Raw genomic sequence first — 57,671 nt, forward strand, 5'->3', positions numbered from 1 at the left:
TGGTACTGCACCCGGGAGGGTGTGGGAGAGTAGGACACCGCCGGACATCTTCTCGATTTAGGGCCACCCCCACGGGGGTGGCCCTAAACGCATTTATGGACCGATCGCCGTAGCCCGACCGCTAAACCCGATCGTGGCAGCCTGAACCGAGACAGCCAGAACCGGGACAGCGCATCGGCCCGCCGGCCGCTAGCGTCACGCGAGTGACGGCGCCCACCGATGGCCCCGCCCCACCAGCACACGACCGGACGATGCCGGGCCCAGTGCCGGCATCTGAGGAGACGGCGCACGCCGGAAGAACGAGGTCGGGGCTGTGGCGTAACCGGGACTTCGGCGTGTTCTGGGCGGCGCAGACGGTGTCGGTGGTCGGCGACGGGTTCGCGTCGGTGGCCGTACCGCTGCTGGTGCTCCAGGTCACCGGGTCGGTGGCGCTGATGGGCCTGCTCACCGCCGTCGCGGGGGTGGCGTCGGTGGTCACGGCCGTCTTCGCGGGAGTGCTGGCCGACCGGGTGGACCGGCGACGCCTGCTGATCGGTGGTGACCTCGCGCGGGCCGTGCTCTTCGCCGCCGTACCGGTGGCGTGGCTCTGGGGGCCGCAGCTCTGGCTGCTCTACCTCGTACTGCCGGCCGGTGCCGCCGTGGGGATGGTGTTCCGGGTGGCGTACGTGGCGGCGGTGCCGGGGCTCGTCGACGTCGGGCGGATCACCGAGGCCAACGGCAAGCTGTCGGCGAGCTACGCGGTCGCCGGGATCGGGGGACCGCTGCTGGCCGGTCTGGTGGCGGCGCGCTTCGGGTACACCACGGCGGTGGCGGTGAACGCCGCGAGCTTCGCCGTGTCGGCGGTCGGGCTGACCGCCGTTCGGCTGCGGCAGGCCCGCCGGGAGCGGACCGCGACGACCCTGGCCGGGCTGCGTGACGAGCTGCTGGTCGGGGCCCGGTTCCTCTGGCGGCATCCGGTGCTGCGGAGCCTGACACTGCTGCTGTCGGCGTTCCTGTTCCTCACCTACGGGCTCGACGACGTGCTGATCTATCACGTCGGGCACGGCCTCGGCGGGTCGGAGCGTACCGTCGGGGTGGTGTTGGGGCTGGCCGCGCTCGGCACGGTCCTCGGCTCGCTGGTGGTGGCGCCGCTGCGACGACGCATCGGCTTCGGGCCCACCTGGTCGGGCAGTGTGGTGACGGCCGGCGTGGCGGTCGCGGCGGTCGGGTCGGCGGGTACGGTGCCGGCGGTGGCGGCCCTGGCGGCGGTGTACCTCGGCGGGGTGGCGGTCGGCGCGATCGGCTCCCTGTCGCTACGGCAGGAGGTGACGCCGAACCACCTGCTGGGCCGGGTCACCTCGGTGTTCTGGGCGACCCACTACGCGCTCGGCCCGATCGGCGCCGCCGTGGTGACGTGGGGCGCGCAGGGGTACGGCGTACCCCTGGTCTGTCTGCTGGCGGGTGGTGGGTGCGTCCTGGTCGGGCTCGCGGCGCTCGCCACGCCGGTGGCGCGGGTCGGCGGGCGGTGACCCGGCGGCGCTCGTCAGTGCCGGGTCTGCACGGTCTCGCGGATCTGTCGCAGCAGCCCGGCGGACTCGTCGACCGAGCGGGACGGGAACATGGCGAGCACCACGCTGCCGTGGTCGGCCCAGCCGCAGACCGCGAAGTCACCGCCGTCGCCGCTGGTGCTGCCGCACTTCATCGTCCCGCCGAGACCGCCCGGGGAGACGTTGCGCAGGTCGCTGATCGCGCCGGTCTCGTCGCCCATCAGCGTGAACAGGCTCTCCAGGTCCCGCTCCGGCTGCCACAGCAGGGTCGTGCCGCCGAAGAGGAGCACCGAGCGGCGGGTGTCGGCCGGATCCTGGTAGACCGCGCCGAAGCTGCTGTCCAGCCGGATGTCGGCCGCGAGGCCGCTGCGCAGGTAGTCGGCGGTGCTCACCGCGCGGTCGCTGGTGTCCTGGCGCAGGCCGGCGACCTCGCCCGGAGTGCTGATCCGGGCGTCCTTCTGCTGCATGATCCGCCAACCCCAGGAGCCGAGCGTGCCGACGCCCGCGAACACCAGGACCGCGATCAACGCCACCGCGATCCGCCAGCGCCGGGACCGGACGGCGCGGCGGTCGGGGCCGGTCGCCGCCTCGGGCTGGTCCAGCTCGATCGGCTCGGCGGTCAGGTCGACCAGCGGGGTGCCGTCGTCGAGGTGGTGGAGGCTGCGGCGCGCGTCGGACATAGCCGACACCGTACGCGAACCACCGGTGGCGCACGTCGGGTCCGCCGAAGCGCTCCGTAGACTTCCAGGGTGACCGAGAACCTGGATGCCCGACGCCTCGACGCCCCGACCCTTGCCGGCCAGTACCTGCCCGGCGAGGTAGAGCAGCGACGGTACGAGCAGTGGGTAGCCGACGGTCGGTTCCGGGCATCGGCGGAGAGCGAGCGGCAGCCCTTCACCATCGTCATCCCGCCGCCGAACGTGACCGGCTCGCTGCACATGGGCCACGCGCTGGACCACACCGTGCAGGACGCCCTGGTGCGGCGCAAGCGTATGCAGGGCTTCGAGGCGCTCTGGCTGCCCGGCATGGACCACGCCGGCATCGCCACCCAGAACGTGGTCGAGCGGCAGCTCGCCGCGCAGGGCCTGTCCCGCCACGATCTGGGCCGGGAGAAGTTCGTCGAGCGGGTGTGGCAGTGGAAGGCGGAGTCCGGCGGGACCATCCTCGGCCAGATGCGCCGCCTCGGTGACTCGGTGGACTGGGAGCGCGAGCGCTTCACCATGGACGAGGGCCTGTCCCGCGCCGTGCAGACCATGTTCAAGAAGCTGTACGACGACGGGCTGATCTATCGCGCGAACCGGATCATCAACTGGTGTCCGCGCTGTCTGACCGCCCTCTCCGACATCGAGGTGGAGCACTCCGACGACGACGGTGAGCTGGTCTCGATCCGGTACAGCGACGACGTGGTGGTGGCCACCACCCGGGCGGAGACGATGCTCGGCGACACGGCGGTGGCGGTGCACCCGGACGACGAGCGGTACCGGCACCTGATCGGCACCGAGGTCGAGCTGCCGTTGACCGGGCGGCGGATCCCGATCGTGGGGGACGCCCACGTCGACCCGTCCTTCGGCACCGGCATGGTGAAGGTCACCCCGGCGCACGACCCGAACGACTTCGAGATCGGGCAGCGGCACGACCTGCCCGCGCTCACCGTGATGGACGAGCGGGGTGTGATCACCGCGCCTGGTCCGTTCCAGGGGCTGGACCGGTTCGAGGCCCGGCCCGCGATCGTCGCGGCGCTGCGCGAGCAGGGCCGCATCGTCGCCGAGAAGCGGCCGTACGTGCATGCCGTCGGGCACTGCTCGCGGTGCCGCACCACGGTGGAACCCCGGCTGTCGTTGCAGTGGTTCGTCAACACCTCGCCGCTGGCGAAGGCGGCCGGTGACGCGGTGCGCGACGGGCGGGTCCGGATCGAGCCGGCGGAGCTGGCCAAGCGCTACTTCGCCTGGGTCGACAACATGCACGACTGGTGCATCTCCCGCCAGCTCTGGTGGGGCCACCGGATCCCGGTCTGGTACGGCCCGGCCGGCGAGGTGGTCTGCGTCGGACCCGACGAGGAGCCGCCGACCGGGACGGGCTGGCACCAGGACGAGGACGTGCTGGACACCTGGTTCTCCAGCGGCCTGTGGCCGTTCTCCACGCTCGGTTGGCCGGAGCAGACCCCGGACCTGGCCAAGTTCTATCCGACCAGCGTGCTGGTGACCGGTTACGACATCCTCTTCTTCTGGGTCGCCCGGATGATGATGTTCGGCCTGTACGCGATGGACGGCAGGCAGCCGTTCGACGTGATCGCCCTGCACGGCATGGTCCGTGACGAGCACGGCAAGAAGATGTCGAAGTCGTTCGGGAACGTGGTCGACCCGCTGGACTGGATCGACCGGTACGGTGCCGACGCGACCCGCTTCACGCTGGCCCGGGGCGCCAACCCGGGCGGCGACGTGCCGGTCAGCGAGGAGTGGTGCCAGGGCTCCCGGAACTTCTGCAACAAGCTCTGGAACGCCACCCGGTTCGCGTTGATCAACGGCGCGCACACCGGCGGTCCGATGCCGACCGCCGACAAGCTGTCGACCGTCGACCGGTGGATCCTGTCCCGGCTGGCGCACGTCACCGCCGAGGTCGACGAGCAGTTCGAGGCGTACGAGTTCGCCAAGGTGTGTGACCTGCTCTACCACTTCGCCTGGGACGACGTCTGTGACTGGTACGTCGAGCTGAGCAAGCCGGTGCTGGCCGGCGGGGGCGAGTCGGCCGAGGTCACTCGCCGGGTCCTCGGTCATGTGCTGGACCACCTCCTGCGGCTGCTGCACCCGGTGATCCCGTTCGTCACCGAGGAGTTGTGGACCGCGCTGACCGGCGGCGAGACGCTGCTCACCGCGGCCTGGCCGGCTGCCGACCGGGCGCTCGTCGACGACGCCGCCGAGGCGGAGGTCGCCACCCTGCAACGGGTGGTCACCGAGGTCCGCCGGTTCCGCTCGGACCAGGGCCTGCGCCCGACCCAGCGGGTCGCCGCCCGGCTCGACGGCCTGGCCGGCGCCGGCGTGGCGGCGCACGAACCGCTGATCCGGTCGCTCGCGCGGCTCGACGCGCCCGCCGACGACTTCCAGGCCAGCGCCACGCTGGCCATGGCGGGCGAGGTCAACGTCGCGCTGGACACCCGGGGCTCGATCGACGTGGCCGCCGAGCGGGCGCGACTGACCAAGGACCGGACGGCGGCCGAGAAGGAGGCCGGGCAGGCCCGGGCGAAGCTGGACAATCCGGCGTTCGTCGGCAAGGCCCCCGAACCGGTCGTCGCCAAGATCCGTCAACGACTGGCCGTCGCCGAGGCCGACCTGGCCCGGATCGACGCCGCCCTGGAGGCCCTGCCCTCGTGAGCGACGACCGTACCGAGAACACCGATCGTGGTCGGCCGCGCGGCGACCGCGCCGCGCACGCCGCCTTCGCCCAGGCGGAGGCGGAGCTGGCCGGGCGCGGTTTCACCCGGATGGTGTTCGAGCTGGACCGCATCTCGTCCCTGCTCGACCTGCTGGGCAGCCCGCAGCGGGCGTACCCGTCGATCCACCTGACCGGCACCAACGGCAAGACCTCCACGGCCCGGATGATCGACTCGCTGTTGCGGGCGTTCGGGCTGCACACCGGCCGGTACACCAGCCCGCACCTGGAGAGCGTCCGGGAGCGGATCAGCCTGGACGGCGAGCCGGTGGACGAGACCCGGTTCGCCGCGGTCTATCAGGAGATCAAGCCGCTGGCCGAGCTGGTGGACGACCGGTCGGCGGAGCCGCTGACCTACTTCGACATGACCACCGCGCTGGCGTTCGCCACGTTCGCCGACGCTCCCGTCGACATCGCCGTGGTCGAGGTGGGCCTCGGTGGCGCCGAGGACGCCACGAACGTGATCCAGGCCGGGGTGTGCGTACTCACGCCGATCGGGTTGGACCACACCGAGTGGCTCGGTGACACGCTCCAGGACATCGCGGTCGCCAAGTCCGGCATCATCCACCCCGGCGCCACGGTGATCTGCGCGGCGCAGGAGGAGGAGGCCGCCGAGCCGATCCTGCAACGCTGCGCCGAGGTGGGCGCGACCATCGCCCGCGAGGGCGCCGAGTTCGGCGTGCTGCGTCGGGCGGTCGCCGTCGGCGGGCAGGTGCTCACCCTGCAAGGACTCGGCGGGGTGTACGAAGAGGTGTTCGTCCCGCTGCACGGCGCGCACCAGGCGCAGAACGCGGCGCTGGCGCTCGCCGCCGTGGAGGCGTTCCTCGGCGCCGGCGCGCGGCGGCAGTTGGACGTGGAGGCGGTCCGGGAGGGCTTCGCCACGGCCAGCTCGCCGGGCCGCCTGGAGCGGGTCCGGAACGCCCCGACGATCCTGCTGGACGGTGCGCACAACCCGCAGGGGATGGCCGCCACGGTCACCGCCCTGCAGGAGGAGTTCGCGTTCAGCAAGCTGGTCGCGGTGGTGGGCACACTGGCCGACAAGGACGCGCCGAGCCTGCTGGAGCTGCTCGAACCGGTGGTCGACCAGGTGGTGGTGACCCGTAACAGCTCGCCCCGGGCGCTGCCGGCCAAGGAGTTGGCCGCGCTCGCCGCCGAAGTGTTCGGGCCGGACCGGGTCGAGGTCGCCGAGGAGATGCCGGACGCGATCGAGGCGGCGGTGGCGCTGGCCGAGGAGGACGTACCGGGTGAACTGGCCGGGGTCGGGGTGCTGATCACCGGCTCGGTGGTGACCGTGGCCGACGCCCGCCGCCTGCTGAAGCGATGAGCGAGCCCACGGGCGCGGCCCGGCCGGACGAGACCCCCGAAACCATCACCGGTGGCGGTGCCGGATCGGGGCAGCCCGAGGGCGTTCCCGGGACGGACGGTGACGGTCCGCCGGGACAGCGCCGGTCCGGGCTGCGTGATCCGCAGCGGGCGGTACGCGGACTCGGCGCAGGCACCCTCGCGCTGGAGGCGCTGGTGCTGCTGCTGGCGATCCAACCGATCCGGGTCGTCGGCGGTGACCTCGGCGGTCCGGCGCTCGCGGCGGTGGTGACGCTGGCCGTGCTGGCGGCGCTGCTGGCCGGGCTGATGCGCCGACCCTGGGCGTGGCAGGCCGGCACCGTGTTGCAGGGTCTGCTGCTGCTGTCCGGCCTGCTGCACTGGGCGCTGTTCGCGCTGGGCGTCATCTTCGCGCTGGTGTGGGCGTACGCGTTGCACGTCCGTCGGGTGATCCTGGGCTGACCGGCGTCCGTGCCGGTCGGCGGGTCACGCCTCGGCGCGTTCCCGCCACTGGGTCAGGGCGATGCCGTGCCCGTCCGGGTCGCGGAACGCCGCCGCCCACACCTCCAGCTTGGTGCCCCGGTTGACCACCCGGGGCGCGTAGGTGAACCGGACGCCCGAGTCACGCATCCGCTCGTAGGCCGACTGGATGTCGTCGACGTCGAGGTTGACGTGCACCAGCCGCCGGTTCATCGGCTGGGCGCCGGTCACCTCGCGCAGCACCAGCCGGGTGGCCCCGGAGGAGAGGACCGCGTTGCCGTTGCCCCGGTCGACCTCGCGGAAGCCGAGCCGGTCCCGATAGAACTCCAGCGATCGGGACAGCTCGGTGACGAGCAGGGTGATGCCCACACCGCTGATCGGGGCGGCCAGGTCGGCGGTGTCCGGGTCGAAACCGAAGATCGCCTCGTCCAGTTCCCGGTCGTCCACCTGCGGATCGTCGGGGTCCGGGGCGCCGGTCGCCGCCGCGTGCACCGGCTCGTCCTCGTGCGGTGCCGACCGGGTGTGCCCGGCGGTCGTCGGGTACGGGTCGTCCAGCGGCAGGTCCAGCGGGTCGAGGGGGCCCGTCGGGGCGGAGGGCGGATCGGCCGGTCGTCCGGCGGCCGGTGCCGTGCTCGGCGTACCGGTGACCGGCGCGCCGGCCGGGTGGTCGTCGCGCGGCAGGTCGGCGAAGAGGTCGGTCTCGTCCGGGGCGGCGGCCGTCGCGGCGAACCGCTCCTCGGCGGGGGTACGTGGCGCGGGCGTGGCGCGGCGGGGCAACGGGGCGTCGCTACTCTGCTCGACCACGGTGCCCTCCAGCACCACGGGTCCACCCGGGCGCTGGCGTACCCGGACCGGGTCCCGGGACTCGACCGGCTCGACCGGGTCGTCGCGGAGCGGGGTGCCGAGCGGGTCACCCAGCGGGTCGTGGAAGTCGTCCTCCGGCGGCCGGTCGGCCCACGGCGGGGCCTGCTGCCCGATCAGCACCTCGTCCGGCGGGCCCTGCCCGACGAACTCGTCGGCGAACTCGGGCGGCAGGTCGGCGGTGCCGGCCTCGGCGTGGGTGGGCACCTCGTCCCAGAGCACCCGGACGTGTCGCGGGTCGTCCAGCGCCACCCGGATCGGCAGTGTCTGGCCCAGCGACGGCCACTTGGCGACCGGCACCCGCGGCTCGATGATCTTCTTGGACCGGGGCGGCAGCCCGGGCGCGTCGATCACGAGCTGGAGTTCGCAGCGGCCGAAGGCGTACTGGGTGGGTGGTTCGGAGGCGCTGTGCACGTGCCCGGCGCCGACGACCCAGGTGCGACCGCCGCCGCGTACGGTGGCCAGCGCGATCGCCAGCACCAGCAGGGCCACACCGAGCGCCACGATGGCCCAGCTCGTCATGCCCAGCCCGAACAGCACGACGAAACTGGCCACGGTGCCGAGCACCGCCGCGATCAGTTTGCGTACCGGTGCGATGGGTCGGTTCCCGCCGTTCGCCACAGTGGACCTCCCGGGTGGTCAGGCCCAGGCTAGGCCGGATCGGGGGCCGGGGGAAGGACCGACCACCGCGCCGGGGCCGGGACCGGGTCGCTAGGCTGACCGTACCCAGCCCGACCGACTTACGCCCTCAGGAGGAACCCAGCGTGTCCAGCAGCAGCCCGGACGAGCGCACGCTCGTACTGATCAAGCCCGACGCGGTCCGCCGCGGCCTGGTCGGCGAGATCGTCTCCCGCTTCGAGCGGAAGGGGCTGCGGATCGACGCGATGGCGTCCCGGACGATGGACGCCGCGCTGGCCGACGAGCACTACGCCGAGCACGTGGACAAGGCGTTCTACCCGCCGCTGAAGACGTTCATGACCAGCGGCCCGTTGGTCGCGCTGGTGCTCTCCGGCGACCAGGTGATCGACGTGGTGCGGGGTCTGATCGGCGCCACCGACGGACGCAAGGCCGTCGCCGGCACCATCCGGGGCGACCTCGCCCTGTCCAACCGGGAGAACCTGGTGCACGCCTCCGACTCCCCGGACAGCGCCAAGCGCGAGCTGGCGCTCTGGTTCCCCGAGCTGGGCTGACGACCGCCTCCCCGAGTTGGGCTCACGACAGCGGCGAGCCGGCCCGTCGACGGGCCGGCTCAGGTCGCCCAGGGCAACTTGTCCGGGTTGGCGACCAGGAAGATGTCGGTGATCCGACCGTCGGCGGTGCCGAGCATGACCGCATACCGGGAGCCGCCGGCGGTGATCACCACGGCGGCCGGCTGACCGTTGAGTTCGGTGCGGTGCACGGTGAGCGGCCAGCCCTTCTCGCGGACGCCCAGCAGGAACCGGACCACCCGGTCCGCGCCGGTGATCGGGTTGCGGGCGGCACTCACCCGACCGCCGCCGTCACTCCAGGCGATCGCGTCGGCGGCCACCAGCTCGGTCAGCCTCCGCAGGTCACCCTCGCCGGCGGCGGCGATGAACGCCTCCAGCAGTCGCTCCTGCTCCGCCCGGTCGGCGGTGAACCGGCGCTGCTCGCGCCCGATCCGGGCGGCGGCCCGGTGGTGCAACTGACGGCAGTCCTCGACGGAACGGTCGAGCAGCTCGGCGATCTCGGCGTACGGCAGCTCGAACGCGGTGTGCAGGACGTAGACCGCGCGCTCCGGCGGGGTGAGCCGCTCCAGCAGGTGCAGCAGCGCGGTGGAGAGCGAGTCGCGCAGTTCGGCGCGTTCCAACGGGCCGAACGGTGACGGTGCCGTCGGTACCGGCTCCGGCAGCCACTGCCCGACGTACGCCTCCCGGGTGGCCTGCCGGGCCCGCAGCCGGTCCATGGACAGGTGGGTCACCACCCGGGACAGGTAGCGGCGTGGCTCGGTCACCCGGCTCCGGTCGACGCGGGCCCAGCGCAGGTAGGTCTCCTGGAGCACGTCCTCGGCGTCGTGCCGGCTGCCGAGCAGCCGGTACGCCAGACCGAGCAGCATCGGCCGGTGCGCGTCGAGCGCACCGGCCGCCTCCGCCGCCTCCGCCGGGTTCAGTCGTCCGACGGGAGATCGTTGCGGAAGGTCACCGCGATCCGGTTCCACACGTTGATTGTGGCAATCGCCAGGACCAGGTCGGCGAGCGCCTTCTCCGGCCAGACCTTCGCCGCGTCCTCCCACACGTCGTCGGGTACCCCGTGTTCGCCGAGCCGGGTCACCGCGTCGGTCAACGCCAGCGCGGCGCGTTCCCGCTGGTCGAAGAAGGGCGCCTCGCGCCAGGCGGCCACCGCGAACAGCCGCCGGCTCGACTCACCCGCGCCGAGCGCCTCCTGGCTGTGCATGTCGACGCAGTACGCGCAGCCGTTCAGGATCGAGGCGCGCAGCTTCACCAGCTCCAGCACGGTGTGGTCCACGTTCGCCCGGACGTACTTCTCCAGCCCCATCACGGCGCTGAACGCCCCTGGCGCCACCTCCGCCACGTTCATCCGCTGCATGACAACCCTCCCGCTAGATCGCTCCGACACCCCCACGACGGGCGCACCCCACAGGGCGTGACAGGTACACCCTGTGACGCCGGTCATGGAGGCTCGTCGTGGAGGTGCGCGTCGATCATGGACTCGTGGTCGGTGATTCGCCCCGTGCGGCCCGGTTTGCGACTGCCGGGACTCCATGATCGGCGGGGTGGGGTTATCGGGAGGAGGGGGACGGGTGGGATGGGTATCATGGGTGGGTATGGCGATGATCCGGCAATCACCGGTGAGCCTCCGGAAGAACGGCCGGGTGACCGGCTCAGTAGAACCGGACGGGTCGGCCCGTCACAGCCGGTCAACGAGCGGGTGGTCGTACTCCGGCCACCAAGCGGGGTGGTACCGCGGGCCCGGCCCGGGGCGCCGGTGACGGCGTACCGGTGACGGCTCGTCCTCGCAGACCCACACGACAGTGAGCGTCAGCGAGGAGAGCGACCCCCGATGGGCTATCCGTTGCACGACCCGACCGCCACCGGCGTCCCGGCCAGCCCGGACCTGCCCGCGGTCGAGCGCCGGGTGCTGGAGCACTGGACGGCCGACAAGACCTTCGAGGCCAGCGTCGAGCAGCGTCCCGCCTCCGGCCGGCAGCCGGAGACGGCGACCGGTGCCTCGGCCGGTGACGCCGACAACGAGTACGTCTTCTACGACGGCCCGCCGTTCGCCAACGGCCTGCCGCACTACGGTCACCTCTTCACCGGGTACGTCAAGGACGTGGTGCCGCGCTACCAGACCATGCGCGGCCGGCGGGTGGAGCGGCGCTTCGGCTGGGACTGCCACGGCCTGCCCGCCGAGGTGGTGGCCGAGAAGCAGCTCGGCATCACCAGCAAGGCGGAGATCCTCGACCTCGGCGTGGCCCGGTTCAACGACGCCTGCCGCTCCTCCGTGCTGGAGTTCACCCAGGACTGGGAGCGGTACGTCACCCGGCAGGCCCGCTGGGTCGACTTCGCCAACGACTACAAGACCCTCGACCTGGACTACATGGAAAGCGTCATGTGGGCCTTCAAGACCCTGCACGACAAGGGTCTGATCTACGAGGGTTTCCGGGTGCTGGCGTACTGCTGGCGGTGTGAGACGCCGCTGTCGAACACCGAGACCCGGATGGACGACGTCTACCGGGACCGGCACGACCCCACGTTGACCGTGTGGTTCGGGCTGACCGCCGACGAGTCCGCGCCGGAACTGCTCCGGGGGCCGGTCCGGCTGGGCGTCTGGACCACCACGCCGTGGACGCTGCCGTCGAACCTGGCGCTGGCCGTCGGGCCGGACATCGAGTACGCGGTGCTGGACCGCGACGGCGAGCGCTACGTCGTCGGCGCCGGTCGCCTCGGGGCGTACGCCAAGGAACTGGAGGGGTACGAGCAGGTCGGCACGGTACGCGGCGCCGACCTGGTGGGGCGGCGGTACACCCCGCTGTTCGACTTCCTCACCGCGCAGGCCGGACCGCAGGCGTACCAGGTGCTCGGCGCCGAGTTCGTCACCACCGAGGACGGCACCGGGATCGTGCACCTCGCCCCGGCCTTCGGCGAGGACGACCAGAACGTCTGCAACGCGGCCGGCATCCCGACCATCGTCACCGTGGACGACCACACCCGGTTCACCGGGCTGGTCCCGCCCTACGAGGGCGAGCAGGTCTTCGACGTCAACAAGCCGGTGATCCGGGAGCTCAAGGAGCGGGGGGTGGTGCTGCGGCAGGACACCTACACCCACTCGTATCCGCACTGCTGGCGCTGTGACACCCCGCTGGTCTACAAGGCGGTGTCGTCGTGGTTCGTCGCGGTGACGACGTTCAAGGACCGCATGGTCGAGCTGAACCAGCAGATCAACTGGACGCCCGGACACATCAAGGACGGCTCGTTCGGCAAGTGGCTGGCCAACGCCCGGGACTGGTCCATCAGCCGGAACCGGTTCTGGGGCTCGCCCATCCCGGTGTGGCGCTCGGACGACCCGAACCACCCGCGCGTCGACGTGTACGGGTCGCTGGAGGAGATCGAGCGCGACTTCGGCGTACGCCTGACCGACCTGCACCGGCCGGCGGTGGACGACCTGGTCCGCCCCAACCCGGACGACCCGACGGGCCGGTCGATGATGCGCCGCGTGCCGGAGGTGCTGGACTGCTGGTTCGAGTCCGGCTCGATGCCCTTCGCCCAGGTGCACTACCCGTTCGAGAACCGCGACTGGTTCGAGAGCCACTACCCGGGTGACTTCATCGTCGAGTACATCGGGCAGACCCGGGGCTGGTTCTACACCATGCACGTGCTGGCCACCGCGCTGTTCGACCGGCCGGCGTTCCGCAACTGCCTCAGCCACGGCATCCTGCTCGGCTCCGACGGGCGCAAGATGTCCAAGAGCCTGCGCAACTACCCGGACGTCTACCACGTCTTCGACTCGTACGGGTCGGACGCGATGCGGTGGATGCTGATGTCGTCGCCGGTGCTGCGGGGCGGGGACATGCCGGTCACCGAGTCGAGCGTCCGGGACGCCGTGCGGCAGGTGCTGTTGCCGCTCTGGAACGTCTGGTACTTCTTCTCGCTCTACGCCAACGCCGACGGCTACCAGGCGAAACGGAAGACCGACGCGGTGGCGACCGGTGCCGGCAGCCTGCTCGACCGGTACGTGCTGGCCAAGACCAACGAGCTGGTCGAGACGGCCGGCGCGCAGATGGACGCGTACGACATCTCGGGGGCCTGCGCCACCGTCCGGTCCTACCTGGACGCGCTGACCAACTGGTATGTGCGTCGCTCGCGGGACCGGTTCTGGGCGGGCGACACGGAGGCGTTCGACACGCTCTGGACGGTGCTGGAGACGCTGTGCCGGGTGGTGGCGCCGTTGGCACCGCTGACCGCCGAGGAGATCTGGCGCGGGCTGACCGGTGAGCGGTCGGTGCACCTGACCGACTGGCCGCGTGCCGAGGACTTCCCGGTCGACCACGAGCTGGTGGCCGCGATGGACGCCACCCGGGCGGTCGCCTCGGCGGCGCTGTCGCTGCGCAAGGCCAAGGGTCTGCGGGTCCGGCTGCCGCTGGCGAAGCTGACCGTGGCCAGCCCGGCGGCCGAGCAGCTGCGGCCCTTCGCCGACCTGGTCGCCGACGAGGTCAACGTGAAGGAGGTCGTCTTCACCGACGAGGTGTCGGCGTACTGCCAGCAGGTGCTCACCGTGGTGCCCCGGGCGCTCGGACCTCGGGTCGGCAAGCAGGTGCAGCAGGTGATCAAGGCGGTCAAGGCGGGGGAGTGGGAGTTGGTCGACGGCGCCCCGGTCGCCGCCGGGGTCACGCTGGCCGAGGGCGAGTACGAGCTGCGGCTGGTCGCGGCCGACGCCGAGCACTCCGCCCCGCTGCCGGGTGGTGAGGGGGTGGTGGTGCTGGACACCGTGGTCACCCCCGAACTGGCCGCCGAGGGGCTGGCCCGGGACGTCGTCCGGGTGGTCCAGCAGGCCCGCCGCGACGCCGACCTGGACGTCTCGGACCGGATCGCGGTGACGGTGTCGGCCTCGGCGGAGGTGCGCGCGGCGGTGTCCGGGTACGCCGAGTTCGTGGCCCGTGAGGTGCTGGCGGACCGCGTCGACTTCGCCGACGAGCTGGACGGCTTCGCCGGTGAGGTCGGCGAGGGCGAGCAGGTGACGGTCGAGGTGCGTCGCGTGTGAGCTGACGTGTGTTGATGTGTAAGGAAGGGCCCCCTACTAACGCCTGCGGTAGTACCGGGGGCCCTTCCTAACATCCGGCACCCAGCTTGCGGACCTGCCCGACCTCGCTCCGGTCGAAGTGCGACGGTCCGCTACGGTGACACCGCCCCTACCTCACTCGATCCGCCGGAGGACCAGTGCCGCTGCTCTACACCATCGGCAGGTACACCGTGGCCCCGGCACTGCGGCTGGCCTTTCAGCCGAACGTGGAGGGGCTGGAGCACATCCCGGCGACCGGCGGCGCGATCTTCGCGGGCAACCATCTGTCCGTGGCCGACGAGTTGTTCCTCGGCACGGTGGTGCCTCGGCACCTGGCGTTCTGGGCCAAGTCGGACTATTACAAGGGTACCGGGGCGAAGGGCGCGTTCCATCGGTTCGTGCTCAACGGCCTGGGCGCCATCCCGGTCGAGCGGGCCGGCGGGCGGGCGGCGTTGACCGCCTTCGACGCGGCGATCCCCGCACTCCAGGGCGGCGACCTGGTCGCCATCTATCCCGAGGGGACCCGTTCGCCGGACGGCCGGCTCTACCGGGGACGCACCGGCACCGCCCGGCTGGCGCTGGCCGCCGGTGTCCCGATCATCCCGGTGGGCATGATCGGCACCGACAAGGTGCAGCCGATCGGCGCCCGGATGCCGCGACCCGGGGGCGCGAAGATCACCGTGCGGTTCGGCAAGCCGCTGGACTTCACCGGCCGCTCGGCGGACCGGACGTCGCTGCGGGAGATGACCGACGAGCTGATGGCCGAGATCCAGAAACTGACCGGCCAGGAGTACGTCCCGCGCTACGCCCCGCCCCGCGCGAAGCCGCCCGCCCCGGGCGAGCCGACGCCGGGTAGCACGACGCCGGGCAGCCCGACCACGGGTGGGCCCGCCACGGGCGAGTCGCACCCGGGTCAGTCGACGCCGGGGGAGTCGGCTCCGGGCCGGTAGACCCCCGGGTCGGTCGACCCCGGGCGGGCCGACCACAGGCTGAGCGCAGGCCGCGGACGGCCCCGCTCAGCCGCCCTTCGTCGAGACGATCTGTCGCCGCATGGTGGCGAGCAGCTCGGCACTGTCGTCCACCGAGAGCCCGGTGAAGACCGCGCTGGTGATGCTGCCGTGGTCGACCGAGGTGCAGACCACCACCCCGACGCCGTCGACGTTGCCCACCGCGCACCGCTCGTGCCGCCCCCGCACGCCGGTCTCCACGACCTGCGCCTCACCGAGCGAGTACTGCTGGGTGAGGCGTTCGATCTCGCCGTCGGCGTCGGCCGAGGGGGCGAAGCGGAAGCCGGTGCCGCCGAAGACGGTGACCTGCTTGCCGGCTCCGGTGGTGTAGATGCCGGCGAAGGTGTCGTCGGCGAGCAGGTGCGCCTGGCGCATCTGCGTCTCCAGCCGTCGGGCGGCCTGCGTACTGCGGTCGTCCTGGCGGAGTTCCAGATCGGCCACCTGGCTCGGCAGCGAGGCGTTCGCCGGGTACTGGCTGGCCATCGGGACGCCGTAGTAGGCCGGGCAGCCGCAGCAGCAGGCGATGGTCAGCAGCAGCATCCACGGCCAGCGGCGACGCTTACGGGGACGGGCGTACCCCGGAGGCGCCTGCCAGCCCGGCGGCGGTGCGGGTGGCCCGGTCTTCCGACCCCGCCAGCCCCGGATCGGCGGTGCCGGTGCGGCCGGCGGTGCCGGTGGCGGGGCGTGCCGCACCGGTGGCGGCGCGACCTGCTGCGGACGCCCCGGCGCGGCCGGCGGTCGCATCGGCGCGGCCGGCGCCGGCGGGGTGGGTCGCGCGGCCGGTGGCGGGTACGCGGGCGGCTGGTGTGCCGGTGGGGCCGAGGAGACCGGTGGTGGGTACGCGGGCGGCTGGTGCGCCGGTGGCGCGGACGACACCGGTGGTGGGTACCCGGCCGGTTGGTGCGCCGGTGGGGCCGAGGACACCGGCGGTGGGTACCCGGGCGGTTGGTGTGCCGGTGGCGCGGGCGAGACCGGCGGCGGCACGGGGGTGTAGGACCGGGTCGCCGGCGGTGCGGGGTAGGACAACGTGGGCGGCGGCACGGCGGGCATGTCCGCCGAGGGCAGGTGCCAGCCACTGGTGTCGGCGCCGGCCCACGGGTCCACCGGGGTCTGGTGCTCCGGCGCGTCGGCCGGTGCCACCGGCGGCAGCGGGGTGGGCTCGGCGGACATGCCCCAGATGCGGCGGCGCGGCGGGGGCGGCGGTACGGCGGCCGACCCGCTCCAGCGCGGCGCGGGCTTCTCCACGGCCGTCGCATCGGGCACGGCGGTCGCGTCGGGCCCGGCCGCCGCCTCGGGCATCACCCGGGTGCCCTGCGGGCCGACCTCGGGAGGCGGCGCCACGGTGGTACGCGCGTCGTCCTCGGACGGTGTCGACCCGCTCCGCCCGGCGGCCTCGTCGACCGGACGGGTCGCGTCGACCTCGTCCACGGACCGGGTCGGATCGACCTCATCCGCACGTCGAGTCGGATCGGCCTCGTCCACGCGTCGGGTCGCGTCGGCCTCGTGTGCGTCGGGTGTCGGATCGGTCCCGGCCCGTGTCTGGTCGGGCGCGTTCGCGGCTCGGGTCTGGTCGATCTCGGCTCGGGTCGGGTCGAGCGGTACGGCTGGTGGGGCGGGGTGGGTCGGTCCTGCGGGACTGGTCGGGTCGGCGTCGCCGACCGGCTGGGTCTCGTCCGCCGCCGAGGTGGTGGCTGGCGGTGCGGGGTCGAGGGTCTGCTCCTGGGTGACCGCTGACTCCCCGTTCCGGTGTGTGTCCGGACGGTTCCCGTCGACCGGCCGGTCTGCTCCCGGCTGCGGCTCCGGCATCGCGGCAATCTCCTCTCACGCCGACCCGAGGCTAGTACCGGTGTGCCACCGGGGCAGAACCAGGCTGGTCCCCATGCCCGCTTGTTAGGAAGGGACCCTTCCTATGCACCAGGCGTTAGTAAGGGTCCCTTCCTTACATCAGTGGCGGTCGCCGGTGTGGTGGAGGGTCGATTCCGCTGGTGCCCTTCTCGGCCAGGTGTGGCGTGGTGGCCGATGGGTGGGCGCGTACCCTTGGGCATCATGAGCGTCCCGTCCACCACTCCGCGTCCTGTCGCGGCCAACTCCGTCTGGCCCCGCCTGGAGCCGCTGCTGCCCCAGGTGACCAAGCCCATCCAGTACGTCGGTGGCGAACTGGGTGCGGTGGTCAAGGAGTGGGACTCCGCGACCGTGCGCTGGGCGCTGATGTATCCGGACGCGTACGAGGTGGGCCTACCCAATCAGGGCGTGCAGATTCTCTACGAGGTGCTCAACGAGCTCCCCGACACGCTCGCCGAGCGGACGTACGCGGTCTGGCCGGACCTGGAGAAGCTGATGCGCGCCCACGAGGTGCCGCAGTTCACCGTCGACGCGCACCGTCCGGTCGGTGACTTCGACCTGTTCGGCGTCTCGTTCGCCACCGAGCTGGGCTACACCAACCTGCTCACCGCCGTCGACCTGGCCGGCATCCCGCTGCTCGCGGTCGACCGTACCGACGCCGACCCGGTGATCGTGGCCGGCGGGCACGCCGCGTTCAACCCGGAGCCCATCGCCGACTTCGTCGACGCCGCCGTGCTCGGTGACGGCGAGGAGGCGGTCCTGGAGATCACCGCGATCGTCCGGGAGTGGAAGGCGGAGGGCTCGCCCGGTGGCCGGGACGAGCTGCTGCTGCGGCTGGCCCGCACCGAGAGCGTCTACGTACCGCGCTTCTACGACGTGGACTACCTGCCCGACGGCCGGATCCAGCGGGTCGTGCCGAACCGGGCGGACGTGCCGTTCCGGGTGCACAAGCGCACCACGATGGATCTGGACGCGTGGCCGTACCCGCGTAAGCCGCTGGTCCCGCTCGCCGAGACGGTGCACGAGCGGTACGCGGTGGAGATCTTCCGGGGTTGCACCCGGGGCTGCCGGTTCTGCCAGGCGGGCATGATCACCCGCCCGGTGCGGGAGCGGTCCATCACCACGGTCGGGCAGATGGTGCAGCAGGGGCTGGAGTTCTCCGGCTTCCACGAGGTGGGTCTGCTGTCGCTCTCCTCCGCCGACCACTCCGAGATCGGTGACATGTGCTCCGGCCTCGCCGAGCAGTACCAGGGCACCAACGTGTCGCTGTCGCTGCCGTCGACCCGGGTGGACGCGTTCAACATCGATCTCGCCCAGGAGCTGTCCCGCAACGGCCGCCGGACCGGGCTGACCTTCGCCCCGGAGGGCGGGTCGGAGCGCATCCGCAAGGTGATCAACAAGATGGTGTCGAAGGACGACCTCATCCGCACCGTGGTCACCGCGTACACCAACGGCTGGCGGCAGGTGAAGCTCTACTTCATGTGCGGCCTGCCCACCGAGACCGACGAGGACGTCCTCGAGATCGCCGACATGGCCCACGAGGTCATCCGGGCCGGTCGCGCCGCCACCGGCTCGAAGGACATCCGCTGCACCGTGTCCATCGGCGGGTTCGTGCCGAAGCCGCACACCCCGTTCCAGTGGGCGTCGATGCAGCGCCCGGAGGTCATCGACCACCGGCTCAAGCTGCTCAAGCAGGCGATCAACTCGGATCGTTCGCTGGGGCGGGCGATCGGTTTCCGCTACCACGACGGTGAGCCCTCGTTGATCGAGGGACTGCTGTCCCGGGGTGACCGCCGCGTCGGCGCGGTGATCCGCCGGGTGTGGGAGAACGGCGGCCGGTTCGACGGCTGGAGCGAGCACTTCTCGTACCAGCGCTGGGTGGAGGCGGCCACCGAGGTGCTGCCCGGGTTCGGGGTGGACCTCGACTGGTACACCACTCGCGAGCGCGAGGAGCTGGAGGTCCTGCCCTGGGACCACCTGGACTCCGGCCTGGACAAGGACTGGCTCTGGCAGGACTGGCAGGACTCCCTCAGCGAGTACGAGCAGGACGACTGCCGCTGGACGCCCTGCTTCGACTGCGGCGTCTGCCCGACCATGGACACCGAGATCCAGATCGGCCCGACCGGGCGGAAGCTGCTCCCGTTGGCCCCGGTCAACGGTCTGAAGCTGCCCACCGGCGCGCAACAGTGACCCCGGGGCCCCGGGCGGGGTCCGACACCGAGGAGCAGGACGATCAGTAGGAAACCTCAGCCCGAGGGCGGCCAGGCGCCGGTCGTCCAGCGCGTCCGGATCCGGTACGCCAAGCGTGGCCCGCTGCGGTTCACCTCGCACCGCGACTTCGCCCGGGCGTTCGAGCGGGCGCTGCGTCGTGCCGGCGTACCGGTGGCCTTCTCCCAGGGCTTCACCCCGCACCCCAAGATCTCGTACGCCAGCGCCGCGCCGACCGGCGTCGCCAGCGAGGCGGAGTACCTGGAGATCGGCCTGCGCGAGGAGGTGGACCCGGCGCAGTTGCGCGAGGCGCTGGACACGGCGCTCTCGCCCGGCCTCGACGTGCTCGACGCGGTGGTGGCCACCGGCAGCGGGCTGGCCGACCGGATCCAGGCGTCCCACTGGCGGATCGAGCTGCCGGAGGTGGATCCCGAGATCCTGACCAAGGCGGTGACCGCGTTCCTGGCGGCCGACGAGGTGCTGGTGGAACGGATGACCAAGCAGGGGCGGCGGACCTTCGACGCTCGCGTCGCCGTCACCCGCATCGATATGATCACGTCGTCGGCGACGCCTTCCGTGGCCCCGGCCGTACCGTGTGCGATACTCGAACTGGTCGTGCGGCAGGTCACCCCGTCCGTACGGCCCGATGACGTCCTTTCCGGCTTCCGCGTGGTGGCCGGCCTGGAGCCGCCGGTAGCCCCGAAGGTGACCCGGCTGGCTCAGGGCACGCTGACCGCGCAGGGTGCGATCGTGGATCCGCTTGACGCGGACCGCGACGGGGCAACCATCGGCGGGCGCTGACCGACGGTCGGTGCTCAGACAGGCAGACTTCGCCGGTCGCGCACGCCCGTGCGCCCGGGGAAACACCTTTGCGGCGACCCTGCGTGGCAGCGCTCACCCGCGCCCGGGGAAGCCAGAACTGGAGAACGTCCATGCTCGAGAACGAGCCCGAGGGCGGCGAACGGACCGGTGCGAACCCGGCCGGCGAGACCGCTGAGACCAGCACCACCGGCACGGCGGGCAGCGCCTCACCGGTGGCCCCCGACGCGTCGGAGGAGACCTCCGGCACCGTGAGCGGTGCGGCGGACCTGGGCAGTCCGTCCGCCGCCGAGGCACCACCGCGCAGGCGGGCCACCCGTCGCCGGGCCACCCCGGTCACGCAGCCGGAGCAGATCGACGCCCCGGTCGAGGCGTCCAGCGACCCGGCGCCGGGCAGCTCGGAGGCGCCGCAGGCGGAGGTCTTCGCCCCGGTCTCCGGTGACCTGGACGAGGCGCCGAAGACGCCCCGGCGACGCCGCAAGGCCACGACCGCGTCGAAGACCGCCGAGGAGCCGCTGGCCGTGGCCGAGGTCGAGGCCGCCGACGGGGACGTCGTACCGCCGGTGAAGGTGACCCGTACCCGTCGCAAGAAGGCCGCCGCGCCGCCGGCCGAGGTTCCGGCGGTGGTCGAGGAGCCGGTGGTCGAGGAGCCGGCACCTGCGGCCGGTACCGACTTCGGTGCGGCCGCGCTGCCCCCCGAGGGCGCCGCGCCGGTCGAGGAGACCGAGAGCGACCCGGCCGAGACGGTGACCCCGACGGAGCCGGAGGCCGAGCCCGCGCCGGAACCCCGCTCCCGTCGACGGCGTGCCGCGCTCAGCGCGCCGACGGTGTTGTTCATGGCGCCGGAGGAGGTCACGGCCCGCGCCGCCGCCGCTGCGGCTGCTGCGGCCGCACCGCCCGTCGAGGAGGAGACGCCCGAGGAGCCGGCGGAGCCGGCCCGGCGCCGTCGCCGGGGTCGGCGCGAGCCCGAGCCGGAGCCCGCCGTCGAGGCGGAGGTCGAGGAGGAGCCCGCGGCGGAGGCCGACGAGGCCGACGACGAGGACGAGGACGGCTCGGGTCGGCGTCGCCGTCGACGTGGCCGTCGGGGTCGGGGCCGGGGCAAGGGTGGCGCCGAGGACTTCGACGAGACCGACGAGAACGAGGCCGAGGAGGCCGTCCAGAGCGACGCGGACGAGACCGAGACCGAGTCCGACGAGAGCGGCGACGAGGGCGACGGCGACGGGATGACCCGGCGTCGGCGTCGGCGCCGCCGCCGGGGGGCCGGTGACACCGAGGGGGGCGCCGACGACGGCGTACCCACCGTGGTGAAGATCCGGGAGCCGCGCCGCACGGTCGACGAGGTGCAGGGCGTCTCCGGTTCGACCCGGTTGGAGGCCAAGCGGCAGCGCCGCCGGGACGGCCGCGAGCAGCGCCGGACCCGCCCGCCGATCCTGAGCGAGTCGGAGTTCCTGGCCCGCCGCGAGGCGGTCGACCGGGTGATGGCGGTACGCCAGCGCGGTGACCGCACCCAGATCGCCGTCATGGAGGACGGCGTGCTGGTCGAGCACTACGTCACCCGCAACTCGGCGGGCACCATGGCCGGGAACGTCTATCTCGGCAAGGTGCAGAACGTGCTGCCGAGCATGGAGGCGGCGTTCGTCGACATCGGCCGGGGCCGCAACGCCGTGCTGTACGCGGGCGAGGTCAACTGGGACTCCACCGGCCTGGAGGGGCGGGCCCGCTCGATCGAGCAGGCGCTCAAGTCCGGCGACTCGGTGCTGGTGCAGGTCACCAAGGACCCGATCGGGCACAAGGGCGCGCGGCTGACCAGTCACGTCGCGCTCTCCGGTCGGCACCTGGTGTACGTGCCCGGCGGCAACGCCTCCGGGATCAGCCGCAAGCTGCCGGACACCGAGCGCAAGCGACTGCGTGACGTGCTGAAGAAGCTGGTGCCGGACGGTGCCGGCGTGATCGTCCGGACCGCCGCCGAGGGCGCCAGCGAGGACGAGCTGGCCCGTGACGTCAAGCGGCTCCAGGCGCAGTGGGAGGACATCCAGGCCAAGTCCACCGAGGGTGGCGCGCCGGTGCTGCTCTACGAGGAGCCGGACCTGGTCATCCGGGTGGTCCGGGACCTGTTCAACGAGGACTTCCGCGAGCTGGTGATCGAGGGCGACCAGTCCTACGACATGGTCGAGTCGTACCTGTCGCACGTCTCGCCGGACCTGGTCGCCCGGCTGCGCCGGCACGTGGGCACCACCGACGTGTTCGCCGCGCACCGCATCGACGAGCAGATCCTCAAGGGGCTCGACCGCAAGGTCTTCCTCCCCTCCGGCGGCCACCTGGTGATCGACCGGACCGAGGCGATGACCGTGGTCGACGTCAACACCGGCAAGTACACCGGGGCGGGCGGCAACCTGGAGGAGACGGTCACCCGCAACAACCTGGAGGCGGCCGAGGAGATCGTCCGTCAGCTGCGGCTGCGGGACATCGGCGGCATTGTGGTGATCGACTTCATCGACATGGTGCTGGAGTCGAACCGGGAGCTGGTGCTGCGCCGGTTGACCGAGTGCCTGGGCCGGGACCGCACCAAGCACCAGGTCACCGAGATCACCTCGCTGGGCCTGGTCCAGATGACCCGCAAGCGGATCGGCGCCGGGCTGCTGGAGGCGTTCAGCGAGACCTGCGACTGCTGCAAGGGTCGCGGCCTGGTCATCCACACCGAGCCGGTGCCGGAGAAGCCACGGTCCGGTGGCCCGGAGAAGGTGAAGGCGGTCGCCACGGCCACGCCGGCCGCCGAGCAGACGAGCGGCTCGCGGCGTCGGGGCCGCAAGGGCGCCGCCGAACGGACCGTCGTCGAGGTCGCTGAGACCGAGGAGACCGCCACCGCCACGGCGGACGCGGACTACCACGACACGATGGGCTACGACCTGTCCCGGTACGAGACGGACACGCCGGTCGCCCCGGACGTGGCCGACAGTCAGCAGGGCGAGTCGGCCCGGCTGGCCGCTCCGGACGACCCGGACGCGCTGGGCGAGAGCGACGAGGAGGAGGGTGCCGAGGGTGGCACCGGCCGCCGTCGCTCCCGGCGTGGTGGCGCGCGCCGCCGTACCCGACCCTGAGCACGCTGCGGTGCACCTGACCGGTCCACCGCACCGACGTCGATGAGCCCCGCCCGCGGAGACGTCCGCCGGGCGGGGCTCCGGCGTATCGTGACGCGGGTGCGGCCGGCCGGGTGACGCCACGGCCGGTGACCGGGTGGTGGCCGAGCGGTGGCCCGGTCCGGTGGGGGTGGCCCGGTTTGGGACCGGCCGCGGCCATGGCGTACGCTAGCCTGCGGCGCACTTTGGTGTGCCGAGTTCCCGTGTGCCCGCGCCGCCGTGCCTCTGCTACCCGGCGAGCCGCCGCGGGGACGACCGCCAGCAGCCTCAACGACAGGGAGTCCGCCTCCGATGTACGCGATCGTCAAGACCGGCGGCAAGCAGTACAAGGTCGCCGAGGGCGACGTGATCGAGGTCGAGAAGCTCGCCGGTGCCCCCGGCGACGCGGTGAAGCTCGCCGCGGTGCTCCTCGTCGACGGTGACGACCTGGTGACCGACGCGGCCAAGCTTGCCGAGGTCGAGGTGTCCGGCGAGATCGCCGCGCACACCAAGGGCCCGAAGATCCGGATCCACAAGTTCAAGAACAAGACCGGCTACCACAAGCGCCAGGGTCACCGCCAGCCGCTGACCCAGGTCAAGGTGACCGGCATCTCCAGCGGGAAGTAGGTCGTTCTCAGATGGCTCACAAAAAGGGTGCGTCCAGCTCGCGTAACGGCCGTGACTCCGCGGCCCAGCGGCTCGGCGTGAAGCGCTTCGGTGGTCAGGTCGTCAGCGCGGGCGAGATCATCGTCCGGCAGCGCGGCACCAAGTTCCACCCCGGTGACCTGGTCGGCCGTGGAGGCGACGACACGCTCTTCGCGCTCTCCGCCGGTGCGGTCCAGTTCGGCACCAGGCGCGGTCGCAAGACCGTCAGCATCGTGCCGCAGCAGTAGCTTCGAGGCGAAGCGGGCCGTGGACCTGATGTCCCGGCCCGCTTCGTCATTTCTCACGCGGGGTAGCGCCCCGCTGGAAGGATTGCGGCGTGACGACGTTCGTTGACCGGGTCGTTCTGCACCTGCAGGCCGGCGACGGCGGGCACGGTTGTGTGTCGATCCACCGGGAGAAGTTCAAGCCGTTCGGTGGCCCCGACGGCGGTAACGGCGGCCACGGCGGCAGTGTGTCGCTGGTGGTCGACCCGCAGGTGCACACGCTGCTCGACTTCCACTTCCGTCCGCACGTCAAGGCGCAGAACGGTCGCGGTGGCGCGGGTTCCAACCGGGACGGCGCCAACGGCGGCGACCTGGTGCTCACCGTGCCGGACGGCACGGTCGTGCAGACCGCCGACGGCACCGTGCTGGCCGACATGGTCGGTGCCGGCACCACCTTCGAGGTGGCCCGGGGCGGGCGTGGTGGCCGGGGCAACGCCTCGCTGGCCAACTCCCGCCGGAAGGCACCCGGTTTCGCCGAGTTGGGCGAGCCGGGGGAGCAGCTGGACGTCGTGCTGGAGCTCAAGAGCGTCGCCGACGTCGGCCTGGTGGGCTTCCCGTCGGCCGGCAAGTCGTCGCTGATCTCGGTGATCTCGGCCGCCAAGCCGAAGATCGCCGACTACCCGTTCACCACCCTGGTGCCGAACCTCGGCGTGGTGCGGGTCGACAACCACACCTTCACCGTCGCCGACGTGCCCGGACTGATCCCGGGTGCCGCCACCGGCAAGGGCCTGGGGCTGGAGTTCCTGCGGCACGTCGAGCGGTGTGCCGTCCTGGTGCACGTGATCGACACCGCGACGCTGGAGCCGGGCCGGGACCCACTGGCCGACATCGACACCATCGAGGCGGAGCTGGCCGAGTACGGCGGTCTGGCAGACCGGCCGCGCATGGTGGCCCTGAACAAGATCGACGTGCCCGACGGCCGGGACCTCGCCGAGATCGTCCGGCCCGACCTGGAAGCGCGCGGTCTGCGGGTCTTCGAGGTGTCGGCGGCCACCCGGGAGGGTCTCAAGGAGTTCATCTACGCGATGGCCGAGCTGGTGGCACAGGCGCGGGCCGCGGTGCCGCCGGCCGAGCCGACCCGCATCGTGATCCGGCCCAGGGCGGTCGACGACGCCGGGTTCACCGTCGAGGTGCAGGACGACGGCTCCTACACGGTGCTCGGTGGCCGTCCGGAGCGGTGGGTGCGCCAGACGAACTTCGACAACGACGAGGCGGTCGGCTACCTCGCCGACCGGCTGGCCCGACTCGGCGTGGAGGAGCACCTGGCGAAGGCCGGTGCCCAGCCGGGCGACCTGGTGCGCATCGCGGACCGGGAGTTCGACTGGCGGCCGACCCTCTACGCCGGGGCCGACTACGTGCCGGGCTCCCGGGGCCGCGACGAGCGGCTGGAGGAGAAGACGAACCGGGCCAACGCGGCGGAGCGGTTGGCGGCCCGCAAGGCGCGCCGGCAGCGGCCGGAGGACGAGGTGGAGGCGGCTCCGGCACCGGACGACGCCGGATAGCGCGCCACCGGCCGACACGGGTTCGACTGCCGGCGACCGTCACGTCGAGGTGGTCGGGCCCGGTCAGGGGCGGTCCAGCGGATCGTCCAGCCGTCCGCCGGTGCCCGCACGGCGGGAGAGCAGCAGACCGAGGGCCAGCATCCCCAGGGCCAGGCCGAGGTGCAGCCAGTTGTCCGCGCCGTTGACCGGGATGAAGTTGGCGCCCGCCTGGTCGACGACGACCAGGCCGTAGATCCAGAGCACCAGGTACACCGCGCCGCCGCCGATCAGGAACAGACGTGCCCCGGCCACGCTGCGGGCCAGCGCCAGACCGGCCACCCCGAAGGCGAGGTGGACCAGGTTGTGCAGGACCGAGACCTGGAACACGCCGAGCAGCTTCGCCTCGGAGTGGTGGCCGGCGAAGGACAACTCGCCGTAGTTCGTGGTGATGCCGGGAACGAACCCGAGCACCCCGATCAGGAGGAAGACCACCGCCAGCACCAGTGCGGCGAGCTGGGCGCGGGTTCTGCGCCGGGTCGGCTTCTCCAGCGACCTGTGCGCCATCGTCGTCACCTCCGTGAGCCCGCGACCGTCGCGGGGTGGGTCCCCGGCTCCGACGATCTCGCATGTGCGCCGCCGTCGGGGGCGACTCCGGAGAAATGACGACTCTGGTGGGGCCCTGCGCACCGTGTGCCCCGGTCCGGCACGGCGGGACGAACCCGCCGACCGGGGCGACCGGCGGTGGGCTCAGTCCAGGTCGAACTCGCCGTCCTGGGCGCCCGCGACGAAGGCGTCCCACTCGGCCTGCGTGAACACCAGCACCGGGCCGTCCGGCTCGGCGGAGTTACGCATACCGATGAGGTCGTCGACGAAGGCGACCTCCACCGCCGCCTCCGAGGTGTCGCCCTCGGCCCGCTGCCAGACCGCCCGGGAGAGGTCGAAGTCACCCTTGGGGTGCGCTGTCATTGCGTCAGTCCTCCAGTACAGGGAAATTGGGGAAGCTCGTTCGATGCCTCATCGGGCAGGATAAGCGGATGCCGAGCCTGAGCCGTGCAGAGTCGACCGCGCGTGGCGCGTCGATCTCCGTCGTTTCCTACCACGTGGACCTCGACCTCACCGGTGGCGACGAGCGGTTCCGCTCGCTGGTCACGATCCTGTTCCGGGCCACCGGCAGCGAGACCTTCGCCGAGGTGAAGCCCGCGAGCCTGCTGGCGGTACGCCTCAACGACCGTGACCTCGATCCGGCCGCCTTGGACGACAACCGGCTCGTCCTGACCGGGCTGGCCGAGGAGAACACGCTGACCGTCGAGGCGGAGATGGCGTACACGAACACCGGTGAGGGGCTGCACCGGTTCGTGGACCCGGCCGACGGTGAGACCTACCTGTACGCGATGTCCTTCCTGGACGACGTGCAACGCATCTTCGCCGCCTTCGACCAGCCCGACCTGAAGGCGCCGGTCACGCTCGCGGTCACCGCACCGGAGCACTGGACGGTCGCGGCGAACGGCGCGCTGGCCGCCAACCCGGCACCCGGGCGCTGGGAGTTCACCCCCACGCTGCCCATAGCCACGTACTTCTTCACGCTGATCGCCGGCCCCTGGCACGTCCGGCGGGACAGCCACGACGGCATCCCGCTGGGGGTGTACTGCCGCCGGTCGTTGGCCGAGCACCTGGACGCCGACGCCGACGAGATCTTCACCATCACGAAGCAGTGCCTGGACCGGTTCCACCAGCTCTTCACCGAGCGGTACCCGTTCGGCAAGTACGACCAGGCGTTCGTGCCGGAGTTCAACGCCGGGGCGATGGAGAACCCGGGCCTGGTGACCTTCCGCGACGACTACGTCTTCCGCTCGGCGGTCACCGACTCCGAGCGGGAGGAGCGGGCCACCACCATCGCCCATGAGATGGCGCACATGTGGTTCGGTGATCTCGTCACCATGCGCTGGTGGGACGACCTGTGGCTGAACGAGTCGTTCGCCGAGTACCTCGGCACCCGGGTCACCGCCGAGGCGACCCGGTTCGACCAGGCGTGGACGACCTTCGCGCTGCAACGCAAGGCCTGGGGGTACGCCGCCGACCAGCGCCCCTCCACCCACCCCGTCGCGCCCGAGGAGGTGGCCGACGCGGCGCAGGGGCTGCTCAACTTCGACGGCATTTCGTACGCCAAGGGCGCCAGCGTGCTGCGGCAACTGGTCGCCTGGCTCGGTGACGAGGCGTTCCTGGCCGGTCTGAACGATCACTTCGCCCGACACCGGTTCGGCAACGCCACCCTGGCGGACCTGCTCGACAGCCTGGGTGCCGCCAGCGGCCGGGACCTCACCGACTGGGCGGAGCCGTGGCTGCGTACGGCGCAGGTGAACACGCTGCGGTCCGAGGTGCGGCTGGACGCCGACGGCCGGTACGCCGAGGTGGCCGTGGTGCAGACCGCCCCGCCGTCGCACCCGGTGCTGCGTCCGCACCGCATCGGCGTCGGCCGGTACGCCGTCGACGGCACCGCCGAGCGGCAGGAGGTCGACCTCGACCCGAAGGCCGACGACGGTCGTACCGTGCTCACCGGGTTGGTCGGCGAGCCGGCGGCGGCGGTCCTGCTGCCCAACGACGGTGACCTGACGTTCGCCAAGATCCGTCTGGACCCGGCCTCGGCCGACGCCGTGCCACTCCTGCTGCCCCGGCTGGCCGACCCGCTGGCCCGGGCGCTGCTCTGGGGCGAGGCGCTGGACGCCGCCACCGACGGGAAACGGCCGGTGCCGGCGGTGGTGGACCTGATCGAGGCGGCGCTGCCCGCCGAGACCGAGGTGATCATCGCCGAGGACGTGCTGGCGCTGAGCCGGTCGCTGGTCGACCGCTACCTCGACCCGGCGGCCCGGCAGACGGCCCTGGCCCGGATCGCCGACGCCTGCCGCCGGTTGCTCGACGGTGCCGCGCCGGGGGAGTCGTTGCAGTTGGCCGCCGCGCGGGGCCTGATCGCCGTGACCACCGACGCCGACCTGCTGGGCGGCTGGCTCGCCGGTCGGGGCGTACCGGCCGGGTTGGCCGTCGACACCGAGCTGCGCTGGTCCGTCCTGGCCCGGCTGGTGGTGCTGGGGGCCGCCGGTGCGGCCGAGATCGCCGCCGAGGCGGACACCGACCCGAGCGCCGCCGGCGCGGAGCGGGCCGCCACCTGCCGGGCCGCCCTGCCCGACCCGGCCGCCAAGCAGGCCGCGTGGGAGATCATCGTGTCGAACACCGAGCTGTCCAACCGGCTGGTCGAGGCGACGGCCGCCGGTTTCTGGCGCCCCGAGCAGGCGGAACTGACCGCCGAGTACGTGCCCCGGTACTTCGACGACATGCCGGCCGCCGCGCGGCTGCGTACGCCCTGGGTGGCCGACCGGGTGGCCAAGCTGGCGTTCCCCCGGTACGCGGTGGCGCGATCGACCCGGGAGGCGGCCGAGGCCCTGCTGGCCCGCGACGACCTCACCCCCGGGTTGCGCCGGGTGGTCACCGACGCCGACGACGACCTGCGGCGGGCGCTCCACGCCCGATCGGCGGTCGACGGCACGCCCAGCTGACCTGGTGTCGCCGGGTCGGTGCCGTGGGTCACGGCCCGGCCCGGCGTGAACCGGATTCGGCATAGGATCATGGTGTGCGGGAAGACATCCGGCGGGTCGGGATCATGGGCGGCACGTTCGACCCGATCCATCACGGCCACCTCGTCGCGGCGAGCGAGGTGGCGGACCGGTTCGGGCTGGACGAGGTGGTGTTCGTGCCCACCGGGCGGCCCTGGCAGAAAGAGGACGTCCCGGTCAGCCCGGCCGAGGACCGCTACCTGATGACGGTGATCGCGACCGCGTCGAACCCCCGCTTCCAGGTCAGCCGGGTCGACATCGACCGGGGTGGTCCCACCTACACCGTCGACACGCTGCGGGACCTGCGCGCCGAGTACGGCCCGAAGGCCCAACTGTTCTTCATCACCGGCGCGGATGCCCTGGAACGCATCCTGAGCTGGAAGGACCTGGACGAGATCTTCGAGCTGGCCCACTTCATCGGGGTGACCCGGCCGGGCTTCGAGCTCTCCGACGAGCACGTACCCGCCGACACGGTCAGCCTGGTGCAGGTGCCGGCGATGGCCATCTCGTCGACCGACTGTCGGGCGCGGGTCTCCCGGGGCGTACCGGTCTGGTATCTGGTGCCGGACGGTGTGGTGCAATACATCGCGAAACGGCGGCTCTACCAGGGTGATTAGCCGGTTTCATCCCGATTACTGCGTGAAACCGCCAAGTCGGGAATCCGCAGGGTGTGAGAGGCTTGAGAGCATCGCACGGGTGATCGAGGGAGAACGGTGACAGTTTCGGAACGCGCTCACGAGCTGGCGATGGCCGCCGCCCAGGCCGCGGCCGACAAGAAGGCTCAGGACATCGTCATCATCGACGTGGGTGACCAGCTCGCCATCACCGACGCGTTCCTGATCGCCGCGGCCCCGAACGAGCGTCAGGTGCTCGCCATCGTCGACGCCATCGAGGAAGCCCTGCTCGAACTGCCCGAGAAGGCCAAGCCGGTGCGGCGCGAGGGCGAGCGCGGCGGCCGGTGGGTGCTGCTCGACTACGTCGACATCGTGGTCCACGTCCAGCACACCGAGGAGCGCGAGTTCTACGCCCTCGACCGGCTCTGGAAGGACTGCCCCACCATCCCCTTCGTCGACCGGGACCTGGCCAGCGCCGAGGCCGCCAGCGGATCCGGCGAGTGACCCGGCTGATCGTCTGGCGGCACGGCAACACCGACTGGAACGCCGCCGGTCGGGTGCAGGGGCAGACCGACGTACCCCTCAACGACCGCGGCCGCGAGCAGGCGCGCCAGGCCGCGCCGCTACTGGCCGCGCTGCGACCGGACGCCATCGTCGCCAGCGACCTGAGCCGAGCGGCGGACACCGCCGGTGCGCTGTCCGCGCTGACCGGTCTGCCGGTACGCTCCGACGCCCGACTGCGCGAACGCCACTTCGGACGCTGGCAGGGCCTCCTGCTGACCGAGGCGACGGCCCAGTTCCCGGCGGAGTTCGCCCGCTGGCGGGCCGGTGACCCCGACCCGGGCGCGGAGATCGAACCGTTGAGCGAGTTGGGCAAGCGGATGGGCACCGCCCTCCAGGAACTCGCCGACGAACTCGCCGGCCGCACGATCGTCGTGGCCACCCACGGCGGTGCCGCCCGGCAGGGCTGCGGTCAGCTGCTCGGCTGGGAGCCCAGCGTGCTCCGTGCCGTCGGCTCGCTGCGCAACTGCCACTGGACCGAGCTGCGGCACGACGCCGACCGTGGGTGGCAGATGCGGACGCACAACGTCGGCCCGGTCGACGTACCGCCGGTCACACCCGCCCGGCCGGGCTCCGCCGAAGCGGTCTGACGCCGCACCGCACCGATCGGCTACCGTGCCGGGCATGCCCGTCGCGGTCGTGACCGACTCCACCGCCTACCTGCCGCCCGAGCTGGTGCCCGCGCACCAGCTCACCGTGGTGCCGTTGACTGTGGTGCTCAACGGCGTCGAGGGACTGGAAGGGGTCCAGACCTCCCCGGCGGACGCCACCCGCGCGCTGAGTGCCCGCCGGGTCTCGGTGAGCACGTCCCGCCCGTCTCCGGAACAGTTCGTCCGGACGTACCAGCAGCTGCTGGAGGCCGGTGCGGACGGCGTCGTGTCGGTGCACCTGTCGGCGGGACTCTCCGGCACCGTGGAAGCCGCCGAACTGGCCGCCGCGCAGTTCGGTGACCGGGTGACGGTGGTCGACAGCCGCTCCTGCGGCATGGGCCTCGGCTTCCCGGTGATCGCCGCCGCCCGGGCCGCCCAGCGCGGTGCCGACCTGACCGGCGTACGCGCCGAGGCCGTCGCCGCGATCGACCGGACCACCATCTACTTCTACGTCGACACGCTGGAGTTCCTGCGCCGGGGTGGACGGATCAACGCGGCCGAGGCGTTGCTCGGCACGGCACTCTCGGTCAAACCGATCCTGTACATGCCCGACGGCGTCATCGTCCTGTGCGACAAGGTGCGGACGGCCAGCCGTGGTCTGGCCCGCCTGGTGGACCTGGCCGTCGAGGCGGCCGGAGACGCGGAAATCGACCTGGCCGTGCACCACCTGGCCGCACCCGAGCGCGCCGAGACGTTGCTGGGTGCGCTCACGACCCGACTGGGCACGCGCCTGCACGACACGTACGTCTCCGAGGCCGGTGCCGCCGTCGCCGCCCACGCCGGCCCCGGCCTCGCCTGCGTCGTCACCCACCGCCACCCCTAGGGTCCTGCCTCCCCTGGCTGGCGGTCCTCCCCGCCCCGGGTGCGGCTCGCCCCCCCCGCCCCGGGGTGAGGTTCGCCGCCGTCCCGGGCGAGGCTCGCCGATCATGGAGCTGTGGTCGAGGGTTCGTGCGGTTTTGTCCCGTTATGAAAGTGCCATCACTTCATGATCGACGGGGTGGGTGCGGGGATGCGGGAAGATGGGCGGGGGTGGGAGGAGGGGCGGATGTCCTGTGTGGTGACCGGGGGTGGGCGAGGCGTCGGGCGGGGGATCGTGGAGCGGCTGCTCGCCACAGGTGAGGCGGTCGTGATCGTCGAGCGTGATGCCGGCACGGTGTCCTGGGTGGAGCAACATGCGGCGAACGGGCGACTGGCGGCGGTGGTCGGCGACGCCGCCGACGAGGGCGTCGCCGGGCGCGCCGCCGACCTGGCCGAACGCGCCGGGCCGCTGACCGGCTGGGTGAACAACGCGGCGGTGTTCCGGGACGCCTCGGTGCACGACGCCCCGGTCGGCGAGGTGGTCGACCTGATCACCCGTAACCTGCGCCCCGCCGTGGTCGGCGCGGCCACCGCGGTACGCCGTTTCCTGGCCGCCGGCACCGACGGCGCGATCGTGAACGTCTCCTCCCACCAGGCCGCGCGACCAGTGCCCGGCTGCCTGCCGTACGCCACGGCGAAAGCCGCCATCGAGGGGCTGACCCGTGCGCTCGCGGTCGAGTACGGCCCGCGCGGCATCCGGGCGAACACGGTAGCCCTCGGTTCGGTGGCCACCGAGCGGCACGAGGCTTTCCTGGCCGCGCAGACGCCGGAGCAGGCGGCACGGGTCGAGGCGGAGCTACACCGCCTGCACCCGGTGGGCCGGATCGGTCGACCTCAGGACGTCGCCGAGGTGGTGGCGTTCCTGCTCTCTCCGGCGGCGGGCTTCGTCACCGGCGCCACCCTGCCGGTCGACGGCGGACGCGCGGCCCTCGGCCTCGACCCGGAATCCCGCTGACCCGGGCCGGTCGCGGCAGCGGCAGCGACCAGCAAGGACTGGCGGGGCTGAGGCGAGCCCCGGCACGTCGGCGGGAGGCGTCGTCCACCGGCTGCTCTCCTCCTCCGACCTGTCGCCCTCGGCAGGATTCGTCTCGCCGTCACCGCCCTGTCGCCGGTCGCTCATATCCAATGAACGGTGCACGCCCTCCGAGCGGAAGATCACGCTCGATCCGGGATCGAGTGGCATCCGAGCGCGACGGTGACCACTCGATCCGGGATCGAGCGTGATCTTGCGGTGGAGGCGACAGCGACCTCGGTGGCAGCGCAGCACGGAAGCATCCTCGGCCCGGTGAGGTCCGTCGGGTTCGCCGGGTCCGGCGGGTCCGGCCATAGCACGAACGATGCGTGATCAGGCGGTTGTCCACAGACGACCGGTCATCCACAGCCGGGGCGTTCGACGGCGGCGCGCCGCGGGCTCGCCGTCCTAGCCTCGCGCCGTGTCCAACGACGACGAGGAGACGGCGGTCCGGGATCGCCTGTGGCGGCTGATGCCCGGCACGACATCGCGGGGTCCCGTCGTGCCTGCCGGTCGACCGCCACCGGCAGGCCAGGACGTCGACCCGATGTCCGTGCACGTCTTCGGCCCTAGCACTGACGGCTTTCCACCGGTGTCGTCGTCGATGCGGCGCGCGCCGGTGGAGTGGCCGACCGTCGCGCTGCCCGTCCACACACCGGTCGCCCCGGAGTTCTCGTCGGACACCGGGACCTACGCCACCGACCCGCAGCCGTCTCCCTCGACACCTGACGGCACCGTGGTCACCGATCCGTACCCTGCTGCGGCACGAACCGGCCGGTCGAGTGCCGAGGCGCAGACGAATGCCGACGCGACGCCGGCACCGTCCCGGCTGCCCGGGCCCGGGGCGTTCGACCCCGGGCGGCGCGGGGTCCGGGTGCTCGCCGTCGTCGCCATTCTGGTCGTGGTCGTCGCCGCCGTCTGGGCGTGGCGGTCCCGTCCGCAGGTCGAACCGGTCGTCACGGTCACCGGTCCCAGTGGCGTCGCCGACACCGGGGACCCGTCCGTTCCTGCCGGTGACGAGCAAGTGACCGACCCGTCGGCCGTACCCGGCGGTGAGGTGGTCGTCGCCGTCGCGGGGAAGGTGCGTCGGCCGGGTCTGGTGCGGCTTCCGGCCGGGGCTCGGGTGGCCGACGCCGTCGAGGCGGCCGGTGGAGCGCTGCCCGGGGTGGACGTGGCGATGCTGAATCCGGCCCGCAAGGTGACCGACGGTGAGTTGATCGTGGTCGGCGTACCGGCGCCGACACCGGCCGCCCCGGCGCCCGGTGTCGCCGTACCCGGTGCCGTACCCGGCGGCCGGGTGAACCTGAACACGGCCACGCTCGCGCAGCTCGACGCGCTGCCCGGGGTGGGACCGGTGCTCGCACAGCGGATCATCGAGCACCGCGACCAGCGCGGTGGCTTTCGCGCCGTCAGCGACCTGCGTCAGGTCAACGGCATCGGCGACGCCCGGTACGAAGAGCTGAAGGACCTGGTGACGGTGTGACCGCCGAGGCGACGGTTCCCGATCTCCGGCTGGCCGGGCTGGCCGTGGCGGCCTGGCTCACCGCCCTGGCCGGACTGCACCTCAGTGCGGGGCGGACGTTGCTGGTGGCCGGGGTGGCGGCGGCCGTGGCGATGCTGGTCGCGGTGCACCTGCTCGGGTTCGCCGGGCGGCAGGGTGCGGTCACCCGACGCTACGGCTGGATCGTGGTGGCGGCGTTGATCGGGATCGTCTGCGGTGGTGCGGCGACCTCGGCCCGACTGGCGGTGCGGGACGCCGGTCCGTTGCGCGCCCTGGTCGAGGAGGGCGGGCAGGTCACCGCGGAGCTGGTCGTCCGGGACGATCCCCGGGCGCTACGCGGCGGCATCGTCGGCCGCCCGCCGACGTTGCTGGTGCCGGCCCGGCTGGTGGGCGTCACCGGCCCGACGGGGCAACGGGTCACCGCGCCGGCCCGGGTGCTGGTGCTCGCCGACGAACCCGCCTGGCGCGGGTTGCTGCCCGGGCAGCGCATCACGGCCGAGGGCCGCCTGACCGAGCCGCGTGGCGGTGACCTGACCGGTGCGGTGCTGCTGGCCGAGGGCGAACCCGTCCGGCTCGGGTCGGCGTCGGCGCTGCAACGGGCTGCCGGGCTGCTGCGGGCCGGTCTGCAACGCGCCTGCGCGCCGCTGCCCGACGACCCGGGCGGCCTGCTGCCCGGTCTGGTCGTCGGCGACACCAGCGCACTGCCCGACACGGTCGAGGAGGACTTCCGGGCCACCGGCATGACGCATCTCAACGCGGTCTCCGGGTCCAACGTGGCGATCGTCGTGGGGGCGGTGCTGTTGGCGGCACGGTGGGCCCGTGCCGGCCCGACGCTGGCCGTCGTCCTCTGCGGGCTCGCCCTGGTGGGCTTCGTCATCCTGGTCCGGCCCTCGCCGAGCGTGGTGCGTGCGGCGACCATGGGGGCGATCGGACTCGCCGCGTTGGCCACCGGGCGACCTCGGGCGGCAGTGCCGGCCCTGGCCGCCGGGGTGGCGGTGCTGGTGCTCCTCGACCCCGACCTGGCCGGGGACGCCGGCTTCGCGCTGTCGGTTCTGGCCACCGGTGGTCTGCTGCTGCTCGCGCCACGATGGCGCGACGGGTTGCGTCGACGGGGCGTACCGGCGGGGGCGGCCGAGGCGCTGGCGGTACCGGCCGCCGCGCAACTGGCCTGCTCCCCGGTGATCGCCGGGCTGTCGGGCACGGTCAGTCTGGTCGCGGTCCCGGCGAACCTGCTGGTCGTGCCCGCTATCGCCCCGGCCACGGTGCTCGGGGTGCTGGCCGCGACGATCTCGCCGGTCTGGCCCGCCGGTGCCCAGGCCGTCGCCTGGCTGGCGCACTGGCCGGCGTGGTGGCTGGTGCTGGTGGCCCGGCACGGGGCCCGCGTGCCGGCCGGCAACCTGCCCTGGCCCGGTGGGGTGTCCGGGGCGCTGCTGCTGGCGGCGCTGACGGTGGCCCTGCTGGTGGCGGCGCGGCGACCGGTGGTGCGCCGCCTGGTGGCGGTGCTGACCGCCGCCGTCGTGGTCGGCACCCTGCCGGTGCGGGTGGCGGCGCCGGGCTGGCCCCCGAAGGGGTGGGTGGTCGTCGCCTGCGCGGTGGGTCAGGGCGACGTCGTGCTGCTGCCGGTGGCGGCGGGGCGCGCCGTCGTGGTCGACGCCGGACCCGATCCGGCGGCGGCGGACGCCTGTCTGCGCCGGCTCGGCGTACGGCGGGTGCCGCTGTTGGTGATCAGTCACTTCCACGTCGACCACACCGGGGGAGTGGCCGGGGTCTTCCGGGACCGTCGGGTGGACACGGTGGTGACACCTCGCTGGCCCGAGCCGGAGATGGGGCGGGACCTGGTGCACGACACGGCCGCCGCGAACGGCACGCCTCTGGTGGCCGCCCCGGCCGGGTGGCGGTACCAGGCGGGCACGGTCGACCTGGTGGTCCTCGGTCCGCCCTACCCGATGCGGGGGACCAGGTCCGACCCGAACAACAACTCCCTGGTGCTGCGGGCCACCGTGGCCGGGGTGCGGATCCTGCTCGCCGGGGACGCGGAGACCGAGGAGCAGGAGGCGCTGCGGGAACACCTGCCGCCGCACGGGCTGCGGGCCGACGTGTTGAAGGTCGCCCACCACGGCAGCGCGTACCAGGATCCGGCCTTTCTGGACGCGATCGCGCCGGCGGTCGCGTTGGTGCCGGTGGGCGCGGGCAACACCTACGGGCACCCCAACGAGGCGGTCCTGGCCCGGCTGAGTCGAGGTGGGGCGCGGGTGCTGCGGACCGACCTCGACGGGGACGTGGCCGTGGTGGTCGGGCCGTCCGGGCTCGCTGTGGTGGCAGGGGGAGTGGACCTGACCAGGGCGAACAGATGAGCGAATCCGACTTATGGAGAAAGAAGGCTAATTGTAAATATGTCTGGATTTGCGCTGAGTGCGGGGTCTGCCAGCACAGTACCGACGAGCAGACTGGACCTCGCCGCAGAGCGTGCGAGTATGGGCGGCGTGACCGCCGCCAGTGCCGCTCCCATTGTGCTCGTCCTCGGCGACGAGGAGCTGCTCGCCACGCGTGCGGTGACCGAAACCGTCGCCGCCGCCCGCGCCGCCGACCCGGGCGCGGACGTGCGGGAGTACCAGGCGGGGCAGCTCACCGTGGGCGAGATCGACGAGATGCTGAGCCCGTCGCTGTTCGGTGGGCGACGGGTGCTGGTGCTGCGGTCCGGTCAGGACGCCCGCAAGGACCTGACCGCCGCCCTGCTGGCGTACGCCAAGAATCCCGACCCCGAGGTGCAGCTCGTCGTCCAGCATCTCGGCGCGGCCAAGGGCAAGGCGTTCGCCGACGGGCTGAAGGCCGCCGGTGCACAGGTGCTGGCGGCCACCAAGCTCAAGGGACACCGTGACCGGGTGGCCTTCGTACGGGACGAGTTCCGCCGGGCCGGTGCACGGTGTACCGACGATGCCGCCGAGGCGCTGATCGCGGCGGTCGGCAACGACCTGCGGGAACTCGCGGCGGCCTGCTCGCAGCTGATCGCCGACACCGACGGCCGGATCGGTGCCGACACGGTCTCCCGGTACTACCGGGGTCGGGTGGAGGTGAGTGGCTTCACCGTCGCCGACGCCACCATGGTCGGTGACCTGCCCGCCGCACTGGAGGCGTTGCGCTGGGCGCTGCACGTCGGGGTGGACCCGGTGCCGATCGCCGACGCCCTCGCCGACGGGATCCGCACCGTGGCCCGGGTCGCCTCGGCCGGCCGGGGCAGCCCGTACCAGCTCGCCAGCAGTCTGGGCATGCCGCCGTGGAAGGTCGAACGAGCCCAGCGGCAGGCCCGGGGCTGGACGCCGGACGCACTGGTGGACGCCATGCGGGCGGCGGCCGAGTGCAACGCGGCGGTGAAGGGCGGCTCCGACGACCGGGCGTACGCGCTGGAGAAGGCCGTCTTCTCGGTGGCCGCCGCGCGGCAGCAGGGCGGCGCCAGATGAGCGGAGCCCTCCGTGGCTCCTGGGCCACGATCCCGGCCGACGAGGAGCGGTACCGACCGCTCTACGCCCGGGTGCTCGGGTTGCGTGTGGTCAACCCGGGCGGGGTGCTCTGTTTCCTCTTCTTCGAGGGTGCGATCGCGCTGGCCGCCCTGCTCGTGCTCGCCGAGTTGGTGAAGTGGTGGGCGGTGCTGGTGCTCCCGGCGGCGGTGGCCGTCATGGTCAAGCTCAACGACATGGTGGCGGCCGTGGTGGTCCGTTCCGCAGCGGCCGTGCCGGAGCAGGAACGCGACCGGTTCCGGCGGCAGATGGAACCCGTGGTGGGACGGGCCCGGGTCGACTGGCTGCCGCACAGCGTGCCGGGCGTCGTGCTCCGATCGGAGCCGCTGCCCGCCGTGGAGCCGTCGTCACCGACGCGTCGGCCCGGCCCGCCCGTACCCACCCTGCGGCCGGCCCACCCCGGCACCACGAACATCGTGCCCGCCCCGGACGTGCCGAAGGTGCCCGGACGTCGTCGCCGCACCGCCGAACCCGGCTCCTGAACCACCTGCGCCCGAGTCGGACGAGGACGTGCGGAAGCCCCGAGGCAGTGCCCCGGGGCTTCCGTCAGGTCTGAGGTCGCTGAACTCAGGCAGCGAGCGACGTGACGCGCTTGGCGATCGCCGACTTGCGGTTGGCGGCCTGGTTGGCGTGGATCACGCCCTTGCTGGCAGCCTTGTCCAGCTTGCGCGAGGCGTCCTGCATGAGGTTGGTGGCCTTCTCGACGTCACCGGCCTCAGCGGCCTCGTGGAACTTGCGGATGGCGGTCTTCAGCGACGACTTGACCGACTTGTTCCGCAGCCGGCGCTTCTCGTTCTGCCGGTTGCGCTTGATCTGGGACTTGATGTTCGCCACGCGACAGCCTCGTCTTGATAGCTCGGGTTGGTCAGCTTGTGCGCGCGACGACGAGCAGGCGTCATCGCTGCGCGAAAAGCCAGGTTACCAGGTCGGTCGGCACGGGCCAAAACAGCCCTCGCGGGCAGGCGGCGCGTGACCGGGCGCGCTCAGGTCCAGCCCTGTCGGCGGGCCAGCCAGCCGAGCGCCTGTTCGCCGGTCCACCGCTGGTGCGCCGGCAGGTGGGCCGACGCGGTCGGGGGCGCCGACGCGGCGGCGGTGAGGTGATAGCCGGCCAGGGCGGCCAGCGTCACGTCGAGCGCGTCGTCGGGTGCGTCGGCGACGGTCGGGTGGGCGGCGAAGAGACTGTCGACGTCGAGGCCGGAGGCGTACCCGGTGATCAACAGGTTGACCAGGTCGAACCAGGCCGGGCCATGGCAGAGCCAGGTCCAGTCGCAGAACCAGGCGGTGCCCGCGCCGTCGATCAGGACGTTGTCCGCCCGCAGGTCGCCGTGGGTCAGGCCGGTCGTGGCGGCGGCGTACCCGGGAAGCCGGGACTCCAGCGCGGCCAGGTCGGCGATCCGCCCGCGCAGCGGATCGGGCAGCGGCGGCACCGGTTCCCGGCCGGCGGTCACCTCGTCCCACCAGAGGATGTCGTCGCGGGCGAGGTCGGCGAGCCGGGGCAGCCCGAGGGCGACCAGGTCGGGTGGTGGGTCGGCGAGCGCGGCGGCGAGATCGGCGTACCCGGCGAGGGTGTCGGCCAGTTCGGCGGGATCCCAGGGCAACCGGGGGAGGCGGCCGTGGACCGGTTCCAGGCAGAGCGCGTACCAGTCGGCCACGAACAACGTCCAGCGCAGGCGGGGGGCGGGGAGGCCGGCGGGCAGTCGGCTGAGGATGGCCGCCTCGCGGGCGTACCAGTCGACCAGATGCGGCTGCTCGACGCGGGACGCGGCCTTGACGAAGGCGCTGCCGCCGTCGCCGGTGCGCAGCACCGCGGCGAAGCCCCGGGTGAAACCGGCATCGGCGGTCTCGGCGGCGACGACCGGGGCGCCGAGCCGGTCCGACAGAGCGGCGCGGACCACCCCCGGCAGGGTGTGCCACGGCGGGCGCTGGGCGGTCGCGTGGTACGGCACGGGCGGCGGGGCCGGGTTGCTCACCCGACCATGCTGCCCGGTACGGCGTCGCCGCCGTGCTCCGCGCGCCGGACTCGTCGGGTCCCGCCGCCGTCTGACCTCTCTGTCAGACTGCCGGGTCATGAGGACCGAGGACTTCTGGCAGCTGATCGACCGGGCCCGCGCCGGTGGCGGGGATCCGGACGCCATCGCGGCCCGCGCCGTCGCGCTGCTCGCCGCCCGCGACCCGGAGGAGATCGTCGGGTACGCGGAGCACCAGCGGCGGGTGCTCGCCGCCTCCTACCGGGTCGACCTGTGGGGCGCCGCGTACATGATCAACTATGGTGCCTCGGACGACGGCTTCGAGTACTTCCGGGGCTGGCTGATGACACGGGGCCGGGAGGTCTTCGCCCGTGCGGTCGCCGACCCGGACTCGCTGGCCGAGTTGCCGGAGGTCCGGGCGGCCTCGCTCAGCGGCGAGGAGTTCGAATGCGAGGACATGCTCGCCGTGCCGTGGGACGCGTACCGCAAGGCGACCGCGTCCGACATGCCGGTGGCGCGTGAGGCGGCGCGGACGCCGGACCTGAACGACTTCTGGGACTTCGACAACTCCGACGAGGCCCAGCGGCGGCTGCCCCGGCTGGCCGCCCTCTTCGTCGAGCCGCCGCCGGAGTGAGTCCGGGTTCGCCCGCGCGGCGGTCGTCCGCCGGGGACGTGGGAGCATAGAGGGGGCCGGCGGTGCCGGCCCGCTCACGTCAGCCGACCAGAACGGACCGCTGTGCCACCGACGCTCGATCCCGGCGCGAACGCTCCTGGTGCCACCGACCCGGGGCGGATCAGGAACTTCTGCATCATCGCCCACATCGACCACGGAAAGTCGACCCTGGCCGACCGGATGTTGCAGCTCACCGGTGTGGTCGACCCGCGGCAGATGCGCGCGCAGTACCTCGACCGGATGGACATCGAGCGCGAACGCGGCATCACCATCAAGAGCCAGGCCGTTCGCATGCCGTGGACGATCCGCGAGGGCGAGCGGACCGGTGAGCAGGCCGTGCTCAACATGATCGACACCCCGGGTCACGTGGACTTCACCTACGAGGTGTCCCGCTCGCTGGCCGCCTGCGAGGGCGCCGTCCTGCTGGTCGACGCCGCGCAGGGCATCGAGGCGCAGACGCTGGCCAACCTCTACCTGGCGCTCGAGAACGACCTGCACATCATCCCGGTGCTCAACAAGATCGACCTGCCCGCCGCGCAGCCGGAGAAGTACGCCGAGGAGTTGGCCCACCTGATCGGTGGCGACCCGGCGGACTGCATCAAGGTCTCCGGCAAGACCGGTGTCGGCGTGCCGCACCTGCTCGACGAGATCGTCCGGCAGTTCGTCCCACCGGTCGGCGACGCCGACGCTCCGGCGCGCGCGATGATCTTCGACTCGGTGTACGACGTCTACCGGGGCGTGGTCACCTACGTCCGGGTGGTGGACGGGCGGATCAGTGCCCGGGACCGGATCAAGATGATGTCCACCGGTGCGGTCCACGAGCTGCTGGAGATCGGCGTCATCTCGCCCGAGATGGTGAAGTCCGACGCGCTCGGGGTCGGCGAGGTCGGCTACCTGATCACCGGTGTGAAGGACGTCCGGCAGTCCCGGGTCGGTGACACGGTCACCATCAACGGTCGGCCGGCGGCCGAGGCGCTCGGCGGGTACAAGGACCCGAAGCCGATGGTCTACTCCGGCCTGTACCCGATCGACGGGTCGGACTACCCGGCGCTGCGGGACGCGCTGGACAAGCTCAAGCTCAACGACGCCGCGCTGACCTACGAGCCGGAGACCTCCGGGGCACTGGGCTTCGGGTTCCGCTGCGGCTTCCTCGGCCTGCTGCACCTGGAGATCATCGGGGAGCGGTTGGAGCGGGAGTTCAACCTGGACCTGATCTCGACCGCTCCGAACGTGGTCTACCGGGCCATCCAGGAGGACGGCGTGGAGATCGTCGTCACCAACCCGAGCGAGTACCCGACCGGCAAGATCGCCGAGGTGTACGAGCCGACGGTGCGCGCCAGCGTGCTCACCCCGAACGACTACGTCGGTGCGGTGATGGAGCTCTGCCAGGGGCGCCGGGGCAATCTGCTCGGCATGGAGTATCTCTCCGCCGACCGGGTGGAGCTGCGCTACACGCTGCCGCTGGCCGAGATCATCTTCGACTTCTTCGACCAGCTCAAGAGCCGGACCAAGGGCTACGCCTCGTTGGACTACGAGCCCACCGACGAGCAGGCGTCCGACCTGGTCAAGGTCGACATCCTGCTGCACGGTGAGCCGGTGGACGCGTTCAGTGCGATCGTGCACAAGGACAAGGCGTACGCGTACGGGACCACGATCGCCGCGAAGCTGCGCAACCTGATCCCGCGCCAGCAGTTCGAGGTGCCGATCCAGGCCGCCATCGGCAGCCGGGTGATCGCCCGGGAGACCATCCGGGCGATCCGCAAGGACGTGCTCGCCAAGTGCTACGGCGGTGACATCAGCCGCAAGCGCAAGCTGCTGGAGAAGCAGAAGGAGGGCAAGAAGCGGATGAAGATGGTGGGCCGGGTCGAGGTCCCCCAGGAAGCCTTCATCGCCGCGCTCTCCTCCGACTCCGGTGACGGGAAGCAGGCGGGCAAGAAGTAGTCGGCGCCGGGTGCCGGGTCGGTGGCCCGGCACCGGCCGCGACGTGTGCGAATGGTGGCGGCATCGACAGGCGACATGGCCGGGATGCCGTCCGGTGGTGCTCCGATCGGTTTGGGAATTCGGCGTCGAGGGAACTGAGTCGCCCGACAGAAAACCCGCCGATTGACATCTTCTGCTTGAGGAGGGCCACCATGGAGCTCACCGTCTGGGGCATCATCACCGCACTGTTCGTGGGTCTGATCATCGGCGCGCTGGGCCGCCTCGTGGTCCCGGGCCGGCAGGACATGCCGATCTGGCTGCACATGGTCATCGGCGTCGGCGCCGCGCTGCTGGGCACCGTTCTCGCCCGGGCCGCGGGCATCGCGACGTCCACCGCCGGCATCGACTGGGGCGAGCTCCTGGTGCAGGTCGCGGTGGCAGCGATCGCCGTGGCCGTGGTGGCCGGGGTCGGCGGTCGTCGCCGTGGTGTCAGCCACCGGTAACACCCCCATACGCCTCGCGGGCGCTCGGCCATCCGGCCGGGCGCCCGCTGGCGTCTGTCGGCGGCACCCCGACTCCCGGAGGTAAGGAAGGGTCCCCTGCTATACACGAGGCGTTAGCAGGGGACCCTTCCTTGCCCCGGCGGCCGCGCCCGCTGTGGTCGGCCCCCGGGCCGTGCCGGATCTCGTCCGGCGGATCGCCCTTCCCGAGCTGCGTGAACCGTACTTCTGGGTGATCTCGTGCCGTCTGGGCGCAGAAACTCGGTTTGGGGTTCGGCGGGGTCGGGAATTAGCTCTCTCGACGACAGAAAACCACGAATACCGTGGGAAGTCTTTTGTGAAGGAGAACGACCATGGAGTTCACCGTCTGGGGCATCATCACCGCGCTGATCGTCGGTCTGATCATCGGCGCGCTGGGGCGCCTGGTGGTGCCGGGCCGGCAGCCGATGCCGATCTGGCTGCACATGCTGATCGGTGTCGGTGCGGCTCTGCTCGGCACGGTCATCGCCCGTGCTTCGGGCTTCGCCGAGACCGCCGGTATCGACTGGCGGGAGCTGATGCTCCAGGTCCTGCTGGCCGCCGTCGCGGTGGCGCTGGTCGCAGGGGTGGGCCGCGGCCGCCGGGGTGTCACCCGGTAACAGTTCACTGACGAAAGGCGCCCGACCGTCGAGGTCGGGCGCCTTTCGTTGTCGTACGCCCCGGTTTGCCGGTGGCGTACGGCGCCCTCACCGCTCTGCCCCGCGACACCGGCGGGTCCGCCCACTGTTGTAAAGGAATTCTTCGTATTAGGGTGCGACGCGGAAGGTAAATGCCAGGCGGGAGGGGTGTCGCGTGAACAGGTGGAAACGGCTGGTCCCGGTCACCGCCGTGGTGGCCACGACCGCCATGGTGCTGGCCGGCTGCGGTGGCTCCGGCGACGACGCGGCCGACCCCAGCCGGCTGACGGTCTGGATGATGGGCGAGGGTAGCGAGGCGCAGACCGCGTTCCTCGACGCCGTGGAGACCGAGTTCCGCACCATGCACCCGGACACCGACGTGGTCGTGCAGTACGTCCCCTGGCTGGAGGCGCCCACGAAGTTCCAGGCCGCGCTCGCCGGTGGCGAAGGCCCCGACATCACCGAGCTGGGCAACACCGAGACGCAGGGCTGGGCGGCGCAGGAGGCCCTCGCCGACGTGACCGACCGGATGAACGGCTGGGCCGAGGGCAAGGACATCCTGCCCGACCTGGTGCGCAACGCCCAGCTCGACGGACGGCAGTACGGCGTGCCCTGGTACGCCGGAGTCCGGGGCATCTACTACCGTACCGACTGGTTCGCCGAGGCCGGCGTGCAACCGCCGACGACCTGGGACGAGCTGGTGACGGCGGCGAAGGCGGTGCAAGCCGTCAAACCCGACACGTACGGCATCGCCCTGCCCGGCAACTCCGAGCTGCCGTTCTACTCGTTTCTCTGGGGCGCCGGCGGCGAGATCGCCACCCGGCAGGGCGACGCCTGGACCTCCGGCCTGACCTCGCCGCAGGCACAACAGGCGGTGAGGTTCTGGACCGACCTGGTGACCGTCCACAAGGTCGCCCCACCGGCCGCCGCCGGCTGGAACGAGATCGACGCGCGGACCCAGTTCGCCACCGGCAAAGCGGCGATGGCGTTCGCCGGGAGTTGGCAGCAGGGCGCGATCGCCAAGGACAACCCGGAGATCGAGAAGGTCTGGGGCACCTTCCCCATCCCGAGCCCGGACGGGCGGCCCGCACCCGCCTTCGCCGGTGGTTCCGACCTGGCGGTCTGGCAGGACAGTCAGCGTCAGGACCTCGCCTGGGACTACCTCACCGTCCTGCTGAACAAGAAGAACGCCCAAAAGTTCGCGGACAGCCTCGGCTTCTTCCCGGTCTACTCCGACCTGGTGGGCGGCGACCGGTACGCGAATGACAAGATCATGGCGGCGTTCGCGACCACGATGCGGAACACCAAGCTCACGCCGCTCACCCCCAGGTGGGTCGAGGTCAGCCGGACCAAGACGGTGACCCAGGCGATGAACAGCTCGGTCATGAAGGGTCAGAAGACGGTCGAACAGGCCACCGCCGACGCGGCCGCGGAGATGGAAAGCATCCTCAACGCCAAGTGACCACGCTGACCGAGACACCGGAGGCCGCTGCCGCACAGGAGACCCCCGTGCGGCGGCGCCGCCGAGTGGACCGCCTGCCGTACCTGCTGTTGCTGCCCTGCCTGGTGGTCATCGGCGTCCTGCTGCTCTGGCCGCTCGGCCAGGTGGTGGTGATGTCCTTCCACCGGCTGGACAACGTCCGCCAGGTACGCGGTGACCGGGACTGGCCCTGGGTCGGGCTGGGCAACTACGCCCAGATCCTCGGTGACCCGTTCTTCTGGACCGTGCTGCGCAACACGGTCCTGTTCGCCGCGGCCAACGTGGCGCTGACGATGCTCCTCGGCACCCTGGTCGGGCTGCTGCTCCACCGGTTGGGCCGGCGGATGGCGGCGTTCGTGGCCGGTTGCGTGATGCTCGCCTGGGCCACCCCCGCACTGACCGGCACCATCGTCTGGAAGTGGATCTTCAACGACACCAGCGGGCTGGTCACCTGGGCCTTCAACGCCCTGCCGGACGGGCTCTCGCAGACGATCTTCGGCCGCACCGACTGGACCGGGTACGGCTGGTTCAACTCCCCGCTGCTGTTCTTCGCGATCCTCACGCTGGTGGTGGTCTGGCACTCCTTCCCGTTCGTGGCGGTCAGCGTGCTGGCCGGCCTCAAGAGCGTGCCGAGCGAGCTGCACGAGGCGGCCCGGGTCGACGGTGCCGGGCCGTGGCGGGTGTTCTGGCAGGTCACCGTGCCGTTGCTGCGGCCGGTCTTCGGCATCCTGGTGGTGCTCTCCACGATCTGGGACTTCAAGGTCTTCACCCAGTACTACGTGCTCGCCGGCGGCACCCAGGACCGACCGACCTTCATGCTCTCCGTCTACTCGTACGCCGAGGCGTTCTCACCCCCGCCCAAGTACGGCCTCGGCGCGGCGGTCGCGGTGATCCTCACGCTGATCCTGCTGGTCGTCACCGGCGTGTACGTGCGGATGGTGCTCAGGCAGGAGGAGGAGTCGTGACGGCCGACACGGCACCAACCACCGGAGGTGCCCCGCAGGACGCCGAGGCGCGTACTCCCGCGCGCCGGAGGGGGAGCGGTGGGCGACGTGGCCGTACCGCCCGACGGATCGCCCTCAACGGCGCCGGCCTGCTGGTGGCGGTCTTCGCCGCCTTCCCGGTCTACTGGATGATCACCACCTCGCTCAAGCCGAGCAGTGAGATCTTCGCCAGCACCCCGCGCCCGCTCCCGGCCGAGCCGACGCTGGCGCACTACCGCCAGATCCTCACCGGAAACCTGATCCCCGGGGTCAGCTACACCGACTTCTTCCTCAACAGCCTGCTCGTCGCGGTGACCACGGTGCTGCTGAGCGGCCTGGTGGCCCTGCTCGCCGCCACCGCCGTGGCCCGGTTCCGCTTCACCCTCCGGACCAGCTTCCTGATCATGCTGCTGGTGGTGCAGATGATCCCGCTGGAGGCGCTGGTCATCCCGCTGTTCCTGATGATCCAGCGGCTCGGCCTCTACAACACCCTGCCCAGCCTGATCCTCACCTACCTCGGCTTCTCGCTGCCGTTCGCGATCTGGATGCTGCGCGGCTTCGTCGCGGCCGTACCCAAGGAACTGGAGGAGGCCGCGGCCATCGACGGCGCCAACCGCGCGCAGATCTTCCGCCGGATCCTGTTCCCGCTGGTGGCGCCGGGCCTGGTCGCGACGAGCATCTTCTCCTTCATCACCGCCTGGAACGAGCTGATCTTCGCGTTGACCTTCGTCAACCGGCAGGACCGCTACACGTTGCCGGTGGCGATGACCTTCTTCTTCGGGCGCGACGAGACCGCCTGGGGACCGGTGATGGCCGCCTCCACCCTGTTCACCCTGCCGGTGATCGTCTTCTTCCTGCTGGTGCAACGGCGGATGGTCTCCGGCCTGGTGGCCGGCGCGGTCAAAGGCTGAGCCGGTCGTACGCTGGCCGGTATGACGGCGAAACTGATCTCGGTGAACCTCGCGGTGATCACCGAGGCGGAGTGGGCCGGTGACGCCAGCGGGCGCAGCGGCATCGACAAGCGGCCGGCCGCCGAGCGGGTGACCGTACGCGCCGACGAGGTGGTCGGTGACTTCATCGCCGAACGGGCCCACCACGGCGGTCCCGACCAGGCGGTGTACGCGTACGCCACGGAGGACGCGCAGTGGTGGGAGGCGGAGTTGGGCCGGCCCGTGCCACCGGGACGCTTCGGCGAGAACCTGAGCACGCTCGGGGTCGACGTGACCGGCGCGGTGATCGGGGAGCAGTGGGCGATCGGGTCCGCGCTGTTGCAGGTCACCAAGCCGCGTACGCCGTGCCGGACGTTCGCCGGGTTCTGGGGCGAACCGGACCTGATCAAGCGGTTCACCGTACGCGCGGCGCCCGGGGCGTACCTGCGGGTGCTGCGGGCGGGCACGGTGGGCGCCGGCGATCCGGTCGAGGTGGTGCACCGGCCGACGCACGGGGTCACCATCGGTGAGGTGTTCCGGGCGCTGAGCCTGGAACCCGCACTGCTGCCCCGGCTGCTGGACGCCGAGGACCTGCCCGAGTCGACCCGCGCCAAGGTGCACCGGCGGCTGCGTACGCCCACCGGCTGAGCCCCGCCGGGCGTGCCGCGCGCCGCCGGGCGTGCCGCGCGCGCTGCCTGGATGTTAGGAAGGGTCCCCTGCTATGCACGAGGCGTTAGCAGGGGACCCTTCCTTTCACATCAGGTCAGCGGAGCCAGGGGATGTTGCGGTTGAGCTGACCGCGCTCCTTGAGCTCCTTGCGCAGCGGGATCTCGTCGTCGATGTAGCCGTCCCAGTTGATGCCCCAGTAGTTCGCGGTGTGGGTGCCCTCACCGCAGAGCTGGCGCTGCACCGGCGTGCGGTTGTTCCACCACTCGCCGTTCTGGTCGATGTGCAGCTCGTCCAGCGGGCGGATCCACCGGTAGGTGTAGCCCACGAAGAGCATCTTGCGGGTGATCGTCGACAGGTTCGTCGACCGCGAGTGCCACTGGCGGCGGTCGAAGATGAACGCGTCGCCCGGCTTGGCGGTGATCTCGACGGTGCCCTCCGGGTCCGGGTTGTGCACCGTGGTGTCCGCCGGACGGGGCAGCGAGTTCCACAGGTGGCTGCCCGGGATCACCTTGGTCGCGCCGCGACCGTTCTCCGAGAGGTCGGAGAGCACGTAGGCGACCTTCAGCGAGAACATCGGCCGGGGCAGGTTCGGGTCCATCGTCTCCGGGTCGGAGTTCTGCCGGTACCCGTCCTGGTGCCACCCCCAGTACGGCTTCTCCGGCTCCGCAGCCGGCGGGGTGACGTCGAGGTGGTTGTGGTGCGAGTAGATGTTCCACCCGGCCAGGCCCCACATGTACGGGAAGGCGATCGGGTGGGTGAGCAGATCACCGAAGAGCTCGTCGCGCTCGAGGAAGCCCAGCAGGTGCAGGGTGCCGTCCTTGGTGGTCTTGCCCTTGGCCTTCTCCTCCTCGTACACCCGGTCGACCGCGGCCTCGAGAGCGGCCCGGTGGTCCTCGGTCAGGACGTTGCGCAGCAGGAGGAAGCCCTGCTCGTGGAACTCCTTGCGATCGACGTCGCTGATCGGTTCGTAGCCGGTCCGGTCGCCGTAGTCGAAAGCCACGTCGTACCCCTCCCCAAGAGGTGAAACCATTTCTGGCACAGGCCGCCGATCGTAACTCCCGTCGACACGCCTCCGGGAGTGCCCCGGGGCGATCTCATCGTCATCGCGACCCAGGGGCGCGGATCGACCACAAGGGGTCACGATGTGTCGCACCGGGTGGGCGCTACGGGCGAATAGCCGGATTTCGCGGTGACTGCGGGTAAGGAGATCGGGGTCTTTCAGACGTCGGCGTGGACCTCGGCGGAGACCTGCGAGTCTTCGCGCTCCCGTTCCGGCAGCTGCTTCCAGGTGCCCCGCTTGGCGGTCCACTCCCGGCCGTCGAAGGTCACCCGCTTCACCCCGTGCTCCTTGGCGTGCGAGACCATCCAGTGCGCGTACCGCCAGCCGGCGCGCTCACCGTCGGCGGACGTCGTCAGACCGGCGGGACTCTCCACGAAGTCGCTCAACCCCCAGTCGAGCGTCAGCCCCTCGGCAAGCTTCGCGATCGCCGCCGCGCCGCGCAGCACCGGGTCGCCCCCGACCGTGCAGGTGACCGCCGTGGTGGCGTCACCGAGCAGCGCCCGGGTCAGCACCTCCGACTCGTCGGCCCACTTCTCGTACGCCTCCGGGAAGGCGGAACGCTGCACCTTCTGGGCGGCGTCGGTGACCCGCATGTCCTCCCAGCCGCGCACCTTCTTCAGCGCCGCGTAGAACTTCCGGGCCGCGTACCGGGGGTCGCCGATCTGCTCCGGCGTGCCCCAGCCCTGGCTCGGCCGCTGCTGGAACAGCCCCACCGAGTCGCGGTCGCCGCCGGCCAGGTTGCGCAGACCGGACTCCTGGTACGCGGTGGCCAGCGCCACCACCACCGCCCGCTCCGGCATCTCGCGCTGGGCACCGATGGCCGCGATCGTCGCCGCGTTCGCCATCTGCTGCGAGTCCAGCGTCACCTCGCCGTCGGCCTGCACCGTGCACGCCCGACCGGCGAACGGCAGCCGCAACTGCTCACCGACCTGCCGCAGCCCGAGGACGATCCCGATCGCGGCGATCAGCACGAGGACCACGAAACCCGTCACGACTGCCCGAGTCCGCACCCACACCTCCCGGTATCAAGGTCCGCCAAGCGTACGTCCCGCGTCGAACGGAACGGGCGCTCCGACCGGTTTCCCCCGTCGCCGGTGCCCTATGAGGTTCCCCGGGGCAGCCAGTCCTCACCTGTCGAGTTCGGCGACCCAGCGGGGTGGGCGCTTTTCCCGGAACGCGGTGACCCCCTCGATGCCGTCGCCGGAGAGGAAGTAGCCGGTGGAGAGCGCGGACAGCTCCGCCAGCTCGGCGCGCAGGTCGGTGCCGGCCGGGCGGTGCAGCAGGTCCTTCGCGCCGGCCAGCGCCGTCGGCGCGCCGCGCACCAGCGAGTCGAGGTAGCGCCGCACCGTGGCGTCCAGCTCGTCGCCGGGCACCGCAGCGGTGACCAGGCCGATCTCGGCGGCCCGCCGGCCGTCGAAGGTGTCCCCGGTGAGGTACAGCTCGGCCGCCGCCCGGGGCAGCAGCCGGGGCAGCACCGTCGCCGAGATCACTGCCGGGATCACCCCGATCCGTACCTCGGTGAAGGCGAAGGTGGCCTCCGCCGCGCAGACCGCCAGGTCGGCCGCGGCGATCAGGCCCAGCCCGCCGGCCCGCGCGGGACCGGCCACCCGGGCCAGCACCGGCTTCGGGCACTCCCGGACCGCCGCGAGCACGTCACCCAGCATCCCGGCGGGGACCGTCCCGCTGGCGTACGCCGCCGCCGTCTCCTTCAGGTCCGCCCCGGAACAGAAGACCGGGCCGGTGTGGTCCAGCACGATCACCCGGACCGCGTCGTCGGCGACCGCGGCGGCCAGCCCGGCCAGCAGCTCGGTCATCAACGGGGTGGAGAGCGCGTTGCGGTTGTGCGGACTGTCCAGGGTGAGGGTGGTCACCCCGCGGGCCGTGGCGACCCGCACGAACGCGTCGGGAGAGGTCATGTGAGGGCACACTAGTGGCCATGCCCGGCCTCCTTCCAGCAGGCGAACCCGTACCCGTCGACGGGTCGCTGCCCGCCTCCGCCCGCGCCCACGTCGGGCAGCGGGGCTTCGGGGTGTACGTGCACGTGCCGTTCTGCGCCAGCCGCTGCGGCTACTGCGACTTCAACACGTACACCGCGGAGGAACTCGGCGGCGGCGCGAGTCGCGAGGGGTACGCGGACACGGTGCTCGCCGAGCTGGCGCTGGCCGCGCGGGTGCTGGACGGGACACCACCGGGCCGGGTGGAGACGGTCTTCGTCGGCGGCGGTACCCCCACCCTGCTGCCCGCCGACGACCTGGCCCGCATCCTCGACGCGATCGACCGCACCTGGGGGCTGGCACCCGACGTCGAGGTGACCACCGAGGCCAACCCGGAGTCGGTCGACCCCGTCTCGCTCAAGGAGCTGCGGGCCGCCGGCTACACCCGGATCTCGCTCGGCATGCAGTCGGCCACGCCCGGGGTGCTCGCCGTGCTCGACCGTCGGCACCGGGCCGGTCGCGCACCGGCCGCCGCACTGGAGGCGCGTGACGCCGGTTTCGCGCACGTCAACCTGGACCTGATCTACGGGACGCCGGGGGAGCGGGCGGAGGACTTCGCCGAGTCGTTGGCCCAGGTGGTGGCGGCGGGCGTCGACCACGTCAGCGCGTACGCCCTGATCGTCGAGGACGGCACCCGGCTGGCCGCGCGGATGCGTCGCGGCGAGTTGCCGTACCCGGACGACGACGTCGCCGCGGAGCGTTACCTGGCCGCCGAGGCCGCCCTCGGCGCGGCCGGTTTCTCCTGGTACGAGGTGTCCAACTGGGCGCGGACGCCGGCCGCCCGGTGCCGGCACAACCTGCTGTACTGGACCGGCGGCGACTGGTGGGGCCTCGGCCCGGGGGCGCACAGCCACGTCGGTGGCGTGCGCTGGTGGAACGTCAAACACCCCCGCGAGTACGCGAGACGGCTGGCCGCCGGTGAGCCTCCCGGGTCGGCCCGGGAGGTGCTCACCGACGGCGAGGCGCACATGGAGGACGTCATGCTCCGGCTGCGGCTCGCGTCCGGGCTGCCGCTGGACGTCCTCGACGACGCCGGTCGGGCCGCTGCCGCGCGGGCGGTGGCGCAGGGACTGCTCGCCGCGCCCGCCCACGCGGCCGGCCGCGCCGTTCTCACGGTGCGCGGCCGGCTGCTCGCCGACGCCGTGGTGCGGGACCTGCTGCCCTGACCGCCGTCCCCGAGGTCAGGGCTTCACGAAGCCGAGATCAGCGCTTCACGAAGGCGTAGGTCATCGGGTACCGGTAGAGGGCGCCCTCGTTGGCCTTGACCCCGGCGATGATCCCGAAGATCACCGGCACGATCCAGACCAGGAACGGCACGAAGAACAGCAGCCCGCAGGTGATCGCGGTGAGCACCCAGCTGAGCAGCCCGGCGATGGCCCAGGTGAGCTGGAAGTTCAGGGCGGCCACCGAGTGCGCCCGGACCACCGGGCTCTGCTGCCCCCGGGTCATCATCGCGATCAGCGGCGCGACCCAGCCCAGCAGACCGCCGCCCACGACCACCCCGAGCGGGCCGCCGAAGTGGGCGATCAGGGTCCAGGTCTTGTCCTCGTTGCTGGCGTAGCCGCCGCCGGGGGGACCGTAACCGCCCGTCGGGTACCCGACACCGGGCGCGCCGCCCGGCGGGGGGTACTCACCCGGCGGGGGATAACCGCCGGGCGGCGGGTAGCCGCCGGGCGGGGGGTAGTCACCCGGAGTGCCGTAGCCGCCGGGCGACGGGGGCTGGTCGCCGGTGGGCGGCGGATAGCCGCCGGGCGGGGGATAGCCGGGCTGGCCCGACGAGCCCGACAGTGGGGACGTGGGGTCGTCGCCGGATCCTGGGGGACGAGGTGGTTCAGTCATGTGGTCACGGTAGGTGCCAGCGGCAACGGCGCACCATAGCGACACCGGGGAGTGTCAACCCGCCGATCGGTTTCCGGACATCCGGGAAGTCTTGATCATCGCGGGCACGGGAACGCCGACGTAGACTGGCACTCGCTACAGTCGAGTGCCAGAGTGTTCCTCTGGCACTCCGGGCGCTCCGGGCTGACCTGCGACAGGAGGTGGGGAGGATGGGTCTCGACGACCGGAAACTCGCCGTGCTCCGGGCGATCGTCGAGGACTACGTCGCCACCCAGGAGCCGGTCGGCAGCAAGGCCCTCGTCGAACGGCACCAACTCGGTGTGTCCCCCGCCACGGTCCGCAACGACATGGCCGTGCTGGAGGAGGAGGGCTACATCCGCCAGCCGCACACGAGTGCCGGGCGGGTGCCCACCGACCGTGGCTACCGACTCTTCGTCGACCGGCTCAGTCGGGTCAAGCCGCTCAGCCCCGCCGAACGGCGGGCGATCGAACGGTTCCTGGTCGGCGCGGTGGACCTCGACGACGTGGTGCACCGCACCGTACGCCTGCTCGCGCAACTCACCCGTCAGGTCGCCGTGGTGCAGTACCCGAGCCTGGCCCGCTCCACCGTCCGGCACCTGGAACTCGTGCCGATCTCCACCACCCGGCTGACGCTGGTGATGATCGCCGACACCGGCCGGGTCGAGCAGCGGCTGGTCGAACTGCCCGCGCCGGTCCCCGCCGACGACGTCCTGGACCTGCGCCGACTCGTCAACGAGAAGCTGGTCGGCACCCGCCTGTCCGACACGCCACCGCTGGTGCAGACACTCATCGACGAGTGCGCGCCGCACCTGCGGGCGGCCATGACCACGCTCTCCACCGTCCTGCTGGAGACCCTCGTCGAACGGCACGAGGAGCGGCTCGCCCTGGCCGGCACCGCCAACCTGGCCCGGGGCGGCCTGCTCGACTTCCAGGGGTCGCTGCGCCCCATCCTCGAAGCGCTCGAGGAGGAGGTGGTGCTGCTCAAGCTCATCGGCGAGGTCGAGCCGAGCACGCTGCGGGTCCGCATCGGCGACGAGAACCAGATCGACAACCTGCGGGCGGCGTCCGTGGTCAGCACCGGATACGGCCCGGGCGCGACCATCGTCGGGGGGATGGGCGTGCTGGGTCCGACCCGGATGGACTACCCCGGAACAATCGCCACGGTGAGGGCCGTGGCACGCTACGTGGGCGAGCTGCTGGCCCAGAACTGACCAGTCAGGGCCGACGGCAGGCTGCCGCCACCGACCGGCGTAACGCGAGACGAACACGAGGACACGGAACCCAGTGGCCAGGGACTACTACGGCATTCTCGGCGTGAGCCGAGGGGCCTCCGACGACGAGATCAAGCGCGCCTACCGCAAGCTGGCGCGCCAGTTCCACCCGGACGTGAATCCGGACCCGGAGGCCCAGGAGAAGTTCAAGGACATCAACGCCGCGTACGAGGTGTTGTCCGACGACCGGAAACGGCAGATCGTCGACCTCGGTGGCGACCCGCTCGCCCCGGGCGGCGGCGGTGCCGGTGGGCCGGGCGGCCCCGGTGGCGCCGGACCCTTCGTCGGCTTCCAGGACATCATGGACGCCTTCTTCGGCGGGGCCACCGGCGCCGGGCGTGGCCCGCGACCGCGTACCCGGCCCGGGGCCGACGCGATCCTGCGGCTCGAACTGGACCTGCAGGAGACCGCCTTCGGGGTCGAGGCACCGATCACGGTCGACACCGCCGTGCTCTGCACCACCTGCACCGGGGCCGGTACCGCCGCCGGCACCCACCTGGCCACCTGCGAGGCGTGCGGTGGTCGGGGCGAGGTGCAGTCGGTGCAGCGCACCTTCCTCGGCCAGGTGGTCTCCGCCCGGCCGTGCACGGTCTGCCAGGGCTACGGCACGACCATCCCGCACCCCTGCCCCACCTGCGCCGGTGACGGCCGGGTCCGCACCCGCCGCTCGCTGACCGTGAAGATCCCGGCCGGCGTCGAGGACGGGATGCGGATCCGCCTGGCGCAGCAGGGCGAGGTCGGCCCGGGTGGCGGCACCGCCGGTGACCTCTATGTGGAGATCCACGAGCGGCCGCACGACGTCTTCTCCCGCAAGGGCGACGACCTGCACTGCCGGGTCACCGTGCCGATGACCGCCGCCGCGCTCGGCACCCGGCTGACCATCAAGACGCTGGACAGCGAGGAGCCGGTCGACGTGAAGCCGGGCACCCAGCCGGGCAGCACGCTGCGGCTACGGGCCCGGGGCGTACCGCACCTGCGCGGTGCCGGTCGGGGCGACCTCTACGTCCACCTCGACGTGCGTACCCCGACCAAGCTCGACGCCGACCAGGAGCGGATGTTGCGGGAGTTCGCGGTGACCCGGGGCGAGGAGGTCGCCGAGCTCAGCAAGCAGGGCGGGTTCTTCTCCCGGATGCGCGACGCCTTCAACGGCCACGCCTGAGGTGTCCGCTCCGCTCTTCCTGGTCGAGTCGCTGCCCACCACCGACTCGACGGTGCTCGGCGGGCCGGAGGGCCACCACGCGGCCACCGTGCAGCGGCTCCGGGTCGGCGAGGAGCTGCTGCTCGCCGACGGTCGGGGCGGCACCGCCGAGGCGGTGGTCACCGCCGTCGGCCGGGGCACCCTCGACCTGGACATCACCGCTCGCGGGTACGTCGACGCGGCGCACCCGCGACTGGTGGTGGTGCAGGGCATCGCCAAGGGCGACCGGGGTGAGCTGGCCGTGCAGGCGATGACCGAGACGGGCGTGGACGAGATCGTCCCCTGGGCGGCGTCCCGCTCGGTGGTGCAGTGGCGCGGCGAACGAGGCGTACGCGCCCGGGCCAAGTGGGTGGCGACCGCCCGGGAGGCGGCGAAGCAGGCCCGTCGGGCGTGGCTGCCGGTGGTCGCCGGTGCCCCGGACGAGTCCGGCACGTCGGTGGCCCGCCGGATCGCGGGGGCCGCCGCCGGCTATGTGCTGCACGAGGAGGCGAGCGACCGGCTGACCACCGTCGAGTTGCCCGACCGGGGCGAGATCGTGCTGGTGGTCGGCCCGGAAGGCGGCATCACTCCGGCCGAGCTGGCGGCCTTCCAGGAGGCGGGCGCGCGTCCGGTCCGGCTCGGCCCGTCGGTGCTGCGTACCTCCACGGCCGGGGTGGCCGCGCTGGCCGTGCTCGCCACCCGACTGCTGCGCTGGTGACCGTCACCGGCCACGCCCGCGCGGCGAGGCCGGTACGCCCTGCCCGACGGGTCGTGGCCGGGCCGGGGTAATGCACCTCGGCCCCTTTGCTCTGCTTCAACGGACGCAACGGTTTGCGGCCGGACGCGGCGCTCTCCGGCCGGGGGTCTCTAGGTGCGCAGGTAGGAGGCGCCGTTGAGGTCCACGATGGTGCCGGAGGCCCACTCCGCCTCGGGGCTGGCCAACCAGTGCACCGCCGCCGCGATCTCCTCGGGGCGGGCCACCCGGTCGAACGGGCTCTGTGCCCGGACCGCGTCGCCGCGCGGCGACTTCAGGTGCTCGTTGGTCATGTCGGTCGCCACGAAACCGGGCGCGACCGTGGCGACCGCGATGCCGTACGGCGCCAGGGCCACCGCAAGCGACTGGGCCATCGCGTTGAGCCCGGCCTTGCTGGCCCCGTACGCCGGGTTGGCAGGCTCGCCCCGGAACGCGCCGCGCGACGATACGTTGACGATGCGCCCGCCGCCCGAGCGCATGTGCTGGGCCGCGCACCAGGCGGCGTTGGCGGCACCGAGCAGGTTGGTGTCGAGAATCTCGCGCCACCGTCTCTGCCACTGCTCGTAGCTGCTCTCGAAGACCGGGTGCGGTGGATCGGCCGGGCCGAACACCCCGGCGTTGTTGACGAGTACGTCGAGCCCGCCGAGTCGTTCCGCCGCCTCGTCCACCATCGCCCGTACCGCGTCGGGGTCGGCCAGGTCGGTGCGGACCACCAGATGGCCGTCGCCGGGAAGCGCGGCCCGCAACGCCTCGGCCAGGTCTGCCGAGTCGCGGTGGTGGATCGCCACCCGGTCGCCGGAGGCGGCGAACGCCGTGACCACCGCCCGTCCGATGCCGCGTGACCCACCCGTGACCAGTACCGCCCGCCCCGACATGCGCGCCATCCTGCCGCACCCGCCCAGATGTAAGGAAGGGACCCTTCCTATACACGAGGCGTTAGTAGGGGGCCCTTCCTTACACTGCCCCGGTGAGTACTCCTGACTGCCTGTTCTGCCGGATCGTCGCCGGGGAGATCCCGGCCACCGTGGTCCGCGAGACCCCCACCACGCTCGCCTTCCGCGACATCGACCCGAAGGCGCCGGTGCACGTCCTCGTCATCCCCAAGGAGCACTACGCCGACGTGGCCACCCTGGCCGCCGGCGATCCGGCGCTGGCCGGTGAGGTACTGGCCACGGCCGCCGCGGTGGCCGAGGACGAGGGGCTGCTCGGGGACGGCTTCCGGCTGATGTTCAACACCGGGGCGTACGGCGGTCAGGAGGTCTTCCACGTGCACGCGCACCTGTTGGGTGGTGCGCCGCTCGGGCCGATGCTGGCCCGGAGCGTGGCGTGACCACAGCCGCCACCGGTCGACTCGACCGGATGGTCCGGGAGGTCCAGGCGCGGGGACGGGTGCCGGCCGTGGCGGCGGCGGTGCACCGGGCGGACCGCCCGCTGTGGACGTGCGTGGTCGGCGGCACCGGCAACGACACCGCGCTGGACGAGGACACCCGGTTCCGGATCGGGTCGGTGACCAAGACGTTCACCGCCGTGCTCACCCTCCAGTGCCGCGACGACGGCCTGCTCGACCTCGACGACCCGCTGGACCGGCACCTGGACCTGCCGGCGCACGGCGAGCTGACCGTGCGCCGGTTGCTGTCGCACACCGCCGGCCTGCAACGGGAGCCGTACGGCGACGTCTGGGACACGTTGCGGGCGCCGGACGCCGACCGGCTGGTCGCCGAGCTGGCCCGGGCGGAGCGGGTGCTGCCGCCGGGTCGCCGCTACCACTACTCGAACCTGGGCATGGCGCTGCTGGGCCGGCTGGTCGGCCGGGTGCGGGGCGGGACCTGGGCCGAGGTGCTGACCGAGCGGGTGCTCACTCCGCTGGGGCTGACCGCGACCACGGTCGAGCCGGGTCCCCGCGCGGCGACCGGGTTCCTGGTGGACGCGTACTCCGACGAGGCGCGCCCGGAGCCGCCGACCGACTTCGGCGCGGTCGGGCCCGCCGCGCAGTTGTGGAGCACCGCCGGTGACATGGCCCGCTGGGCCGCGTACCTGGCCGACCCGGCGGCCCTGGACCCGACCGGCGGGGTGCTCGCGCCGGCCACGCTGGAGGAGATGCGCTGGCCGGTGACGGTCACCGACGAGACGACGTGGTCCGCCGGCTTCGGCCTGGGCCTGATCCTGGTGCCGCAGGGACAGCGGGTGGTGCA

General features: G+C 72.3%; 50 protein-coding genes and 1 pseudogene (1 of these 51 running past the window's edge). 37 read left to right on the forward strand and 14 right to left on the reverse strand.

Annotation, left to right across the window (positions count from 1 at the left end):
• Positions 1-251 precede the first annotated feature (251 nt).
• The gene (locus ABZ738_RS29660) at positions 252-1,508 is read left to right on the forward strand and encodes an MFS transporter (RefSeq protein WP_357218592.1); all 1,257 of its coding nucleotides are present in this window, start codon (positions 252-254) and stop codon (positions 1,506-1,508) included.
• 14 nt (positions 1,509-1,522) lie between these two features.
• Here the strand turns inward: ABZ738_RS29660 and ABZ738_RS29665 are convergent, their stop codons facing one another.
• Complete coding sequence (locus ABZ738_RS29665; protein WP_131056560.1) at positions 1,523-2,206, reverse strand: hypothetical protein; 684 nt, start codon at positions 2,204-2,206, stop codon at positions 1,523-1,525.
• 69 nt (positions 2,207-2,275) lie between these two features.
• Here ABZ738_RS29665 and ABZ738_RS29670 point away from each other — a divergent pair, with 69 nt between their 5' ends.
• The 3 genes from ABZ738_RS29670 (at position 2,276) to ABZ738_RS29680 (ending at position 6,734) form a co-directional block, all read left to right on the forward strand.
• Positions 2,276-4,894 carry a valine--tRNA ligase gene (locus ABZ738_RS29670; protein ID WP_357218596.1) on the forward strand — a complete coding sequence of 873 codons (2,619 nt, stop codon included), beginning with the start codon at positions 2,276-2,278 and terminating at the stop codon, positions 4,892-4,894.
• 110 nt (positions 4,895-5,004) lie between these two features.
• Positions 5,005-6,276, forward strand: coding sequence for a folylpolyglutamate synthase/dihydrofolate synthase family protein (locus ABZ738_RS29675; RefSeq protein ID WP_236145819.1), 1,272 nt, complete (start codon positions 5,005-5,007; stop codon positions 6,274-6,276).
• Entirely contained in the window at positions 6,273-6,734 is a 462-nt protein-coding gene (locus ABZ738_RS29680; RefSeq protein WP_131054118.1) for a DUF4233 domain-containing protein, read from the forward strand. Before ABZ738_RS29675 ends, ABZ738_RS29680 begins: the two co-directional genes overlap by 4 nt.
• A 24-nt stretch (positions 6,735-6,758) precedes the next feature.
• Here ABZ738_RS29680 and ABZ738_RS29685 read toward each other — a convergent pair whose 3' ends face one another.
• Positions 6,759-8,234 carry a VOC family protein gene (locus ABZ738_RS29685; RefSeq protein ID WP_131054119.1) on the reverse strand — a complete coding sequence of 492 codons (1,476 nt, stop codon included), beginning with the start codon at positions 8,232-8,234 and terminating at the stop codon, positions 6,759-6,761.
• Positions 8,235-8,377: 143 nt separating this feature from the next.
• On the opposite strand from ABZ738_RS29685, the gene ndk reads away from it, so the two are divergent.
• Positions 8,378-8,803: a nucleoside-diphosphate kinase gene (gene ndk, locus ABZ738_RS29690; protein WP_131054120.1), complete on the forward strand. Its 426-nt coding sequence runs from the start codon at positions 8,378-8,380 to the stop codon at positions 8,801-8,803.
• 59 nt (positions 8,804-8,862) lie between these two features.
• Here ndk and sigJ read toward each other — a convergent pair whose 3' ends face one another.
• Together sigJ and ABZ738_RS29700 are read right to left on the reverse strand one after the other, a co-directional pair.
• Positions 8,863-9,789: an RNA polymerase sigma factor SigJ gene (gene sigJ / locus ABZ738_RS29695; protein ID WP_236145818.1), complete on the reverse strand. Its 927-nt coding sequence runs from the start codon at positions 9,787-9,789 to the stop codon at positions 8,863-8,865.
• The gene (locus tag ABZ738_RS29700) at positions 9,738-10,178 is read right to left on the reverse strand and encodes a carboxymuconolactone decarboxylase family protein (RefSeq protein ID WP_131054121.1); all 441 of its coding nucleotides are present in this window, start codon (positions 10,176-10,178) and stop codon (positions 9,738-9,740) included. The genes sigJ and ABZ738_RS29700 overlap by 52 nt, the downstream gene beginning before the upstream one ends.
• A gap of 474 nt (positions 10,179-10,652) precedes the next feature.
• Between ABZ738_RS29700 and ileS the strand changes: the two genes are divergently transcribed.
• Together ileS and ABZ738_RS29710 are read left to right on the forward strand one after the other, a co-directional pair.
• Complete coding sequence (gene ileS / locus ABZ738_RS29705) at positions 10,653-13,850, forward strand: isoleucine--tRNA ligase (RefSeq protein WP_357218603.1); 3,198 nt, start codon at positions 10,653-10,655, stop codon at positions 13,848-13,850.
• 176 nt (positions 13,851-14,026) lie between these two features.
• A pseudogene (locus tag ABZ738_RS29710) lies at positions 14,027-14,698 on the forward strand (lysophospholipid acyltransferase family protein); the annotation flags it as partial.
• Positions 14,699-14,884: 186 nt separating this feature from the next.
• On the opposite strand, the gene ABZ738_RS29715 reads toward ABZ738_RS29710, so the two are convergent.
• Positions 14,885-16,681 carry a hypothetical protein gene (locus ABZ738_RS29715; RefSeq protein WP_357218606.1) on the reverse strand — a complete coding sequence of 599 codons (1,797 nt, stop codon included), beginning with the start codon at positions 16,679-16,681 and terminating at the stop codon, positions 14,885-14,887.
• Positions 16,682-16,921: 240 nt separating this feature from the next.
• Between ABZ738_RS29715 and ABZ738_RS29720 the strand changes: the two genes are divergently transcribed.
• The 6 genes from ABZ738_RS29720 to obgE all read left to right on the forward strand — a co-directional run bounded on the left by ABZ738_RS29720 (position 16,922) and on the right by obgE (position 25,291).
• Positions 16,922-18,907, forward strand: coding sequence for a TIGR03960 family B12-binding radical SAM protein (locus tag ABZ738_RS29720; protein ID WP_357218609.1), 1,986 nt, complete (start codon positions 16,922-16,924; stop codon positions 18,905-18,907).
• A 99-nt stretch (positions 18,908-19,006) separates the two neighbouring features.
• A complete protein-coding gene (locus ABZ738_RS29725) occupies positions 19,007-19,726 on the forward strand; it encodes a TIGR03936 family radical SAM-associated protein (RefSeq protein WP_131056626.1) in 720 nt (239 codons plus the stop codon).
• 131 nt (positions 19,727-19,857) lie between these two features.
• Positions 19,858-22,842, forward strand: coding sequence for an Rne/Rng family ribonuclease (locus ABZ738_RS29730; protein WP_357218612.1), 2,985 nt, complete (start codon positions 19,858-19,860; stop codon positions 22,840-22,842).
• A gap of 330 nt (positions 22,843-23,172) precedes the next feature.
• A complete protein-coding gene (gene rplU / locus ABZ738_RS29735; RefSeq protein WP_117229528.1) occupies positions 23,173-23,487 on the forward strand; it encodes a 50S ribosomal protein L21 in 315 nt (104 codons plus the stop codon).
• An 11-nt stretch (positions 23,488-23,498) separates the two neighbouring features.
• Positions 23,499-23,753 carry a 50S ribosomal protein L27 gene (gene rpmA / locus ABZ738_RS29740; protein WP_091077796.1) on the forward strand — a complete coding sequence of 85 codons (255 nt, stop codon included), beginning with the start codon at positions 23,499-23,501 and terminating at the stop codon, positions 23,751-23,753.
• Between the two features lie 89 nt (positions 23,754-23,842).
• On the forward strand, positions 23,843-25,291 hold the full coding sequence (gene obgE, locus ABZ738_RS29745; protein WP_176095322.1) for a GTPase ObgE: 1,449 nt from the start codon (positions 23,843-23,845) through the stop codon (positions 25,289-25,291).
• Between the two features lie 63 nt (positions 25,292-25,354).
• Here obgE and ABZ738_RS29750 read toward each other — a convergent pair whose 3' ends face one another.
• Both ABZ738_RS29750 and ABZ738_RS29755 read right to left on the reverse strand, forming a co-directional pair.
• Entirely contained in the window at positions 25,355-25,834 is a 480-nt protein-coding gene (locus tag ABZ738_RS29750) for a DUF4383 domain-containing protein (protein WP_131054911.1), read from the reverse strand.
• Positions 25,835-26,017: 183 nt separating this feature from the next.
• A complete protein-coding gene (locus ABZ738_RS29755) occupies positions 26,018-26,236 on the reverse strand; it encodes a DUF397 domain-containing protein (RefSeq protein WP_093407559.1) in 219 nt (72 codons plus the stop codon).
• Positions 26,237-26,304: 68 nt separating this feature from the next.
• Here ABZ738_RS29755 and pepN point away from each other — a divergent pair, with 68 nt between their 5' ends.
• The 10 genes from pepN to ABZ738_RS29805 all read left to right on the forward strand — a co-directional run bounded on the left by pepN (position 26,305) and on the right by ABZ738_RS29805 (position 38,068).
• On the forward strand, positions 26,305-28,818 hold the full coding sequence (gene pepN, locus ABZ738_RS29760; RefSeq protein WP_357218619.1) for an aminopeptidase N: 2,514 nt from the start codon (positions 26,305-26,307) through the stop codon (positions 28,816-28,818).
• Positions 28,819-28,892: 74 nt separating this feature from the next.
• Positions 28,893-29,492: a nicotinate-nucleotide adenylyltransferase gene (gene nadD, locus ABZ738_RS29765; RefSeq protein ID WP_131053418.1), complete on the forward strand. Its 600-nt coding sequence runs from the start codon at positions 28,893-28,895 to the stop codon at positions 29,490-29,492.
• Between the two features lie 96 nt (positions 29,493-29,588).
• On the forward strand, positions 29,589-29,993 hold the full coding sequence (rsfS, locus tag ABZ738_RS29770) for a ribosome silencing factor (RefSeq protein WP_131053417.1): 405 nt from the start codon (positions 29,589-29,591) through the stop codon (positions 29,991-29,993).
• Positions 29,990-30,640 (forward strand): histidine phosphatase family protein, encoded by a 651-nt coding sequence (locus tag ABZ738_RS29775; RefSeq protein ID WP_131053416.1) that lies wholly within the window; start codon positions 29,990-29,992, stop codon positions 30,638-30,640. The genes rsfS and ABZ738_RS29775 overlap by 4 nt, the downstream gene beginning before the upstream one ends.
• Positions 30,641-30,674: 34 nt before the next feature.
• Positions 30,675-31,523, forward strand: coding sequence for a DegV family protein (locus ABZ738_RS29780; protein WP_131053415.1), 849 nt, complete (start codon positions 30,675-30,677; stop codon positions 31,521-31,523).
• A gap of 222 nt (positions 31,524-31,745) precedes the next feature.
• Entirely contained in the window at positions 31,746-32,513 is a 768-nt protein-coding gene (locus tag ABZ738_RS29785) for an SDR family oxidoreductase (RefSeq protein WP_357218625.1), read from the forward strand.
• Between the two features lie 793 nt (positions 32,514-33,306).
• Entirely contained in the window at positions 33,307-34,053 is a 747-nt protein-coding gene (locus ABZ738_RS29790) for a ComEA family DNA-binding protein (RefSeq protein WP_236145751.1), read from the forward strand.
• Positions 34,050-36,425 carry a ComEC/Rec2 family competence protein gene (locus ABZ738_RS29795; RefSeq protein WP_131053413.1) on the forward strand — a complete coding sequence of 792 codons (2,376 nt, stop codon included), beginning with the start codon at positions 34,050-34,052 and terminating at the stop codon, positions 36,423-36,425. Before ABZ738_RS29790 ends, ABZ738_RS29795 begins: the two co-directional genes overlap by 4 nt.
• A 120-nt stretch (positions 36,426-36,545) precedes the next feature.
• Positions 36,546-37,529 (forward strand): DNA polymerase III subunit delta, encoded by a 984-nt coding sequence (gene holA / locus ABZ738_RS29800; protein ID WP_357218629.1) that lies wholly within the window; start codon positions 36,546-36,548, stop codon positions 37,527-37,529.
• Positions 37,526-38,068 carry a hypothetical protein gene (locus ABZ738_RS29805; protein ID WP_236145750.1) on the forward strand — a complete coding sequence of 181 codons (543 nt, stop codon included), beginning with the start codon at positions 37,526-37,528 and terminating at the stop codon, positions 38,066-38,068. Before holA ends, ABZ738_RS29805 begins: the two co-directional genes overlap by 4 nt.
• Before the next feature lie 85 nt (positions 38,069-38,153).
• On the opposite strand, the gene rpsT is transcribed toward ABZ738_RS29805, so the two are convergent.
• Together rpsT and ABZ738_RS29815 are read right to left on the reverse strand one after the other, a co-directional pair.
• Positions 38,154-38,420 carry a 30S ribosomal protein S20 gene (gene rpsT / locus ABZ738_RS29810; RefSeq protein WP_131053411.1) on the reverse strand — a complete coding sequence of 89 codons (267 nt, stop codon included), beginning with the start codon at positions 38,418-38,420 and terminating at the stop codon, positions 38,154-38,156.
• Between the two features lie 149 nt (positions 38,421-38,569).
• Positions 38,570-39,556 (reverse strand): phosphotransferase, encoded by a 987-nt coding sequence (locus ABZ738_RS29815; protein ID WP_357218633.1) that lies wholly within the window; start codon positions 39,554-39,556, stop codon positions 38,570-38,572.
• Between the two features lie 97 nt (positions 39,557-39,653).
• Here ABZ738_RS29815 and ABZ738_RS29820 point away from each other — a divergent pair, with 97 nt between their 5' ends.
• From ABZ738_RS29820 to ABZ738_RS29855, 8 genes are all read left to right on the forward strand, one after another.
• The gene (locus tag ABZ738_RS29820) at positions 39,654-40,187 is read left to right on the forward strand and encodes a DUF4240 domain-containing protein (protein ID WP_357218636.1); all 534 of its coding nucleotides are present in this window, start codon (positions 39,654-39,656) and stop codon (positions 40,185-40,187) included.
• 102 nt (positions 40,188-40,289) lie between these two features.
• Complete coding sequence (gene lepA / locus ABZ738_RS29825) at positions 40,290-42,167, forward strand: translation elongation factor 4 (protein ID WP_131053408.1); 1,878 nt, start codon at positions 40,290-40,292, stop codon at positions 42,165-42,167.
• Positions 42,168-42,358: 191 nt separating this feature from the next.
• Entirely contained in the window at positions 42,359-42,649 is a 291-nt protein-coding gene (locus ABZ738_RS29830) for a GlsB/YeaQ/YmgE family stress response membrane protein (RefSeq protein ID WP_131053407.1), read from the forward strand.
• 350 nt (positions 42,650-42,999) lie between these two features.
• Entirely contained in the window at positions 43,000-43,284 is a 285-nt protein-coding gene (locus tag ABZ738_RS29835) for a GlsB/YeaQ/YmgE family stress response membrane protein (RefSeq protein WP_131054649.1), read from the forward strand.
• A 193-nt stretch (positions 43,285-43,477) separates the two neighbouring features.
• Positions 43,478-44,764 (forward strand): sugar ABC transporter substrate-binding protein, encoded by a 1,287-nt coding sequence (locus tag ABZ738_RS29840; protein WP_131054648.1) that lies wholly within the window; start codon positions 43,478-43,480, stop codon positions 44,762-44,764.
• A complete protein-coding gene (locus tag ABZ738_RS29845) occupies positions 44,761-45,747 on the forward strand; it encodes a sugar ABC transporter permease (RefSeq protein WP_357218642.1) in 987 nt (328 codons plus the stop codon). Before ABZ738_RS29840 ends, ABZ738_RS29845 begins: the two co-directional genes overlap by 4 nt.
• Before the next feature lie 107 nt (positions 45,748-45,854).
• Entirely contained in the window at positions 45,855-46,676 is an 822-nt protein-coding gene (locus ABZ738_RS29850; protein WP_131054650.1) for a carbohydrate ABC transporter permease, read from the forward strand.
• Between the two features lie 21 nt (positions 46,677-46,697).
• Positions 46,698-47,342: an MOSC domain-containing protein gene (locus tag ABZ738_RS29855; RefSeq protein WP_131054646.1), complete on the forward strand. Its 645-nt coding sequence runs from the start codon at positions 46,698-46,700 to the stop codon at positions 47,340-47,342.
• Between the two features lie 115 nt (positions 47,343-47,457).
• On the opposite strand, the gene ABZ738_RS29860 is transcribed toward ABZ738_RS29855, so the two are convergent.
• From ABZ738_RS29860 to ABZ738_RS29870, 3 genes are all read right to left on the reverse strand, one after another.
• A complete protein-coding gene (locus tag ABZ738_RS29860) occupies positions 47,458-48,363 on the reverse strand; it encodes a phytanoyl-CoA dioxygenase family protein (RefSeq protein WP_236145865.1) in 906 nt (301 codons plus the stop codon).
• 218 nt (positions 48,364-48,581) lie between these two features.
• Positions 48,582-49,439, reverse strand: a complete 858-nt coding sequence (locus ABZ738_RS29865; RefSeq protein WP_131054644.1) for a hypothetical protein — start codon at positions 49,437-49,439, stop codon at positions 48,582-48,584.
• Positions 49,440-49,550: 111 nt separating this feature from the next.
• Positions 49,551-50,339, reverse strand: a complete 789-nt coding sequence (locus tag ABZ738_RS29870; protein ID WP_131054643.1) for an enoyl-CoA hydratase-related protein — start codon at positions 50,337-50,339, stop codon at positions 49,551-49,553.
• A gap of 20 nt (positions 50,340-50,359) precedes the next feature.
• Here ABZ738_RS29870 and hemW point away from each other — a divergent pair, with 20 nt between their 5' ends.
• Positions 50,360-51,583: a radical SAM family heme chaperone HemW gene (gene hemW / locus ABZ738_RS29875; RefSeq protein WP_357218649.1), complete on the forward strand. Its 1,224-nt coding sequence runs from the start codon at positions 50,360-50,362 to the stop codon at positions 51,581-51,583.
• A gap of 37 nt (positions 51,584-51,620) precedes the next feature.
• Here the strand turns inward: hemW and ABZ738_RS29880 are convergent, their stop codons facing one another.
• Positions 51,621-52,256 (reverse strand): DUF4870 domain-containing protein, encoded by a 636-nt coding sequence (locus ABZ738_RS29880; RefSeq protein WP_176095308.1) that lies wholly within the window; start codon positions 52,254-52,256, stop codon positions 51,621-51,623.
• 209 nt (positions 52,257-52,465) lie between these two features.
• Between ABZ738_RS29880 and hrcA the strand changes: the two genes are divergently transcribed.
• The 3 genes from hrcA to ABZ738_RS29895 all read left to right on the forward strand — a co-directional run bounded on the left by hrcA (position 52,466) and on the right by ABZ738_RS29895 (position 55,443).
• On the forward strand, positions 52,466-53,488 hold the full coding sequence (hrcA, locus tag ABZ738_RS29885) for a heat-inducible transcriptional repressor HrcA (RefSeq protein WP_131053813.1): 1,023 nt from the start codon (positions 52,466-52,468) through the stop codon (positions 53,486-53,488).
• A gap of 73 nt (positions 53,489-53,561) precedes the next feature.
• Positions 53,562-54,707, forward strand: a complete 1,146-nt coding sequence (dnaJ, locus tag ABZ738_RS29890) for a molecular chaperone DnaJ (protein ID WP_131053814.1) — start codon at positions 53,562-53,564, stop codon at positions 54,705-54,707.
• Position 54,708: 1 nt separating this feature from the next.
• Positions 54,709-55,443 (forward strand): 16S rRNA (uracil(1498)-N(3))-methyltransferase, encoded by a 735-nt coding sequence (locus ABZ738_RS29895; RefSeq protein ID WP_357218654.1) that lies wholly within the window; start codon positions 54,709-54,711, stop codon positions 55,441-55,443.
• 149 nt (positions 55,444-55,592) lie between these two features.
• Here ABZ738_RS29895 and ABZ738_RS29900 read toward each other — a convergent pair whose 3' ends face one another.
• Positions 55,593-56,354: an SDR family oxidoreductase gene (locus ABZ738_RS29900; RefSeq protein ID WP_357218657.1), complete on the reverse strand. Its 762-nt coding sequence runs from the start codon at positions 56,352-56,354 to the stop codon at positions 55,593-55,595.
• Positions 56,355-56,446: 92 nt separating this feature from the next.
• Here ABZ738_RS29900 and ABZ738_RS29905 point away from each other — a divergent pair, with 92 nt between their 5' ends.
• Together ABZ738_RS29905 and ABZ738_RS29910 are read left to right on the forward strand one after the other, a co-directional pair.
• Positions 56,447-56,809: a histidine triad nucleotide-binding protein gene (locus ABZ738_RS29905; RefSeq protein ID WP_176095306.1), complete on the forward strand. Its 363-nt coding sequence runs from the start codon at positions 56,447-56,449 to the stop codon at positions 56,807-56,809.
• A gap of 29 nt (positions 56,810-56,838) precedes the next feature.
• A protein-coding gene (locus tag ABZ738_RS29910; protein ID WP_357218707.1) for a serine hydrolase domain-containing protein crosses the window boundary here: on the forward strand, positions 56,839-57,671 show its 5' portion. The gene runs 514 nt beyond the window's last position; the window shows 833 of its 1,347 coding nt (coding positions 1-833); its start codon is at positions 56,839-56,841; its stop codon lies beyond the right edge, outside the window.

It is taken from the genome of Micromonospora sp. NPDC047793 (assembly GCF_040642635.1).
Taxonomy (GTDB): domain Bacteria; phylum Actinomycetota; class Actinomycetes; order Mycobacteriales; family Micromonosporaceae; genus Micromonospora.

What these genes read in the sequence shown, in the direction of transcription:
- ABZ738_RS29660 (WP_357218592.1), top strand. Translation starts at nt 252, where the DNA reads ATGCCGGGCCCAGTGCCGGCATCTGAGGAGACGGCGCACGCCGGAAGA.
- ABZ738_RS29665 (WP_131056560.1), bottom strand. Translation starts at nt 2,206, where the DNA reads ATGTCCGACGCGCGCCGCAGCCTCCACCACCTCGACGACGGCACCCCG.
- ABZ738_RS29675 (WP_236145819.1), top strand. Translation starts at nt 5,005, where the DNA reads ATGGTGTTCGAGCTGGACCGCATCTCGTCCCTGCTCGACCTGCTGGGC.
- ABZ738_RS29680 (WP_131054118.1), top strand. Translation starts at nt 6,273, where the DNA reads ATGAGCGAGCCCACGGGCGCGGCCCGGCCGGACGAGACCCCCGAAACC.
- ABZ738_RS29700 (WP_131054121.1), bottom strand. Translation starts at nt 10,178, where the DNA reads ATGCAGCGGATGAACGTGGCGGAGGTGGCGCCAGGGGCGTTCAGCGCC.
- ileS (WP_357218603.1), top strand. Translation starts at nt 10,653, where the DNA reads ATGGGCTATCCGTTGCACGACCCGACCGCCACCGGCGTCCCGGCCAGC.
- ABZ738_RS29715 (WP_357218606.1), bottom strand. Translation starts at nt 16,681, where the DNA reads ATGCCGGAGCCGCAGCCGGGAGCAGACCGGCCGGTCGACGGGAACCGT.
- ABZ738_RS29720 (WP_357218609.1), top strand. Translation starts at nt 16,922, where the DNA reads ATGAGCGTCCCGTCCACCACTCCGCGTCCTGTCGCGGCCAACTCCGTC.
- ABZ738_RS29730 (WP_357218612.1), top strand. Translation starts at nt 19,858, where the DNA reads ATGCTCGAGAACGAGCCCGAGGGCGGCGAACGGACCGGTGCGAACCCG.
- rplU (WP_117229528.1), top strand. Translation starts at nt 23,173, where the DNA reads ATGTACGCGATCGTCAAGACCGGCGGCAAGCAGTACAAGGTCGCCGAG.
- rpmA (WP_091077796.1), top strand. Translation starts at nt 23,499, where the DNA reads ATGGCTCACAAAAAGGGTGCGTCCAGCTCGCGTAACGGCCGTGACTCC.
- ABZ738_RS29750 (WP_131054911.1), bottom strand. Translation starts at nt 25,834, where the DNA reads ATGGCGCACAGGTCGCTGGAGAAGCCGACCCGGCGCAGAACCCGCGCC.
- ABZ738_RS29755 (WP_093407559.1), bottom strand. Translation starts at nt 26,236, where the DNA reads ATGACAGCGCACCCCAAGGGTGACTTCGACCTCTCCCGGGCGGTCTGG.
- pepN (WP_357218619.1), top strand. Translation starts at nt 26,305, where the DNA reads ATGCCGAGCCTGAGCCGTGCAGAGTCGACCGCGCGTGGCGCGTCGATC.
- ABZ738_RS29780 (WP_131053415.1), top strand. Translation starts at nt 30,675, where the DNA reads ATGCCCGTCGCGGTCGTGACCGACTCCACCGCCTACCTGCCGCCCGAG.
- ABZ738_RS29785 (WP_357218625.1), top strand. Translation starts at nt 31,746, where the DNA reads ATGTCCTGTGTGGTGACCGGGGGTGGGCGAGGCGTCGGGCGGGGGATC.
- holA (WP_357218629.1), top strand. Translation starts at nt 36,546, where the DNA reads ATGGGCGGCGTGACCGCCGCCAGTGCCGCTCCCATTGTGCTCGTCCTC.
- ABZ738_RS29805 (WP_236145750.1), top strand. Translation starts at nt 37,526, where the DNA reads ATGAGCGGAGCCCTCCGTGGCTCCTGGGCCACGATCCCGGCCGACGAG.
- ABZ738_RS29820 (WP_357218636.1), top strand. Translation starts at nt 39,654, where the DNA reads ATGAGGACCGAGGACTTCTGGCAGCTGATCGACCGGGCCCGCGCCGGT.
- ABZ738_RS29830 (WP_131053407.1), top strand. Translation starts at nt 42,359, where the DNA reads ATGGAGCTCACCGTCTGGGGCATCATCACCGCACTGTTCGTGGGTCTG.
- ABZ738_RS29835 (WP_131054649.1), top strand. Translation starts at nt 43,000, where the DNA reads ATGGAGTTCACCGTCTGGGGCATCATCACCGCGCTGATCGTCGGTCTG.
- ABZ738_RS29855 (WP_131054646.1), top strand. Translation starts at nt 46,698, where the DNA reads ATGACGGCGAAACTGATCTCGGTGAACCTCGCGGTGATCACCGAGGCG.
- ABZ738_RS29870 (WP_131054643.1), bottom strand. Translation starts at nt 50,339, where the DNA reads ATGACCTCTCCCGACGCGTTCGTGCGGGTCGCCACGGCCCGCGGGGTG.
- hemW (WP_357218649.1), top strand. Translation starts at nt 50,360, where the DNA reads ATGCCCGGCCTCCTTCCAGCAGGCGAACCCGTACCCGTCGACGGGTCG.
- ABZ738_RS29880 (WP_176095308.1), bottom strand. Translation starts at nt 52,256, where the DNA reads ATGACTGAACCACCTCGTCCCCCAGGATCCGGCGACGACCCCACGTCC.
- hrcA (WP_131053813.1), top strand. Translation starts at nt 52,466, where the DNA reads ATGGGTCTCGACGACCGGAAACTCGCCGTGCTCCGGGCGATCGTCGAG.
- ABZ738_RS29900 (WP_357218657.1), bottom strand. Translation starts at nt 56,354, where the DNA reads ATGTCGGGGCGGGCGGTACTGGTCACGGGTGGGTCACGCGGCATCGGA.